This window comes from Streptomyces sp. NPDC085927 (genome assembly GCF_044540975.1).
Taxonomy (GTDB): domain Bacteria; phylum Actinomycetota; class Actinomycetes; order Streptomycetales; family Streptomycetaceae; genus Streptomyces; species Streptomyces hirsutus.
Map to the genome: position 1 here is coordinate 1 of NZ_JBITSN010000001.1, position 56562 is coordinate 56562.

The 56562-nt window shown below is 71.6% G+C and carries 49 protein-coding genes and 1 pseudogene (1 of these 50 only partly in view); 27 read left to right on the forward strand and 23 right to left on the reverse strand.

Annotated features, from left to right (window positions below; genetic code table 11):
• The 3 genes from ACIF80_RS00005 to glgB form a co-directional block, all read left to right on the forward strand.
• The coding region (locus ACIF80_RS00005; protein WP_399797299.1) for an alpha-glucosidase C-terminal domain-containing protein at positions 1-513 on the forward strand (513 nt) is incomplete at its 5' end.
• Positions 514-597: 84 nt separating this feature from the next.
• Positions 598-2025: a maltokinase gene (locus tag ACIF80_RS00010; RefSeq protein WP_399797301.1), complete on the forward strand. Its 1428-nt coding sequence runs from the start codon at positions 598-600 to the stop codon at positions 2023-2025.
• Between the two features lie 37 nt (positions 2026-2062).
• Positions 2063-4513, forward strand: a complete 2451-nt coding sequence (gene glgB / locus ACIF80_RS00015; protein WP_399797304.1) for a 1,4-alpha-glucan branching enzyme — start codon at positions 2063-2065, stop codon at positions 4511-4513.
• A 28-nt stretch (positions 4514-4541) separates the two neighbouring features.
• On the opposite strand, the gene ACIF80_RS00020 is transcribed toward glgB, so the two are convergent.
• The 4 genes from ACIF80_RS00020 to ACIF80_RS00035 all read right to left on the reverse strand — a co-directional run bounded on the left by ACIF80_RS00020 (position 4542) and on the right by ACIF80_RS00035 (position 9347).
• On the reverse strand, positions 4542-6863 hold the full coding sequence (locus ACIF80_RS00020) for a HelD family protein (RefSeq protein ID WP_399799332.1): 2322 nt from the start codon (positions 6861-6863) through the stop codon (positions 4542-4544).
• Positions 6864-7016: 153 nt separating this feature from the next.
• The gene (locus ACIF80_RS00025; RefSeq protein WP_399797307.1) at positions 7017-7349 is read right to left on the reverse strand and encodes a thioredoxin family protein; all 333 of its coding nucleotides are present in this window, start codon (positions 7347-7349) and stop codon (positions 7017-7019) included.
• Positions 7346-7774: a MerR family transcriptional regulator gene (locus ACIF80_RS00030; protein ID WP_399797310.1), complete on the reverse strand. Its 429-nt coding sequence runs from the start codon at positions 7772-7774 to the stop codon at positions 7346-7348. Before ACIF80_RS00030 ends, ACIF80_RS00025 begins: the two co-directional genes overlap by 4 nt.
• 184 nt (positions 7775-7958) lie before the next feature.
• Positions 7959-9347: a cation:dicarboxylate symporter family transporter gene (locus tag ACIF80_RS00035; protein WP_399797313.1), complete on the reverse strand. Its 1389-nt coding sequence runs from the start codon at positions 9345-9347 to the stop codon at positions 7959-7961.
• A 150-nt stretch (positions 9348-9497) separates the two neighbouring features.
• Between ACIF80_RS00035 and ACIF80_RS00040 the strand changes: the two genes are divergently transcribed.
• Entirely contained in the window at positions 9498-11162 is a 1665-nt protein-coding gene (locus ACIF80_RS00040) for an ATP-binding protein (protein ID WP_399799335.1), read from the forward strand.
• Complete coding sequence (locus ACIF80_RS00045) at positions 11159-11845, forward strand: response regulator (RefSeq protein WP_399797315.1); 687 nt, start codon at positions 11159-11161, stop codon at positions 11843-11845. Before ACIF80_RS00040 ends, ACIF80_RS00045 begins: the two co-directional genes overlap by 4 nt.
• 111 nt (positions 11846-11956) lie before the next feature.
• On the opposite strand, the gene ACIF80_RS00050 is transcribed toward ACIF80_RS00045, so the two are convergent.
• The gene (locus ACIF80_RS00050; protein ID WP_399797318.1) at positions 11957-12982 is read right to left on the reverse strand and encodes an ATP-dependent 6-phosphofructokinase; all 1026 of its coding nucleotides are present in this window, start codon (positions 12980-12982) and stop codon (positions 11957-11959) included.
• Positions 12983-13336: 354 nt separating this feature from the next.
• Here ACIF80_RS00050 and pta point away from each other — a divergent pair, with 354 nt between their 5' ends.
• From pta to pyk, 3 genes are all read left to right on the forward strand, one after another.
• Positions 13337-15442: a phosphate acetyltransferase gene (gene pta, locus ACIF80_RS00055; protein ID WP_399797320.1), complete on the forward strand. Its 2106-nt coding sequence runs from the start codon at positions 13337-13339 to the stop codon at positions 15440-15442.
• The gene (locus ACIF80_RS00060) at positions 15439-16701 is read left to right on the forward strand and encodes an acetate kinase (protein WP_399797322.1); all 1263 of its coding nucleotides are present in this window, start codon (positions 15439-15441) and stop codon (positions 16699-16701) included. Before pta ends, ACIF80_RS00060 begins: the two co-directional genes overlap by 4 nt.
• A gap of 73 nt (positions 16702-16774) precedes the next feature.
• Positions 16775-18202 (forward strand): pyruvate kinase, encoded by a 1428-nt coding sequence (gene pyk / locus ACIF80_RS00065; RefSeq protein ID WP_399797325.1) that lies wholly within the window; start codon positions 16775-16777, stop codon positions 18200-18202.
• A gap of 122 nt (positions 18203-18324) precedes the next feature.
• Here pyk and ACIF80_RS00070 read toward each other — a convergent pair whose 3' ends face one another.
• The 4 genes from ACIF80_RS00070 to ACIF80_RS00085 form a co-directional block, all read right to left on the reverse strand.
• Positions 18325-19725 carry a hypothetical protein gene (locus tag ACIF80_RS00070; protein WP_399797327.1) on the reverse strand — a complete coding sequence of 467 codons (1401 nt, stop codon included), beginning with the start codon at positions 19723-19725 and terminating at the stop codon, positions 18325-18327.
• Positions 19715-20311, reverse strand: a complete 597-nt coding sequence (locus ACIF80_RS00075; protein ID WP_399797330.1) for a DUF6114 domain-containing protein — start codon at positions 20309-20311, stop codon at positions 19715-19717. The genes ACIF80_RS00070 and ACIF80_RS00075 overlap by 11 nt, the downstream gene beginning before the upstream one ends.
• Before the next feature lie 189 nt (positions 20312-20500).
• A complete protein-coding gene (locus tag ACIF80_RS00080; protein WP_399797333.1) occupies positions 20501-21145 on the reverse strand; it encodes a DUF6230 family protein in 645 nt (214 codons plus the stop codon).
• 641 nt (positions 21146-21786) lie between these two features.
• Positions 21787-22767, reverse strand: a complete 981-nt coding sequence (locus tag ACIF80_RS00085; RefSeq protein WP_399797335.1) for a tetratricopeptide repeat protein — start codon at positions 22765-22767, stop codon at positions 21787-21789.
• Between the two features lie 310 nt (positions 22768-23077).
• Between ACIF80_RS00085 and ACIF80_RS00090 the strand changes: the two genes are divergently transcribed.
• On the forward strand, positions 23078-23704 hold the full coding sequence (locus ACIF80_RS00090; RefSeq protein ID WP_399797338.1) for a TetR/AcrR family transcriptional regulator: 627 nt from the start codon (positions 23078-23080) through the stop codon (positions 23702-23704).
• 107 nt (positions 23705-23811) lie between these two features.
• Here the strand turns inward: ACIF80_RS00090 and ACIF80_RS00095 are convergent, their stop codons facing one another.
• The 3 genes from ACIF80_RS00095 to ACIF80_RS00105 form a co-directional block, all read right to left on the reverse strand.
• On the reverse strand, positions 23812-25512 hold the full coding sequence (locus ACIF80_RS00095) for a methylmalonyl-CoA mutase (RefSeq protein ID WP_399797340.1): 1701 nt from the start codon (positions 25510-25512) through the stop codon (positions 23812-23814).
• Positions 25513-25633: 121 nt separating this feature from the next.
• The gene (locus ACIF80_RS00100) at positions 25634-25972 is read right to left on the reverse strand and encodes a DUF3817 domain-containing protein (RefSeq protein ID WP_399797343.1); all 339 of its coding nucleotides are present in this window, start codon (positions 25970-25972) and stop codon (positions 25634-25636) included.
• A 58-nt stretch (positions 25973-26030) separates the two neighbouring features.
• On the reverse strand, positions 26031-26540 hold the full coding sequence (locus ACIF80_RS00105; RefSeq protein WP_399797346.1) for a MarR family winged helix-turn-helix transcriptional regulator: 510 nt from the start codon (positions 26538-26540) through the stop codon (positions 26031-26033).
• Between the two features lie 162 nt (positions 26541-26702).
• Here ACIF80_RS00105 and ACIF80_RS00110 point away from each other — a divergent pair, with 162 nt between their 5' ends.
• The 3 genes from ACIF80_RS00110 to ACIF80_RS00120 are packed head-to-tail and all read left to right on the forward strand — an operon-like array spanning position 26703 to position 28782.
• The gene (locus ACIF80_RS00110; RefSeq protein ID WP_399797348.1) at positions 26703-27467 is read left to right on the forward strand and encodes a hypothetical protein; all 765 of its coding nucleotides are present in this window, start codon (positions 26703-26705) and stop codon (positions 27465-27467) included.
• Positions 27464-28144 (forward strand): DUF4166 domain-containing protein, encoded by a 681-nt coding sequence (locus ACIF80_RS00115; RefSeq protein WP_399797351.1) that lies wholly within the window; start codon positions 27464-27466, stop codon positions 28142-28144. The genes ACIF80_RS00110 and ACIF80_RS00115 overlap by 4 nt, the downstream gene beginning before the upstream one ends.
• Complete coding sequence (locus tag ACIF80_RS00120) at positions 28141-28782, forward strand: TetR/AcrR family transcriptional regulator (RefSeq protein WP_399797354.1); 642 nt, start codon at positions 28141-28143, stop codon at positions 28780-28782. Before ACIF80_RS00115 ends, ACIF80_RS00120 begins: the two co-directional genes overlap by 4 nt.
• Before the next feature lie 48 nt (positions 28783-28830).
• Here the strand turns inward: ACIF80_RS00120 and ACIF80_RS00125 are convergent, their stop codons facing one another.
• Together ACIF80_RS00125 and ACIF80_RS00130 are read right to left on the reverse strand one after the other, a co-directional pair.
• Positions 28831-29142, reverse strand: a complete 312-nt coding sequence (locus tag ACIF80_RS00125) for an MTH1187 family thiamine-binding protein (RefSeq protein WP_399797357.1) — start codon at positions 29140-29142, stop codon at positions 28831-28833.
• Complete coding sequence (locus tag ACIF80_RS00130; RefSeq protein WP_399797359.1) at positions 29139-29483, reverse strand: DUF3817 domain-containing protein; 345 nt, start codon at positions 29481-29483, stop codon at positions 29139-29141. The genes ACIF80_RS00125 and ACIF80_RS00130 overlap by 4 nt, the downstream gene beginning before the upstream one ends.
• A gap of 351 nt (positions 29484-29834) precedes the next feature.
• Here ACIF80_RS00130 and ACIF80_RS00135 point away from each other — a divergent pair, with 351 nt between their 5' ends.
• From ACIF80_RS00135 to ACIF80_RS00150, 4 genes are all read left to right on the forward strand, one after another.
• A complete protein-coding gene (locus ACIF80_RS00135; protein ID WP_399797362.1) occupies positions 29835-30467 on the forward strand; it encodes an AIM24 family protein in 633 nt (210 codons plus the stop codon).
• A 1-nt stretch (position 30468) separates the two neighbouring features.
• A complete protein-coding gene (locus ACIF80_RS00140) occupies positions 30469-31119 on the forward strand; it encodes an AIM24 family protein (protein WP_399797364.1) in 651 nt (216 codons plus the stop codon).
• Positions 31116-31928, forward strand: a complete 813-nt coding sequence (locus ACIF80_RS00145) for an AIM24 family protein (RefSeq protein WP_399797366.1) — start codon at positions 31116-31118, stop codon at positions 31926-31928. Before ACIF80_RS00140 ends, ACIF80_RS00145 begins: the two co-directional genes overlap by 4 nt.
• 101 nt (positions 31929-32029) lie before the next feature.
• Positions 32030-32506, forward strand: a complete 477-nt coding sequence (locus ACIF80_RS00150) for a MarR family winged helix-turn-helix transcriptional regulator (RefSeq protein ID WP_399797368.1) — start codon at positions 32030-32032, stop codon at positions 32504-32506.
• Between the two features lie 62 nt (positions 32507-32568).
• Here ACIF80_RS00150 and ACIF80_RS00155 read toward each other — a convergent pair whose 3' ends face one another.
• Both ACIF80_RS00155 and ACIF80_RS00160 read right to left on the reverse strand, forming a co-directional pair.
• The gene (locus ACIF80_RS00155; protein WP_399797371.1) at positions 32569-34089 is read right to left on the reverse strand and encodes a sensor histidine kinase; all 1521 of its coding nucleotides are present in this window, start codon (positions 34087-34089) and stop codon (positions 32569-32571) included.
• Complete coding sequence (locus ACIF80_RS00160; protein ID WP_399797373.1) at positions 34086-34754, reverse strand: response regulator transcription factor; 669 nt, start codon at positions 34752-34754, stop codon at positions 34086-34088. Before ACIF80_RS00160 ends, ACIF80_RS00155 begins: the two co-directional genes overlap by 4 nt.
• 116 nt (positions 34755-34870) lie before the next feature.
• Between ACIF80_RS00160 and ACIF80_RS00165 the strand changes: the two genes are divergently transcribed.
• A complete protein-coding gene (locus tag ACIF80_RS00165; protein WP_399797375.1) occupies positions 34871-35668 on the forward strand; it encodes a PepSY domain-containing protein in 798 nt (265 codons plus the stop codon).
• A 140-nt stretch (positions 35669-35808) separates the two neighbouring features.
• Here the strand turns inward: ACIF80_RS00165 and meaB are convergent, their stop codons facing one another.
• Together meaB and ACIF80_RS00175 are read right to left on the reverse strand one after the other, a co-directional pair.
• The gene (meaB, locus tag ACIF80_RS00170; protein WP_055571060.1) at positions 35809-36765 is read right to left on the reverse strand and encodes a methylmalonyl Co-A mutase-associated GTPase MeaB; all 957 of its coding nucleotides are present in this window, start codon (positions 36763-36765) and stop codon (positions 35809-35811) included.
• A 67-nt stretch (positions 36766-36832) separates the two neighbouring features.
• Positions 36833-38056 (reverse strand): acetyl-CoA C-acetyltransferase, encoded by a 1224-nt coding sequence (locus ACIF80_RS00175; protein WP_399797378.1) that lies wholly within the window; start codon positions 38054-38056, stop codon positions 36833-36835.
• A gap of 148 nt (positions 38057-38204) precedes the next feature.
• Between ACIF80_RS00175 and mce the strand changes: the two genes are divergently transcribed.
• The 7 genes and pseudogenes from mce to ACIF80_RS00210 all read left to right on the forward strand — a co-directional run bounded on the left by mce (position 38205) and on the right by ACIF80_RS00210 (position 48130).
• Positions 38205-38645 (forward strand): methylmalonyl-CoA epimerase, encoded by a 441-nt coding sequence (gene mce, locus ACIF80_RS00180; RefSeq protein ID WP_055593439.1) that lies wholly within the window; start codon positions 38205-38207, stop codon positions 38643-38645.
• Positions 38646-38918: 273 nt separating this feature from the next.
• The gene (gene scy, locus ACIF80_RS00185) at positions 38919-42767 is read left to right on the forward strand and encodes a polarized growth protein Scy (protein ID WP_399797381.1); all 3849 of its coding nucleotides are present in this window, start codon (positions 38919-38921) and stop codon (positions 42765-42767) included.
• A 235-nt stretch (positions 42768-43002) separates the two neighbouring features.
• Positions 43003-43938 (forward strand): cellulose-binding protein, encoded by a 936-nt coding sequence (locus tag ACIF80_RS00190; protein ID WP_399797383.1) that lies wholly within the window; start codon positions 43003-43005, stop codon positions 43936-43938.
• A gap of 101 nt (positions 43939-44039) precedes the next feature.
• Entirely contained in the window at positions 44040-44993 is a 954-nt protein-coding gene (locus ACIF80_RS00195; RefSeq protein WP_399797385.1) for an ABC transporter ATP-binding protein, read from the forward strand.
• 2 nt (positions 44994-44995) lie between these two features.
• A complete protein-coding gene (locus tag ACIF80_RS00200; RefSeq protein ID WP_399797388.1) occupies positions 44996-45766 on the forward strand; it encodes an ABC transporter permease subunit in 771 nt (256 codons plus the stop codon).
• Positions 45767-45953: 187 nt separating this feature from the next.
• Positions 45954-47240 (forward strand): annotated as a pseudogene (locus ACIF80_RS00205) (ATP-binding cassette domain-containing protein); the annotation flags it as partial.
• Entirely contained in the window at positions 47240-48130 is an 891-nt protein-coding gene (locus ACIF80_RS00210) for an ABC transporter permease subunit (RefSeq protein WP_399797391.1), read from the forward strand. The pseudogene ACIF80_RS00205 and the gene ACIF80_RS00210, both read left to right, overlap by 1 nt.
• A gap of 45 nt (positions 48131-48175) precedes the next feature.
• Here the strand turns inward: ACIF80_RS00210 and ACIF80_RS00215 are convergent, their stop codons facing one another.
• Positions 48176-48508: an ATP/GTP-binding protein gene (locus ACIF80_RS00215; protein WP_399797393.1), complete on the reverse strand. Its 333-nt coding sequence runs from the start codon at positions 48506-48508 to the stop codon at positions 48176-48178.
• Between the two features lie 243 nt (positions 48509-48751).
• Between ACIF80_RS00215 and ACIF80_RS00220 the strand changes: the two genes are divergently transcribed.
• Positions 48752-49789, forward strand: coding sequence for an LLM class flavin-dependent oxidoreductase (locus ACIF80_RS00220; RefSeq protein WP_399797396.1), 1038 nt, complete (start codon positions 48752-48754; stop codon positions 49787-49789).
• An 88-nt stretch (positions 49790-49877) separates the two neighbouring features.
• Here the strand turns inward: ACIF80_RS00220 and ACIF80_RS00225 are convergent, their stop codons facing one another.
• Positions 49878-50270 (reverse strand): SCO5389 family protein, encoded by a 393-nt coding sequence (locus ACIF80_RS00225; protein WP_042167610.1) that lies wholly within the window; start codon positions 50268-50270, stop codon positions 49878-49880.
• A gap of 367 nt (positions 50271-50637) precedes the next feature.
• Here ACIF80_RS00225 and nucS point away from each other — a divergent pair, with 367 nt between their 5' ends.
• The gene (nucS, locus tag ACIF80_RS00230) at positions 50638-51309 is read left to right on the forward strand and encodes an endonuclease NucS (RefSeq protein ID WP_055625852.1); all 672 of its coding nucleotides are present in this window, start codon (positions 50638-50640) and stop codon (positions 51307-51309) included.
• Positions 51310-51389: 80 nt separating this feature from the next.
• Here nucS and ACIF80_RS00235 read toward each other — a convergent pair whose 3' ends face one another.
• The 3 genes from ACIF80_RS00235 to ACIF80_RS00245 form a co-directional block, all read right to left on the reverse strand.
• Entirely contained in the window at positions 51390-53945 is a 2556-nt protein-coding gene (locus ACIF80_RS00235) for an ATP-binding protein (protein ID WP_399797399.1), read from the reverse strand.
• Positions 53946-54228: 283 nt separating this feature from the next.
• On the reverse strand, positions 54229-54552 hold the full coding sequence (locus tag ACIF80_RS00240; protein WP_055593451.1) for an STAS domain-containing protein: 324 nt from the start codon (positions 54550-54552) through the stop codon (positions 54229-54231).
• A gap of 152 nt (positions 54553-54704) precedes the next feature.
• Positions 54705-55553 (reverse strand): 3-hydroxyacyl-CoA dehydrogenase family protein, encoded by an 849-nt coding sequence (locus ACIF80_RS00245; protein WP_399797402.1) that lies wholly within the window; start codon positions 55551-55553, stop codon positions 54705-54707.
• Between the two features lie 334 nt (positions 55554-55887).
• On the opposite strand from ACIF80_RS00245, the gene ACIF80_RS00250 reads away from it, so the two are divergent.
• Positions 55888-56562, forward strand: the 5' portion of a protein-coding gene (locus ACIF80_RS00250; protein ID WP_399797405.1) for a D-Ala-D-Ala carboxypeptidase family metallohydrolase. 60 nt of this gene lie beyond the right edge of the window; only the first 675 of its 735 coding nucleotides appear in the window; its start codon is at positions 55888-55890; its stop codon lies beyond the right edge, outside the window.

The following is a 56562-nucleotide window of genomic DNA, read 5'->3' on the forward strand; positions in this document are numbered from 1 at the left end:
GAGATCGGCATGGGCGACAACATCTGGCTCGGCGACCGCGACGCGGTCCGCACCCCCATGCAGTGGACCCCCGACCGCAACGCCGGCTTCTCGTCGTCGGACCCGGGGCGGCTGTTCCTGCCCACGATCATGGATCCGGTCCACGGCTACCAGGTCACCAACGTCGAGGCGTCCATGGCCTCCCCGTCGTCGCTGCTGCACTGGACCCGCCGGATGATCGAGATCCGCAAGCAGAACCCCGCCTTCGGCCTGGGCACCTACACCGAACTGCCGTCGACGAATCCCGCCGTCCTCGCCTTCCTGCGGGAGTACGAGGACGACCTGGTGCTCTGCGTCAACAACTTCTCCCGTTTCGCGCAGCCCACCGAGCTCGATCTGAGCGCCTTCGAGGGACGTCATCCGGTCGAGCTGTTCGGCGGGGTGCGCTTCCCGGCCGTGGGTGAACTGCCGTATCTGCTGACCCTGGGAGGCCACGGCTTCTACTGGTTCCGGCTCCGCAGGGACGCCGCGTAGAACCCGGGGCGGGGCGGTTTCTCCCGCCCCGCCCGGGGCACGCATCAGTAACACCCCGACGACCCGGGGAAAGGACGCGACTCCATGCCGGAAGCCGTCATACGTACCGTCGCACCCCCGCCCGGCCTCCTTGCCTCACTGGACCCACTGCTCAGGGAGTGGCTGCCGCGACAACGCTGGTTCGCGGGCAAGGGACGCCCGGTCACCGGGTTCACCCTGGTCGCAGCCACCGAGCTGCTGCCGCCCGGTGCCAGGCTGGGCCTCTACCACCTGCTCGTCCGTGCTCACCAGCCTGACCCGTCCGGCCCGTTCGGCTCCTCCGCCCCTGGGGGCGGAGGGGCCCACCCCGGCGACTGCTACCAGCTGCTGATCGGCGTGCGCGAGGCGCTGCCGCCCCGGCTGGCGCCCGCGCTGATCGGGCATGTGAGCGGGGGCCCGCTCGCCGGACGGACGGTCTACGAGGCCCTGCACGACGCCCGGCCCGCCGAACTGCTCCTGGAGGCCCTGCGGAGCCGGGCCCGGATCGGCGGGCTGCGCTTCGAGCGGGACCCGGGGCAGGAGATCCGGCCCGGTCTGGTGCCGCGCCTGATGACGGTCGAGCAGTCGAACTCGTCCGTCGTCTACGGAGATACGTTCATCCTGAAGCTGCTGCGCCGGATCGTGCCCGGGATCAACCCCGATCTGGAGCTGCCGCTGGCGCTGGCCCGCGAGGGCTGCCCGCGGGTGCCGCCGCCCACGGCGTGGCTGGTCGCGGACCCTGACCCGGCCGATCCCGGCGAGACCCATGTGCTGGGCGTGCTCCAGCCGTTCGTGCAGGGCGCGACGGACGGGTGGGAGCTGGCACTGCGGGAGCTGGCCAAGGGCGAGGACTTCGTCGCCGAGGCACGGGCGCTGGGGCGGGCCACCGCCGAGGTGCACACCGCGCTGGCCCGCGCGCTGCCCACGGTCACCCTGGGCCACAGCCGGCTGCGGACCATGGTCGCCGGCATGACCGAGCGGCTGGCGGCGGCCGTCCGGGCGGTGCCAGCGCTGCGGCCGTACGCGACCGGTCTCGGCTCGGCGTACACCGCCCTGGAGGACCTGGCCGCCGAGGGGCAGACCTGGACCGCCCAGCGGATCCACGGCGATCTGCATCTCGGCCAGTGCCTGCGGTCCCCGGCCGGCAAGTGGTCGCTGATCGACTTCGAGGGCGAACCGGCCCGGCCGCTCACCGAGCGGCGGATGCCGCAGCCCGTGGTCCGGGACGTGGCCGCCATGCTGCGGTCCTTCGACTACGCGGCCCGCTCCGCGGACCCGCCGCAGCCGGACTGGGCCGAGCACTGCCGGGCGGCGTACTGCTCCGGCTACGCGGAGGCGGCGGGCACGGATCCGCGCACCGATCCCGTGATGCTGCGTGCGTACGAGACGGACAAGGCCGTCTACGAGGTGCTGTACGAGGCCCGGCACCGGCCTCAGTGGCTTCCGGTCCCGTTGGCGGCGGTGCGCAGACTCGCCGGACCCGACCGGACCTGACCCGACCCACCCGACCTTCCCTCAGGAGGCTCCGTCCGTGACCCCCCGCCCCGAGTCCAGCGGTTCGCATCCGGAGCAGCCGGCCGAGCAGCGGCCCGCCGAGCCGCCGACGGCCGCGCGGAAGAAGAAACCCGCGGCAGTCGCGGCAGCCGAGGCGGCCGAGGCGATACCCGAGAAGGGCGCCACGAAGAAGGGCGCTTCGAAACAGGGCAAGACGAAGAAGGCCGGGGCCGTGCAGGTGCGGGCCTCCGGGACGCGCCCGGCGGCCGGGCAGCCCGCCCCGCCGGAGGCAGAGCTCGCGGTCTCCCCCGCTCTCGGCCCCGCCGACCGGGAGCGGCTGCTGGACGGCACGCACCACGATCCGCACGCGGTGCTGGGCGCGCACCCGGTGCCCGGCGGGGTCGTCTTCCGGGCGTTCAAGCCGTACGCCCTGGCCGTCACCGTGGTGTCCGGGGGCCTCACCGTCGAGCTGCACGACGACGGGGGCGGGTTCTTCTCGGCGCTGCTGCCGCTGCGGGAGGCCCCGGCGTACCGGCTGCTCGTGGCGTACGAGGGGACGGTGCGGGAGGTCGAGGACGCGTACCGGCTGCTGCCCACGCTCGGCGAGCTGGATCTGCATCTGATCGGCGAGGGACGGCACGAGGAACTGTGGACGGCGCTCGGCGCGCACCCCATGACCCACCAGGGGGTGACCGGCACCCGGTTCGCGGTGTGGGCGCCGAACGCGCGCGGGGTGCGGGTGGCGGGCGGCTTCAACTTCTGGGACGGCACCGGGTACCCCATGCGGTCGCTGGGCTCCTGTGGGGTGTGGGAGCTGTTCGTGCCGGGGGTCGGGGAGGGCGAGCTGTACAAGTTCGAGATCACCCGGCCCGACGGTTCGAAGACCCTGCGCGCCGACCCGATGGCGCGGCGCACGGAGGTCCCGCCGGCCACCTCGTCCGTCGTCACGTCCTCGCGGTACGCGTGGAGGGATGCCGAGTGGCTGGCGCGCCGTGCCGAAGTGCCCGTGCACGAGGCGCCGTTCTCGGTGTACGAGGTGCACCTGCCGTCGTGGCGACCGGGGCTGACGTACCGCCAACTGGCGGAGCAGCTGCCCGCGTACGTCAAGGACCTCGGTTTCACGCACGTCGAGCTGATGCCGGTCGCCGAGCATCCCTACGGCCCGTCCTGGGGCTACCAGGTCACCGGTTTCTACGCGCCCACGGCCCGCCTCGGCACCCCGGACGACTTCAAGTACCTGGTCGACGCCCTGCACCGGGCCGGGATCGGGGTGATCATGGACTGGGTGCCGGCGCACTTCCCGCGGGACGAGTGGGCGCTGGCCGAGTTCGACGGACGGCCGCTGTACGAGCACGCGGATCCGCTGCGGGCCGCCCATCCCGACTGGGGGACCCTGGAGTTCGACTTCGGGCGGCGCGAGGTGCGCAACTTCCTGGTGGCCAACGCCCTGTACTGGTGCGAGGAGTTCCACATCGACGGGCTGCGCGTGGACGCCGTCGCCTCCATGCTGTACCTCGACTACTCGCGCGAGCCCGGCCAGTGGACGCCGAACGAACGCGGCGGCCGGGAGAACCTGGACGCGGTGGCGTTCCTGCAGGAGATGAACGCGACGGTGTACCGCAGGGTGCCCGGCGTGGTGACGGTCGCGGAGGAGTCCACGGCCTGGGACGGCGTCACCCGTGCCACCCATCACGAGGGCCCGAGCGGTTTCGGCGGGCTCGGCTTCGGGCTGAAGTGGAACATGGGCTGGATGCACGACTCCCTGCAGTACATGAGCCACGAGCCGGTCCACCGCACGTACCACCACCACGAGATGACGTTCTCGATGGTGTACGCCTACAGCGAGAACTACGTGCTGCCGATCTCCCACGACGAGGTCGTGCACGGCAAGCGGTCGCTGGTGTCGAAGCTCCCCGGCGACTGGTGGCAGCAGCGCGCCGGCCTGCGCGCCTACCTCGGTTTCATGTGGGCCCATCCCGGCAAGCAACTGCTGTTCATGGGCCAGGAGTTCGCGCAGGGCGCCGAGTGGTCCGAGCAGCACGGACCGGACTGGTGGCTGCTGGACCCGGCCTACGGTGCCGAGGCCGACCACCGCGGGGTGCGCGACCTGGTGCGCGACCTCAACACCGTGTACCGGGACACCCCCGCGCTGTGGCGGCTGGACACCGAACCCTCCGGTTTCCGGTGGGTGGCCGGGGACGCGGCCGAGGACAACGTGATCGCGTTCCTGCGGTACGACCGGGACGGCACTCCGCTGCTCGCCGTGTCCCACTTCGCCCCCGTGGTCCGGCACGACTACCTGATCGGCGTCCCGGACGACGTGCCCGCCTGGCACGAGGTCCTGAACACCGACGCGGCCCGCTACGGCGGCGGCGACGTGGGCGGGCCCGACCCGGTCAAGCCGGAGCCGCAGGGGCGGCACGGGTTCCCGGCGAGCATCCGGCTGACCCTGCCACCCCTGGCGACGGTCTGGCTGCGCCCGGCCTGACCGGCGGGCGCCGGCACTGGCGCCGGCGCTACGCCAGGGTGTCGGCCAGCGGCTTCGGCAGCGGCTCGGTGTGCAGGACGCCGAGCCGCTGGGTGGCGCGGGTCAGCGCCACGTACAGGTCGCTGGTGCCGTAGCGCCCCGGTTCGGCCACGAGGACGGAGTCGAACTCCAGGCCCTTGGCCTGCCGCGGGTCGAGCAGCACGACCCTCTGCGTCAGGTCCGGTTCGGCACCCGCCGTGACCCCGTCCAGCCGGGCGGCCAGGGCGTGGTGCAGGTCGCGCGGGGCGATGACGGCGAGCCGGCCCGGCGGGGTGCCGTCCGGTCCGGGCGCGTCCTCGGGTGCCGGGGGCCCGGCGGTGAGTTCCGCGACGGCCTCGGCGACGGCGCCGGGCAGGTCGTCGGTGGCGCGGGCCCAGGGGCGTACGCCGGTGGAGCGGACCGAGCCGGGCGGCTCGAAACCGGGATGCTCGGCACGGACCACGGCCGCCGCGACGTTCATGATCTCGGCCGGGGTGCGGTAGTTGACGCCGAGCCGGGTGTGCTCCCAGCGGTCCTCGACGTACGGGGCGAGGATGTCCTCCCAGGAGCCGACCCCGCCCGCCTCCGACGTCTGCGCCGGGTCGCCGACCAGGGTCATCGAGCGGGTCGGGCTGCGCCGCATCAGCAGCCTCCAGGCCATCGGCGACAGTTCCTGCGCCTCGTCGACGATGATGTGGCCGAACGCCCAGGTGCGGTCGGCGGCGGCCCGTTCGGCGGCGCTGCGGTGGTCCTCCTCCTCGTGCCGCTCGGCGAAGCGTTCCGCGTCGATGATGTCGTGCGCGGACAGCACCTCGGAGGACTCGGGGTCGCCCTCCTCCTTGTCCTCGAACTCGAAGGTCCGCGACGCGTACGACACGTCCAGGACGCCCTGGGCGTACGCGATCTGCGTCCGCCGCTCCCGGTCGGCCCGCTCGCGCACCCACCGGTCGTCCTCGCCGAGGAGTTCGGCGGCCTCGTCGAGCAGCGGTACGTCGGCGACGGTCCAGTGCCGGGTCACCGGGCGGCGTACGGCGGCGGCGTCCTCGGCCGGCAGGAACTCCTCGGGGGCGGCGAGGAAGTCGGCGATCAGCCGCTGCGGGGTGATCCGGGGCCACAACCGGTCGATGGCGGACCACACTTCGGGGTTCTCGGCGAGTTCGTCGCGGATCTGGGTGATGTCGCTGGGGTCGAGCAGATTGCTGCCGTCGTACGGGTCGGTGCCGATGCGTTCGGCGACCATGTCGGTGAGCGCGTTGAGGATGTGGCCCTCGAAGTACTCGCGGGACGCGTTGTGCGGCAGCTTGGCGGCGCGGGTGCGTTCGCGGGCGACCCGCACCAGGCCGTCGTCCAGCATGAGGATCTCGCGGTCGTGCTCGATGGTGATCACCGGGTCGGGCAGCGTCTGCCGGCTGCGGACCACCTCGGTGAGGACGTCGGCCATGGCGGCCCGGCCCTTCACGGCGGCGGCCCCGGGGGTGTCCGCCCGGGTGGTCCTCACGCCGGGGAACAGCTCGCCGACGGTCGCGAGCAGCACTCCGGTCTCGCCGAGGCTGGGCAGCACCTCGCCGATGTAGCCGAGGAACGCCGGGTTGGGGCCGACGATCAGGACGGCGCGGCGGGCCAGCAGCTCGCGGTGCTCGTAGAGGAGGTAGGCGGCGCGGTGCAGGGCCACGGCGGTCTTGCCGGTGCCGGGGCCGCCCTCGACCACCAGCACGCCGCGGTGCGGGGCGCGGATGATGCGGTCCTGGTCGGCCTGGATGGTGCGGACGATGTCGCCCATGCGGCCGGTGCGCGCGGAGTTGAGCGCGGCGAGCAGCACGGCGTCGCCGGTCGGGTCCTCGTGGCCGGTACGGGTCTCGTCGCCGAGGTCGAGGATCTCGTCGTGCAGGGCGGTGACCGTGCGCCCCTCGGAGGTGATGTGCCGGCGGCGCCTCAGTCCCATCGGGGTGTGGCCGGTGGCCAGGTAGAACGGGCGGGCGACGTCGGCGCGCCAGTCGATGAGGACGGGGGTGCGCTCTGCGTCGTCGGCGCGCAGTCCGATCCGGCCGATGTGGTGGGTGGCGCCCGAGGAGAGGTCGATCCGGCCGAAGCACAGCGACCCGTCCACCGCGTTCAGCGCCGCGAGCAGCCCGGACCGCTCGGCGACGAGGATGTCCCGCTCCAGCCTGGCCTGCATGGGCGTGTTGCCCTGTCCGAGCGCGTCCGTGAGGGACACCTCGGTGTCACCGCGCAGGGCGTCCACGCGTGCGTACAGTCCGTCGATGAATTCCTGTTCCTGTCGGAATTCACGGTCCGGATATTCGCTGTTTGACAATTCGGCTCCCGCCCGGATATACTGTGCTCACTGAACTTCTCCGCGATTCAATCCTATTGAAGTCGCGAGTCAACGAATATACGCAAAAGAAACCCCCGGACGCAATTGCGTCCGGGGGTTTCTTTTGTACGGTGCCGGCTGCCGGTGCCGACCGCCCGCGCCGGGGGCGGCTCAGATCACCTCGCCCAGTTCCTCCAGCAGCCGCCGCCCGGGCCTGGCGCCCACCATCGACCGCAGCGGTTCCCCGTCCCGGAACACCATGAACGTCGGCATCGACAGCACCTTGTACGCGTTGGTGGTGGCCGGGTTGGCGTCCACGTTCAGCTGCACGACCTTCAGCCGCTCACCCTGCTCGGCGGCGAGCGCGCTCAGCACCGGCGCCATCTGTCGGCACGGCGGACACCAGTCGGCGGTGAACTCCACCAGCACCGGCAGTTCGGCCCCGATCACCTCCGTCGCGAAGTCCGCGTCGGTCACCTCGGTCACACCTTTCGCCCTGCTCATCCGTGCCGCCCTCCCAGTTCACACACCGGTTCCGGACCCCCCGGAACCTCAGCGTCGGTGGCCAGCTCGTCCCGCGCCCGTTCCGCCCGCGCCAGCTGCGCCCCGACGCCCGCCCGTACGGCCCGCAGCTCGCCGATGAGCGCGTCGAGTTCGTCCAGCTTGCGCCGGTAGACCGCGAGCGAGGCGGGGCACGAGTCGCCCTCGGGGTGCCCGGCCCGCAGGCACTCCACGAACGGCCGGGTCTCCTCCAGCCCGAACCCGAAGTCCTGGAGCGTCCGGATCTGCCGCAGCAGCTTCAGGTCGTCCTCGTCGTACGTCCGGTGGTTGTTGCCCGTACGCCGTGCGGGCAGCAGTCCCCGTGACTCGTAGTACCGCAGCGTCCGCGTGGTGGTCCCGGCGCGTGCGGCCAGCTCGCCGATTCGCATGCCGGTGAACGTACGCCTTGACGTCGGCGTCAGGGCAAGGCCGGGCGCGGTGGGACGGGACGGGACGGGACGGGAGAGCGAAAAGGGCCGAGCGGCCGGACTCACGGGGGAAGGAGTCCGGCCGCTCGGCGGCGGGGAAAGCGCTGGTGGGGCAGCGCTTGTGCAGCAGGAGGAAACAGCCCCGTCAGGCCTTGGCGAGTTCCTTCTCGCCCGCTCCGGGGACCTCGGCGCGGTCGGCGGGGCCGTCGTCGCCGTGGTCGTCCAGCAGGGTGGCCTCGTCGAAGGGCGCGGCACCGGAGAGGACCTGGTTCACCCGCTCCTTGTCGATCTCCTTGGTCCAGGTGCCGATCAGCACCGTGGCGACCGCGTTGCCCGCGAAGTTGGTCAGGGCGCGGGCCTCGCTCATCAGACGGTCGATGCCGACGATGAGGCCGATGCCGTCCACCAGGGCCGGCTTGTGCGACTGCAGACCGCCGGCCAGCGTCGCCAGGCCCGCACCGGAGACACCGGCGGCGCCCTTCGAGGCGACCAGCAGGAAGAGCAGCAGCGGGATCTGCTCGCTGATCGACATCGGCGTGCCCAGGGCGTCGGCGATGAACAGCGAGGCCATGGTCATGTAGATCATGGTGCCGTCGAGGTTGAAGGAGTAACCGGTCGGGACGGTGATGCCGACCACCGGCTTGCTGACGCCCAGGTGCTCCATCTTCGCGATGAGCCGCGGCAGCGCCGACTCGGACGAGGACGTGGACAGGATCAGCAGGAACTCACGGCCGAGGTACTTGAACAGGCTCCAGACGTTCAGACCCGCGACGATCCGCACCAGCGTACCGAGCACCACGAAGATGAACAGCACACAGGTGATGTAGAAGCCGAGCATCAGCACCGCGAGGCTCTTCAGCGCGTCCACGCCGGCGGAGCCGGTGACCGCGGCCATGGCACCGAACGCACCGACCGGGGCGGCCCACATGATCATGGCGAGGACCCGGAAGACCAGCCGCTGGATGTGCTCGATGCCGCGCAGGACCGGCTGGCCGGCCTTGCCCATGGCCTGCAGCGCGAAGCCGCACAGCAGGGCGATCAGCAGGGTCTGCAGGACCTCGCCCTGGGTGAAGGCGGAGACCATCGTGGTCGGGATGATGCCGAGCAGGAACTCGGTGGTGTCCTTGGCCTCCGCGTCGACCTGGGCCTGACCGGTCTCCTTGACCGCGTCGGTGACCGCGAGGCCCGTCCCGGGGTCGAGGATGTTGCCGACCACCAGGCCGATGCCGAGCGCGACCAGCGACATGATCAGGAAGTAGACCATGGCGATACCGCCGACGGCGCCGACCTTGGCGGCCTTCCGGACGGAGCCGATGCCCAGCACGATGGTGCAGAAGATGATGGGCGAGATCATCATCTTGATCAGGTTCACGAACCCGGTGCCGATCGGCTTCAGCTCGACCGCGAAGTCGGGTGCGATCAGACCGACGGCGATGCCGAGGGCGACCGCGATGATCACCGCGATGTAGAGATAGTGCGTGCGGTCCCGCTTCACTTCGGGAGCGGCAGGTGCCGTATCGGCTGTGCTGGTCACGGCGGCCTCCTTGACGACGTCGGCATCACCGGCGTGCGGCTCACGTCCGGGGGATGGGGGTTGGGGACAGCCGTGACTATGTCCTGCCTTGTGAGCGCGGTCACCCTTCCGTTCATTTAGTTCACGCTGCCGGAGATGCACACTGTCGGGATGCGCTTCGCCCTCCCCAGACCCCGCAGCCTCGCGGCCCAGCTCTTCGCCATGCAGGCGGTGCTGATAGCGGTCCTCGTGGTGGGGTACGCGCTGTTCAGCTACGTCGGCGACCGCAGCCAGGCGGAGGAGGCAGCGGGCCACCAGGCCACGGGAGTGGCCCTGTCGATCGCGGACTCGCCCTCGGTGCGGGAGTCGATCCGTACGGCCGATCCCTCGGCGACGCTCCAGCCGTACGCGCTGGCGGTGGTGCGCGACACCGACATCGACTTCGTCACGATCATGGATCCGCGGGGCATCCGCTGGACCCATCCCGACCCGGACCAGATCGGCCTGCCCTTCCGCGGCCACACCGCTGCCGCCCTCCGGGGCCACACCTTCACCGAGACGTACACCGGCACCCTGGGCCCGTCCGTGCGCGCGGTCGCCCCGGTCCTGGACGGCGACCGGATCGTCGGCCTGGTCAGCGCGGGCATCAGGGTCGAGGAGATCAGCCAGCGCGTGCAGGGCCAGCTGACCGCCCTGCTCGCGGCCGCGGCCGCCGCCCTGGCGCTCGGCGCGGTCGGCACGTACGTGATCAACGCGCGGCTGCGCCGGCACACCCACGGGATGAACGCGACCCAGCTCAGCCACATGCACGACTACCATCAGGCCGCGCTGCACGCCGTGCGCGAGGGGCTCCTGATGCTGGACGGGCAGTACAGGGTGGCGTTGATCAACGACGGCGGCAGGGAGCTGCTGGGTGTGGGGCCGAAGGAGGACGTGGTGGGCAGGCCGGTCACGGAACTCAGCCTTCCGGCACCTCTGACGGGCGCGCTGCTCGCCTCCCGGCCGCGGGTCGACGAGGTGCACCTGACGGCGGACCGGGTGCTGGTGGTGAACACCTCCCCGGTGTCGGGCGGTGAGCGGCGCGGTTCGGTGGTGACCCTGCGCGATGTGACCGAGCTCCAGTCCCTGACGGGCGAGCTGGACTCGGAGCGGGGCTTCACGCAGGCGCTGCGCTCCCAGGCGCACGAGGCGGCGAACCGGCTGCACACCGTCGTCTCGCTGATCGAGCTGGGCCGGGCCGAGGAGGCGGTGGACTTCGCGACCGCCGAGCTGGAACTGGCCCAGGCGCTCACCGACCAGGTGGTGGCGGCGGTGGGCGAACCGGTGCTGGCGGCGCTGCTGCTGGGCAAGACCGCCCAGGCCAACGAGCGGGGCGTGGAGCTGGTGGTCACGCCGGACAGCCGGCTGGACGACGGGCTGCTGCCGGACACCCTGCCCGCCCGGGACCTGGTCACCATCCTGGGCAACCTGATCGACAACGCGGTGGACGCGGCGCTGGGCGGCATCAGTCCCCGGGTGACGGTCACCGCCCTCACCGACGCCCGCGCGGAGCTGATCCTCCGGGTGTCCGACACCGGTCCGGGCGTGGACCCGGACCACACCGAGGCGGTCTTCGAGCAGGGCTTCACGACCAAGCCGTCGGGGCCGGGCGGGCGCGGGCTGGGCCTGGCGCTGGTACGGCAGGCGGTGAACCGGCACGGCGGCACGCTGACGGTGACGTCGGAGGAGGACGGCGGTGCCCGCTTCGAGGTACGCCTTCCGCTGCGGGCCGCCACCGCGGGCCGTGCGGTCGCTAACGGCTCGATGGCGGGCTCGGGCACGGGAGGCACGGCATGACCGGCAGGCCGCCCATCCGTGTCCTGGTGGTGGAGGACGACCCCGTCGCCGCCGACGCCCACGTGATGTACGTCGGCCGGGTGCCGGGGTTCGTCGCCGTCGGCAAGGCCGCCACGGGCGCCGAGGCCCGCCGGGTGCTGGAGCGCATCCCCGTCGACCTGCTCCTGCTCGACCTGCACCTGCCCGATGTGCACGGGTTGCAGCTGGCCCGGTCACTGCGGACCGCGGGGCATCACGCGGACGTCGTCGCGGTGACCTCGGCACGGGACCTCACGGTGGTGCGCGAGGGCGTGTCGCTGGGGGTCGTCCAGTACGTGCTGAAACCGTTCACCTTCGCGACGCTGCGGGACCGTCTGGTGCGGTACGCCGAGTTCCGGGCGGCCGTGGGCGAGGCCAGCGGCCAGGCCGAGGTGGACCGGGCGCTGGCCGCCCTGCGCGCCCCCGGACCGGCCGCCCTGCCCAAGGGCCTGAGCGCGCCGACCCTGGAACGGGTGACCCTGGTCCTGCGCGGCGCCGACGAGGGCCTGACGGCCAGCGGGGTGGCGGAGGCGGTGGGCATTTCCCGCATCACCGCCCGCCGCTACCTGGAGCATCTGGTGGACGCGGGCCGCGCGGGCCGGCGCCCCCAGTACGGGACCGTGGGGCGGCCCGAGTTGCAGTACCGGTGGGTGACGGGCCCGTAGGGCCGGCCGTACGCCGGGGCCGGCCAGAACGCGCAGGGCCGCACGCCGGGGCGATGCCTCGGGCACGGCCCCGGCGCGGAGGTCGTCGGACAGGGCGGGCGGGGCCGCCCGTCAGTAGACCGACTCGGCCTCGTCCATGCGGTCCTTCGGGACCGTCTTCAGTTCGGTGACGGCCTCCGCGAGCGGGACCATCACGACGTCGGTCCCGCGCAGCGCGGTCATCCGGCCGAACCGCTCCTGGTGCGCGGCCTCCACCGCGTGCCACCCGAAGCGCGTGGCGAGCACCCTGTCGTACGCGGTCGGTGTGCCGCCGCGCTGGATGTGGCCGAGGATGACCGGCCTGGCCTCCTTGCCGAGGCGCTGCTCCAGCTCGTGGGCCAGGGCCGTGCCGATGCCCTGGAAGCGCTCGTGGCCGAACTTGTCGATCTTGCCCTTGCCGTAGTCCATGGTGCCGTCGGCGGGATGGGCGCCCTCGGCGACGCAGATCACCGCGAACTTCTTGCCGCGGGCGAAGCGTTCCTCGACCATCTTCACCAACCGGGCCGGGTCGAAGGCCCGTTCGGGAAGGCAGATGCCGTGGGCGCCGGCGGCCATGCCGGACTCCAGGGCGATCCAGCCCGCGTGCCGGCCCATGACCTCGACGACCATGACCCGCTGGTGGGACTCGGCGGTGGTCTTGAGCCGGTCCATCGCCTCGGTGGCGACGCCGACGGCGGTGTCGAAGCCGAAGGTGCGGTCGGTGGAGGAGATGTCGTTGTCGATCGTCTTCGGCACGCCGACCACCGGCAGGCCGGCCTCCGACAGCATGTGCGCCGCGGTGAGCGTGCCCTCGCCGCCGATCGGGATGAGCGCGTCGATGCCGAAGTCGCGGATCATGTCCGAGGCGTTCTCACAGGCCTCGCGGAGCCGGTCGCGCTCCAGCCGGGAGGAGCCGAGTATGGTGCCGCCGCGGGCCAGGATGCCGCTGACCGCGTCGAGGTCGAGGGTGCGGTAGCGGCCGTCGAGCAGGCCCGCGTAGCCGTCCTCGAAGCCGATGACCTCGTCGCCGTAATTGTCGACCGCTCGGTGCACGACCGACCGGATCACTGCGTTCAGGCCGGGGCAGTCGCCGCCTGCGGTGAGAACTCCGATACGCATCGTGCAGTCGTCTCCTGGTCGCTGGGGATACCGGTGAGCCGTCTCCGATTGTTCCATGCCGCCCGACGCATCGCGGCCCCGTCCCTTCCCCGGGTCCCGGCTCCCCCGTCCCTCCCCGTCCCGCCGCCGTCCCGTCCTCCGTCCCCGGCTCTCTCGAGGGCACGTCCCGGCCGCCCCGTTCCCGCCGCGTGTCCCGGTCTCGTGCCCGGCCCCTCGGGCGGGCACCCCCACCTGCGCCGGAGGTACTGTCGAGGAGGATTCGCCCGCCCCGGCGGGCGGGTGCCGGCCGGCACCGGGAGGGCCCCGGTCCGCAGGGCCCGAAGCACCGCGAGACCCCGACGAAACGGAGCACGCGTGACCCGCAGTGTGTACGTCACCGGTATCGACCGTGGCGACGGCCGCCAGGTCGTCGAACTGGGAGTGATGGAACTCCTGACCCGGCAGGTCGACCGGGTGGGCGTCTTCCGTCCCCTGGTGCACGACGGTCCGGACCGCCTCTTCGAGCTGCTGCGTGCCCGCTACCGGCTCACCCAGGACCCGGCGACCGTCTACGGCATGGACTACCAGGAGGCGTCCGCCCTGCAGGCCGAACGCGGCCCCGACGAGCTGGTGTCGACGCTGGTCGACCGGTTCCACCTGGTCGCCCGCGAGTACGACGTCGTCCTCGTCCTCGGCACCGACTACGCCGACACCCAGTTCCCGGACGAGCTGTCCCTGAACGCCCGCCTGGCCAACGAGTTCGGCGCCTCGGTGATCCCGGTCGTGGGCGGCCGCAGGCAGACCTCCGAGTCGGTGCGCGACGAGACCCGCAACGCCTACCGCGCCTACCACACCCTGGGCTGCGACGTGCTCGCCATGGTGGTCAACCGGGTCGCCCGCGAGGACCGCGACGAGATCGCCGAGCGGCTCGCCCCCCGGCTGCCCGTGCCCTGCTACGTCGTTCCCGACGAACCCGCGCTCGCCGCCCCCACGGTGGCCCAGGTCGCCCACACCCTCGGCGCGAAGGTGGTGCTCGGCGACGACTCCGGACTGGCCCGCGACGCCCTGGACTTCGTCTTCGGCGGCGCCATGCTGCCCAACCTCCTCGCCGCCCTGACCCCCGGCTGCCTGGTCGTCACCCCGGGCGACCGTTCCGACCTGGTCGTCGGCACGCTGGCCGCGCACAGCGCCGGCACCCCGCCGATAGCCGGCGTGCTGCTCACCTTGGACGAGGTGCCCGGCGACCGCATCCTCACCCTCGCCGCCCGGCTCGCTCCCGGCACCCCCGTGCTGTCGGTGCCCGGCAACAGCTTCCCCACCGCCGAGCAGCTGTTCTCCCTGGAGGGGAAGCTGAACGCGGCCACCCCGCGCAAGGCGGAGACCGCGCTGGGCCTCTTCGAGCGGTACGCCGACACCGCCGAACTCACCCGGCGGGTCTCCGCACCCAGCAGCGACCGGGTGACGCCGATGATGTTCGAGCACAAGCTGCTCGAGCAGGCCCGTTCCGACCTCAGGCGGGTCGTCCTGCCCGAGGGCGACGAGGAGCGGGTGCTGCACGCGGCCGAGGTGCTGATGCGCCGGGGCGTGTGCGACCTCACCCTGCTCGGGCCGGTCGACCGCATCCGCAAGAAGGCCGCCGACCTGGGTATCGACCTCGGCGACACCCAGCTGATCGACCCGGCCGAATCCGAGCTGCGGGACGCCTTCGCCGAGAAGTACGCTGCCCTGCGCGCGCACCGGGGCGTCAGCGTCGAGCTGGCCTACGACGTCGTCTCGGACGTGAACTACTTCGGCACGCTGATGGTGCAGGAGGGATTCGCCGACGGCATGGTGTCCGGCTCGGTGCACTCCACGGCCGCGACCATCCGGCCGGCCTTCGAGATCATCAAGACCCGTGAGGACGCCTCCATCGTCTCCTCGGTGTTCTTCATGTGCCTGGCCGACCGGGTCCTGGTCTACGGCGACTGCGCGGTCAACCCCGACCCGGACGCCGAGCAGCTCGCCGACATCGCCGTGCAGTCGGCGGTCACGGCCGCGCGGTTCGGGGTGGAGCCGCGGATCGCGATGCTGTCGTACTCGACGGGCACGTCCGGCTCCGGCGCCGACGTCGACAAGGTGCGCGAGGCGACCGAGCTGGTCCGCGCGCGCCGCCCGGACCTCAGGATCGAGGGGCCGATCCAGTACGACGCGGCCGTGGAGCCGTCGGTCGCGGCGACCAAGCTGCCGGACTCCGAGGTCGCCGGCCAGGCGACCGTGCTGATCTTCCCCGACCTGAACACCGGCAACAACACCTACAAGGCCGTGCAGCGCTCGGCCGGGGCGGTCGCGGTCGGCCCGGTGCTCCAGGGTCTGCGCAAGCCGGTCAACGACCTGTCCCGGGGCGCCCTCGTCCAGGACATCGTGAACACCGTCGCCATCACGGCCATCCAGGCCCAGTCCCCCGCCGCCCCGGCCCCGAGCGAGAAGGCAGCCACCCAGTGAGTCCCCACCCGTCGCCCGCCACCACCCTGCCCGACGAGCTGCGCTCGGCCCCTCCTTCCCGTGTCCTCGTCCTCAACTCCGGCTCCTCGTCGGTGAAGTACCAGCTGCTGGAGATGAGCGACGGCAGCCGGCTCGCGTCCGGCCTGGTCGAGCGGATCGGCGAGCGGACCTCACTGGTCCGGCACACGCCGGCGGCGTCGGGCGGGGAGCCCAGGGAGCGGACCGGACCGGTCGCGGACCACGAGGCCGCACTGAAGGCGATGGCCGAGGAGCTGGGCGCCGACGGGCTGGGGCTCGACTCCCCCGCACTGGCCGCGATAGGGCACCGGGTGGTGCACGGCGGGATGCACTTCACCGAGCCGACCGTCATCGACGAAGCGGTCCTCGCCGAGATCGAACGGCTCATCCCGGTCGCCCCGCTGCACAACCCGGCCAACCTGACGGGCATCCGCACCGCGATGGCGCTGCGCCCGGACCTGCCGCAGGTCGCCGTCTTCGACACCTCCTTCCACACCACGATGCCGGAGTCCGCCGCCCGCTACGCGATCGACGTGCGGACCGCCGACGAGCACCGGATCCGCCGCTACGGCTTCCACGGCACCTCGCACGCGTACGTGTCCCGGGAGACGGCCCGGCTGCTCGGGAAGGCGCCCGAGGACGTGAACGTCATCGTGCTGCACCTGGGCAACGGGGCGTCGGCCTCGGCGGTGCGGGGCGGGAAGTGCGTGGACACCTCGATGGGGCTGACCCCGTTGGAAGGGCTCGTGATGGGTACCCGGTCGGGAGACATGGACCCGGCCGTCATCTTCCATTTGACGCGCGTCGGCGGAATGTCCGTCGACGAGATCGACACTCTTCTCAACAAGAAGAGCGGTCTGGTCGGCCTGTGCGGTGACAACGACATGCGCGAGATCCGCCGCCGGGTCGACGCGGGCGACGAAGAGGCGAAGCTCGCGTTCGACATCTACATTCACCGTCTGAAGAAGTACATCGGCGCCTATTACGCCGTTCTCGGCCGGGTGGACGCGGTGGCGTTCACCGCCGGGGTCGGCGAGAACGCCGCACCGGTGCGGGAGGCGGCCGTGGCGGGCCTGGCGGGGCTGGGCCTGGAGGTCGACGCCGAGCGCAACGGCGCGCGCGGCGCCGGGCCGCGGCTGGTCTCGCCCGAGGGTGCGCGGGTCGCGGTCGCCGTGGTACCGACGGACGAGGAAATGGAGATCGCCACACAGACCTATGCACTGATCGGAAAGCGCAATTGAGCAGCCGCTTCCTCATGTGTACCTTCCGCCAGACGGAATATTCCGGAGCGAAACAAACCGATAGGATCGCCCCATGCGCCGTTCCAAAATCGTCTGTACTCTCGGCCCCGCGGTCGACTCCCACGAGCAGCTCGTCGCCCTGATCGAAGCCGGCATGAACGTGGCCCGCTTCAACTTCAGCCACGGCTCGCACGCCGAGCACCAGGGCAGGTACGACAGGGTCCGTGCCGCCGCCAAGGAGACGGGCAGGGCCATCGGCGTCCTCGCCGACCTCCAGGGCCCGAAGATCCGGCTGGAGACCTTCGCCGAGGGTCCCGTCGAGCTGATGCGCGGTGACGAGTTCACCATCACCACCGAGGACGTCCCGGGCGACCGGACGATCTGCGGGACGACCTACAAGGGTCTGCCCGGTGATGTCTCCCGCGGCGACCAGGTACTGATCAACGACGGCAACGTCGAGCTGAAGGTGCTGGACGTCGAGGGCTGCCGGGTCAGGACGATCGTCATCGAGGGCGGTGTCATCTCCGACCACAAGGGCATCAACCTGCCCGGCACGGCCGTGAACGTGCCCGCGCTGTCCGAGAAGGACGTCGAGGACCTGCGGTTCGCGCTGCGCATGGGCTGCGACCTGGTCGCCCTGTCCTTCGTCCGGGACGCCAAGGACGTCGCCGACGTCCACCGCGTGATGGACGAGGAGGGCCGCCGGGTGCCCGTCATCGCCAAGGTGGAGAAGCCTCAGGCGGTGGAGAACATGGAGGACGTCGTGATGGCGTTCGACGGTGTGATGGTCGCCCGCGGTGACCTCGCCGTCGAGTATCCGCTCGAGAAGGTCCCGATGGTGCAGAAGCGCCTGATCGAGTTCTGCCGGCGCAACGCGAAGCCGGTGATCGTGGCGACCCAGATGATGGAGTCGATGATCACCAACTCCCGTCCGACCCGCGCCGAGGCCTCCGACGTGGCCAACGCGATCCTGGACGGCGCGGACGCGGTCATGCTGTCGGCCGAGTCGAGCGTGGGCGCGTACCCGATCGAGACCGTGCGGACGATGTCGAAGATCGTCCAGGCGGCCGAGCAGGAGCTGCTGTCCAAGGGCCTGCAGCCGCTGGTGCCCGGCAAGAAGCCGCGCACGCAGGGCGGTTCGGTGGCCCGTGCCGCCGCCGAGATCGCCGACTTCCTCGGCGGCAAGGGTCTGGTGGCCTTCACCCAGTCCGGCGACACCGCCCGCCGGCTGTCCCGCTACCGCGCGAGCCAGCCGATCCTGGCGTTCACCACCGACGAGTCCACCCGCAACCAGCTCACGCTCAGCTGGGGTGTGGAGCCGTACGTCGTGCCGTTCGTGAACAGCACGGACGAGATGGTCGACCTGGTCCAGCAGGAACTGGTCCGGCTGCACCGCTTCGACGAGGGTGACGTCGTGGTGATCACCGCCGGCTCCCCGCCCGGCGTCCCCGGCACCACCAACATGGTCCGCGTCCACCACATGGGCGGCCCCACCAGCTGACCCGGACCGCGCGTGCACGAACGCCGAGGGCGCCCCCCGGGAGAACGGGGGGCGCCCTCGGTGTTGTCCGCGGCTCGCGGAAGGGCTGTGGCGGGTGCACGGCCGGACGCCGCGGCCGGTGCTCAGTCGATGTACTGGCGCAGCCCGGGGATGTGCAGCGTTCCGCCGAACTGGCCGGCCTGCTGGACCGTCACATCCGTGAAGTAGATCAGGGGGATGTTGAGCGGCGGCGGGTTCTCCGGGTCGAAGGTGACCGGTATCAGCCCGAGCAGCTTGCCGGAGATGCTCTCCGTGTACATCACGGTGTCGCCGTCGCGGATGGTGGACGTCGACCCCTTGGCCGCCCGCACGTGGTGGGTCTTGCCGGACTGCTCGTCCTCGACCGTCTGGTGCAGGTCGCCGATGTCGGTGCCGTTGGAGACGACGTACTTCAGGACCTTCTTGATCTTGCCGCTCGCGGTCCGCACCTCGACGATGCCCTGGTAGTCGGCACCCTTCAGCGTCAGCGAGCTGGCGTTCAGGAACCACGGGTCCTCGGGCAGCAGGATCTTGTTGTCGACCCCGCCCTCGGCGTCGGTGGCGACCGGGCAGTCCTCGACGTCGGTCGTGGCGCTCTCGGAGGGGCTCGGCGAGGCGGTGGCCTCCGGGGTCGCGGTGGCCTCGTCGGCCTCCGCGGCGGGTTCCTCCGCCTCCCCGGCCTCCCCGGCCTCCCCGGCTGCCTCGTCCGCGGTGTCGGCGGGCTCCTCGGCGGCGTCCTCGGCGGCTTCGTCGCTCTTCCCGGCACCCTTCCCGGTGGTCTCCTCCGCCGTGTCCGCCTCGTCCTCGGTGGCGCTGCCCGCGGCGGACGCGGAGGCCGACGGGGTGGGACTCGCGGTCGCCTCGTCGGTCTTCCTGTCCTTCGGGGTGAGGAGGTCGGTGAGGGCGTCACCGACCTTCTCCAGGGCGTTGCGGTCGGTCTCCGAGGGGGACGGCTCGGGCTCCTCGGCCCCGTCGCCGGAGGCGTCGGAGGTGGCGGGCGCGGCCTCGTCCTTGCCGTCCTCGTCGTCGGAACCTGAATCCGGCGAAGAGGACGAGTTCCCGGAGGAGGAGTTCTTGCCCGTTGCCTTGTCCGCGCCCGCGTCCGTACCGGAGTCCTCGGCCGCGTCGCCGCCGGCGGAGGCCGAGGGGTCCGGTTCCGTGACGGGGGCCGTTTCGTCCGGGGAGGCCGTGTCACTCGCCGACGCGGACGGGCCGGCCGAGGAGGACGCGTTCTCCTCGGTGTCCTCCAGGGCCGCCACGCAGTCCTTGTACTCGTCGGCGGTCAGGCTCCTGGACTTCGGCTGCTCGTCGGCCTGGGCCAGTGTCGGCGTGAACCCCATGCCCATCAGGACCGCGGTCGGCATCGCCGCGAGGGCGATCGCCTTCCCGGCCGGCATGTGGAACCTGGTGAACAGCGGCTTGCGGGGGGCCGCGTGGCGCGGCCCCCTCCTGTCCGGGGTCAGGGCCGCGGCGGCGCTCCGGTCTCGCATCTCGTCAGCTGACACGGTGGCCCCTGTCGCGGTCCTCGATCCGGGCGTCGTCCGCCTCCCCGAGGTCGCCGGCCCCGTACGGAGGGTGCGGCTGTCCCGCCTCGCCCGCGGTGCCCTCGGGCGTGCCCCGGGGGATGTCCTTCCGGGCACCGTTGCCGGACGGTCCGCCGAAGAACTTCCAGCGCCCGCCCGCCTCGCTCTGCGGCTTGTCCGGCACCCAGGCCAGGGCCAGCGCACCGCCGATCATCGCGAGCAGGTAGCCGACCACGAAGCCACCTATGTTGGAGACCACGAGGGACACCAGGGCCAGAAGGATCGACGCCACACCGGCGAAGATCCGGGTGGCCTGCTGGAACCACATGGTCAGACCCAGCGTGATCAGCAGGACACCGATGATCAGAGAGCCTGCGCCGGCGGTCGTCGCCATGGCGATCGACATGTGGCCCAGCTGCAGCGTGGCGTAGGGGAAGTAGGCGATGGGCACCCCGCCGAGCAGGGTGAAAAAGCCCGCCCAGAACGGCCGGTGGCCCCGCCAGTCACGGAATCGCAGACGCAGCCGGGTGAAAGTCCCGGCGCTCTGGACCGGAGTCTCGGCACTCATGGAATACAGCTCCCTGGTCCGGTGAAATTACCTACCGGCTCGGCCTGGGGACGGAGAAGCCGGAAAATCTGAGTCTGTACGAACACCCGGGTACGAAGCACCGGGCTGGGGGTGCGGGGCGGAGAAGCGAAGCTTCTCCGCCCCACTCGGCCGCTCAGCCGGCCGAGGACGTCTCCGGAGCGGAGTCCGTCAGTAGCACTCCATCTTGGGGTCCCCGCCCAGACGCATCTTCAGGCCGCTGAGCTTGAACGTCCCGGCCGTGGTCGCCCACGCCGTCTGCTTGACCCCGTAGAGGTCGGCCGACTCCGCCTGCTGGGCGAAGCCGCCCGGCAGGGTGGTGGCCCCGTCCTTGTTCGCGGGACCGCGCGTCTTGTCCTTGATCGCGACACCGATGTCGATGTTCTTGAACTCCGCATCGGCGTCGAGCTGGGCGACGTCGATGTAGAGGTTCTTGGCCACGACCGGGTTCTTCTTGTCGTTGCCCGCCTCGAGACGGAGGTAGACCGTCTTCCCTATGAGGGGGATCTCCGTCTTGACCGACTGACACATCTTGGTGATCGTCGCGTCGTCGAACGACGAGATCGCGACCGGAACCTGCGTCTTGTTCTTGCCGTCGGTCGACGTGTAGACGCTGTCGATGCCGCCGTACTGGGCAAAGCCCTCGCCGTGCAGGTGATCGGCCGTCACCTTGAACTGCTGGCCGGAGACGCTGAACGACGCCGCGAGGGCGCCCTGCGCCAGGCCGACGCCCACCGCGGCCGTGGCGACCACGCTGGGCACCATGACCACGGCGAACCGCTTCCATCTGGTCCCGCCACGCACCTGGGACTCCATATTTCCTCCTTCTCGGACGTACATCTCCTGCTCTGACGCGCCGCCATTCGGCGGACCGCCGGGCAGGGATGGGAGAAGCACTACGTCCTCGGGAAGGAGAGCGCCGCGCTCGGCAGCGCACGAAGCGTCCGAATCACCGGCGATCACCCCCGAGCGACAACCACTGGTCGCGCCTGACACACATCACGCACAACCTGCCGGACAGGCTTCACCGGACGGGCGAAGACCCCCCTGTCCAAGAACCGGCTCCACTGCCACCGGTTCTGCCCGGTGGGGACCCGCGCCCGCGTCCCGACCGGATGTCGGGCACGGGCGATGGACCGAGCGTCGCCGATCGTGGTGCATTCTCGCCGCCCGCACAAGGGGGTTCATTACTTGCCAGTAACGACCGGATAACCGAGCGGCGACCCGCCGGTATCGGACGGCGACCCTGGGTGCCCTGGAGGGGGTTCACAAAGCAGTTGATCGGTGGACAGAATCCGACAGATCAACGCGGGTGACTTACTCGCAGTAACAGCGGCCGCGATTGCCAAGTTTTAGCAAAGCGCGGCCGCTTCGGCCTCCGTCGGCCATTCCTTCACTCGGGCACCACTCGTCCGGAAACCGCCTTTCGGCGGCCGGAAACCAGGCGCCCGCCCCGTTCAGAACAGGGCGCGTGCCAGCGCCCGGCGCGCGGCGACGACCCGCGGGTCGTCGGCCCCGACCACCTCGAACAGCTCCAGCAGCCGTACCCGTACGGCATCGCGGTCGTCGCCCGCCGTACGTCCCACCGTCTCGATGAGCCGGCCGAAGGCGTCCTCGACGTGACCGCCCACCAGGTCCAGGTCGGCGGCGGTGATCTGCGCCTCGACGTCCTTGGGGTTTCCGGCGGCGTTCGCACGCACCTGCTGCGGGTCCAGGCCCTGCACCCGGTGGAGCAGTTCGGCCTGGGCGAGACCCAGCTGGGCCTCCGGGTTGCCGGGGTCGTCGGTCAGCACGTTCCTGTAGGCCTGGATCGCGCCGCCCAGGTCACCGGCGTCCAGTGCCTGTACCGCGGCCTCCAGCAGGGCGTCGTACGGGCCGACGGGCTCCTCGGCCTCCGGGGCGGCACCGCCGCCCCCGGGCGCGGCGTCGGGGTCGACGGTGAGTCCGGTCAGACCGAACCGCTCCTCGGCGACCTGCACCAGCTGGTCCAGGGTCTGGCGGATCTGCGCCTCGCCCGCGGCGCCCTGGAAGAGCGGCAGCGCCTGTCCGGCCACCACCGCGAAGACCGCCGGGATCCCCTGGATCCCGAACTGCTGCATCAGCATCTGGTTGGCGTCGACGTCGATCTTGGCGAGGAGGAAGCGCCCGTTGTACTCGACGGCGAGCCGCTCCAGGACGGGGCTCAGCTGCTTGCAGGGCTCGCACCACTCGGCCCAGAAGTCGATGACGACCGGGACCTCGGCGGACCGCTGCAGGATGTCGCTCTCGAAGCCGGCTTCGTCGACGTCGATGACGAGGTCGGCCGGGGAGACGGCGCCCCCTCCACCCTGCCGGACCGCTTCCGCGCGGGCCTGCTCCGCCTTCGTCTTGGCCTCTTGGGCCGCCTTCACCGCGGCGAGGTCGACGACTCCGCTCATGGACATGTTCCGTGGCTGCATGCGTCTATCCTCCCCCGTACCCCGCGTGTCTGTGAAAAGCGCCCGAAAACCCGGATGTCCGGGTGTTGTCGGTCGCCGTACTGTCGGGCGTCGGGTCCCCACCCCACGCCGGTGGTCGTCGCTCGAGCGCGTCGGCCTCCGAGTGACCCCACGCTTTCGCTACGAGCCGTAGCGTAATACGGGGCGGAGCGTACGGGGCGGCCCGCCCCGGTGATCTCCCTCACGGACACCCGGGTAGGCACGGGCACACGGGAACGCACGGGCACGCGGTCGCAGGGGCGCGCACGGGGAGGGCGGTTATGGTCGTGCGATGCAGAGCCGCACGCCCGCCAGCCGCACCGGACGCCCGCGCAGCGCCGCCGCCGATGCCGCGATCCTGGCCGCGACCCGGGAGGCGCTGGTCGAACTGGGGTGGTCCAGGCTCACTCTGGGCGACGTCGCGAGCCGTGCGGGCGTCGCCAAGACAACCCTCTACCGGCGCTGGGCGGGCAAGAACGAACTGGTCGTGGACGCGGTCGCCGAGCTCTTCGACGAACTCGAACTCCCCGACTGCGGCAGCCTCGCCGCGGACGTCGAGGGCGTGGTCCTGCAGTTCGCGGCGCTGCTGTCCCGCCCGGAGGCCAGAAGCGGACTGATGGCGGTGGTCGCGGAGTCCACCCTCGACGAGGCGCTGCGCGAACGCATCCGCGTCTCGATCGTCGAGCGGCAGAAGCACCTGGTCCACACCGGCCGGACGCGCGCCCAGGACCGGGGCGAGCTGCCGCCCGAGCCGGATCCGGACGAGGCGGCCCGCACCGTGGGCCTGATCTTCGACATGGTGGCCGGTGCCGTGGTGCACCGCACGCTGGTCAGCGGGCAGCCGGTGGACGAGGAGTGGGTGCACGGTTTCACCCGGGTCCTGCTGTCGGGCCTCGTCACGACCGGCACCGGCCCGTAGCGGGAGACGCCCCGCCACCGGGCCGGGTCCGTGCGCCGTCCGGCCGCCCCGCCGTTCGACCATCCGTCCGTTCGACCATCCGTCCGTCCGGCCATCCGCCCGTCCGGTCAGAAGCCCGGGGGCTCCGTGTACACCCCCCACTCGTCCCGCAGCACGTCGCAGATCTCGCCCAGGGTGGCCTCGGCGCGTACGGCGTCCAGCATCGGTTCGATCATGTTGGCGCCGGAGCGGGCCGCGTCGAGCATGGCGGTCAGGGCCGCGCGGACCGCCGCGTCGTCGCGGGCGGCCTTGCGCTCGCCCAGGGTGCGCACCTGCTCGCGTTCCACCTCGTGGCTGACCCGCAGGATCTCCAGGTCGCCGGTGACCGAGCCGGTGTGGACGTTGACGCCGACGACCTTCTTGTCGTCCTTCTCCAGGGACTGCTGGTAGCGGAACGCCGCCTCGGCGATCTCGCCGGTGAACCAGCCGTCCTCGATGCCGCGCAGGATGCCGGAGGTGATGGGGCCGATCGGGTGCCGGCCGTCGGGGTGGGCGCGCAGGCCGCGCTCCTTGATCTGCTCGAAGATCTTCTCCGCGTCCGCCTCGATCCGGTCCGTCAGCTGTTCGACGAACCAGGAACCGCCGAGCGGGTCGGCCACGTTGGCGACGCCGGTCTCCTCCATGAGCACCTGCTGGGTGCGCAGGGCGATCTCGGCGGCCTGCTCGCTGGGCAGCGCGAGCGTCTCGTCCAGGGCGTTGGTGTGCAGGGAGTTGGTCCCGCCGAGGACGGCGGCGAGCGCCTCGACGGCGGTGCGTACGACGTTGTTGTACGGCTGCTGGGCGGTCAGCGAGACGCCCGCGGTCTGGGTGTGGAACCGCAGCCACTGCGCCTTCTCGCTCCTGGCGCCGTACACGTCCCGCATCCAGCGGGCCCAGATGCGGCGCGCGGCGCGGAACTTGGCGATCTCCTCGAAGAAGTCGAGGTGGGCGTCGAAGAAGAAGGACAGGCCGGGGGCGAACACGTCCACGTCGAGTCCGCGGCTGAGGCCCAGTTCCACGTACCCGAAGCCGTCCGCGAGCGTGTACGCCAGCTCCTGGGCGGCCGTCGACCCGGCCTCACGGATGTGGTAGCCGGAGACGGAGAGCGGCTTGTAGGCGGGGATGCCGGCCGCGCAGTGCTCCATCAGGTCGCCGATGAGGCGCAGATGCGGCTCGGGCTGGAAGAGCCACTCCTTCTGGGCGATGTACTCCTTGAAGATGTCCGTCTGCAGCGTGCCGTTGAGCACGGCGGGGTCCACGCCCTGGCGCTCGGCGGCCACGAGGTACATGCAGAAGACGGGCACGGCCGGCCCGCTGATCGTCATCGAGGTCGTCACGTCCCCGAGCGGGATGTCCTTGAACAGGACCTCCATGTCGGCGGCCGAGTCGATGGCCACCCCGCAGTGCCCGACCTCGCCCAGGGAGCGCGGGTCGTCGGAGTCGCGTCCCATGAGCGTGGGCATGTCGAAGGCGACGGACAGTCCGCCGCCGCCGTTGCTCAGGATCATCTTGTAGCGCTCGTTGGTCTGCTCGGCGTTCCCGAACCCGGCGAACTGCCGGATCGTCCAGGTGCGCCCCCGGTAGCCGGTCGGGTACAGGCCGCGGGTGAAGGGGTACTCCCCCGGCCAGCCGATCCGCTCGAACCCCTCGTAGGCGTCACCGGGCCGGGGCCCGTACACCGGCTCCACGGGGTCGCCGGAGAGCGTGGTGAAGTCTGCGTCGCGCTTGCGCGCGGCGTCGTACCGGGCCTGCCAGCGACGGCGGCCCTCCTCGATGGCGTCAGCGTCCATACCCTCGAATTTACTTGGACGTCCTAGTAAATGTCGATGGCAGACCGCCACACGCTGCTCCGTACGGCGGTGGACACGGCAATGCCGCGGGGCCGTACGGCCCCGCGGCGGCACCCGGTGGCTACGCCTTGGCGGTCGCGGGAGCGTCGGCGGCGAACGCCGACTCCAGCTCGCGGGAGATCCTGCGCTCGACGAAGAAGGCGGCCGTCGGGATGGTCCCGGCCAGCAGCACCCAGATCTGCTTCTTGACCGGCCACTTCAGCTTGGAGCCGAGGTCGAAGGCGAAGATCAGGTACAGGACGTACAGCCAGCCGTGGGCGATGCTGACGACCTGCGTGAAGTCGGCCGCGCCGCCCATGTCGAGCAGGTACTTGCCGATCATGCCAAAGGTCAGCAGAACCAGCAGGACACCGGTGACGTAGGCCATGACCCGGTAGCGGGTCAGCACGCTTCGTTTCATGAAGCCGAGCGTAACGGTCCGTTCCGACGGGTTCCGGCCCGGCCCCCGGTGCCGTCGGTCACTTCTCCTCGAAGTCCCCGGCGGCCAGGCGCAGCGGCCGGAGCATCGCGAACAGTTCGGTGCATTCCGCGGCGTCGTAGGTGCCGAGGCCGAAGTCCATCGCCATCAGGTCGCGGGTGGCCGCCTCGACGACCTCGCGGCCCTTCTCGGTGATGCTCGCGAGGGTGCCGCGGCCGTCGTTGGGGTTGGGGCGCTTGTCGACCAGGCCCGACCGCACCAGCCGGTCCACGGTGTTCGTCACGGACGTGGGGTGCACCATGAGCCGCTCGCCGATCTTGGACATCGGCAGCTCGCCGGACTTCGAGAAGGTCAGCAGCACCAGCGCCTCGTACCGCGCGAAGGTGAGCCCGTACGGCTTGACGACCGCGTCGACCTCGGCCAGCAGGATCTGGTGGGCGCGCATGACCGAGGTGATCGCGGCCATGGACGGCACGCTCCCCCAGCGCTGCTTCCAGAGTTCGTCGGCGCGGGCGATGGGATCGAACGAGAGACTGAGCGGCTTCGGCACGCAGCAGACCCTACCGGCCGGTCACATGCCGGTCAGCTCCGTCTCGCCCTTCGATCGGATCCCGCGAGACACCCCGTCATTGAGCGTTCGCTCAAAACACCGTACGCTCCCCCTCACAGCGGTTGAGCACTCGCTCAAACACGCTGCTGACAGGGGGCCGGCATGAGGCTGTACGTGGAGACGCGGGTCCGCGCGGACCTCGACGAGCTGTGGGCGCGCACCCAGGACCCGGCCGAGCACCAGCGCTGGGACCTGCGCTTCACCGAGATCCGTCACCTCCCGCGCGCCGGGGACGGGTCCCGGCACTTCCGCTACGCCACGCGCGTGCTGCCGTTCCTCACCATCGCCGGCACCGGCGTCTCGGCCGGTGAGAAGGAACGCCCGGACGGCACCCGCACCTCCGCGCTCCGCTTCTCCTGCCCGCACCCGCTCTCCCTGCTCGCGGACGGCAGCGGCTACTGGCGTTACGTCCCCGACGGGAGCGGGGAGGAGGCGGGGGACGGGACCGGCGTGCGTTTCCTCACCGGGTACGACTACCGGCCCCGCTGGGGTGCCGTCGGGGCGCTCGCGGACCGGCTGGTGCTGCGCCCCCTGATGGGCTGGGCGACGGCCTGGTCCTTCGACCGGCTGCGGATCTGGCTGGAGCACGGTGTCACCCCCGAACGCGCCCGCCGCAACTGGCTGACGGAACTGACGCTCCGGGCGGCGGTGATCACCGCCGCCGGCACCGCCCTCACCCTGAAGCCGGTCGCCCTGCTCGGCTCCGCGGGCGCCTTCCTGCCCCCGCTGCTCCTCATGGCGGCGGCCGCCGCCGCGTTCCTCGCCCCGCCACTGGCCCGCACCCCGGCCGCCCGCCGCTGTCTGCGCACCCCGCCGGACCCGGTCCGTCCGCCCCGGCTGCTGCGCACCCTGGAGGCCCCGCGATGACCTCGATCTTCCGCACCGTGATGGGCGCCGACTTCGACCGCCTCCACCCCGAACTGCGACGCCGCTTCTCCGTCGGCCTGACGAGCGGCGAGGCCTGTACGGGCCACGGCGTGATGGACCGCGTCTGGCACGGCGGTGCCTTCGTGAAGCCGTTCCTGGCGCTCGGCGCGACCCGGAACATCCTGGTCCCCCGGCAGGGCCGGCACGTCCCCTTCACCATCGAGAACGTGCCGTACACCGACGGCTTCGGCCGTGAGACGGTGACCTTCGTGCGCACCTTCCAGCTGCCCGGCCGCCCCCGCCGCTTCGACGCCCAGATGGTGCTGGGCCCCCGGGGCGACCGCATCGTCGACTACCTCGGCACCCACCAGCATCTCGCCACCGACCTCCGCTTCCGCGCGGAACCCGATGGTTCCCTGCTGATCCGCTCGGGCGGACACCGCTTCCGGGAGGGGCCGGTGGACGTGCGCGTACCCGAGATCGTCGGCGCGAGGGCCGAGGTGCGCGAGTCCTACGACGAACGCGCCGGCCGCTTCCGGATCCGGGTCGACGTCACCAACCGCCGCTTCGGGCCGCTCTTCGGCTACGAGGGGTCCTTCACCGCCGTCTACAGCGACATCCGCGCGTGCGGGGTGCGCCCCGGTCTGCGTCCGGTCCGTGAGGAGCCGCGCGCGTGAGCCCCGCCGACAGCACCAGGACGAAGCTGCTGGAGGGGGCTCTGCGCACGCTCGCCGAGCAGGGCATCGCCAAGGCCTCGGCACGGGCGATCGCGACGACGGCCGGGGTCAACCAGGCGCTGGTCTTCTACCATTTCGGCTCGGTGGACGAACTGCTCTCCGCCGCCTGCCGCCACGGGGCCGAGCAGCGGGTCGCCCGCTACCGCGCCCGCCTCGCGGAGGTCGGCTCCCTCACGGAACTCCTCGCCTTCGGGCGGGAGATGCACGACGAGGAGCGCGCCGCGGGCCAGGTGGCCCTGCTCGGGCAGTTGCTGGCCGGCGCACAGACCCACGACAGCCTGAAGGCGGCGACGTCGGCGGGGCTCGACCTGTGGATCGTGGAGATCGAGAAGGTCCTCGAACGGGTGCTGCCCGGAACCCCGTTCGGCGAGTTCACCGACTCCGGCGGGCTCGCCCGCGCGGTGGCGGCGTCCTTCGTGGGCCTCGAACTGTACGAGGGGGTGGATCCGGCGGGTGCGGGCGCGGCGCTGGACGCCCTGGAGCAGCTGGGGATCCTCATCGCCGCCCTGGACGGCCTCGGCCCGGTCGCCCACCGCGCGGTACGCCATCACCTGCGCCGCACGGCCGGGCGCGGGTGAGGCGCGGGGCGGCACCGGGGCCCCGCGCGCTCTGCCCCCGGCTCCCGCCTACCGGCTCTCGTCCGCGCCCCGGCCCAGGTGCCGCTCGACGGTCTCGACCTTGGAGGTGAGTCCGTCCTCGACCCCGGGCCGGATGTCCGCCTTGAGGACCAGGGACACCCGCGGGGCGCGCGCCTCGACCGCCGCCACGGCGCGCCTCACGACGTCCATCACCTCGTCCCAGTCGCCCTCGACCGAGGTGAACATGGCGTCGGTGCGGTTCGGCAGCCCGGACTCACGGACCACCCGCACGGCGTCGGCGACGTACTCCCCCACGTCCTCGCCGACACCGAGCGGCGTCACGGAAAAGGCGACGATCACGCGCTCACGACCCCTTCCTTGCGGGCGCGGGACGCGATCACCGCGTCCTCGGTCTCCCGCTTGAGCCGGCGCTCGGCGAAGAAGCCGCCGGTGGGCAGGACCGACATCAGGAAGTAGAAGGCGGCGGTCTTCAGCGGCCACTTGGCGCGGTTCCAGGCGTCGGCCCAGAAGAGCACGTACACGACGAAGAGGAATCCGTGGATCGCGCCCAGCGCCGGGACGGCGTTGAACTCCGTGGTCCGCTTCAGGACCGAGGCGACGAGGAGCAGCAGGAACGAGATCGCCTCGGGGCCCGATACCAGGCGGAGGCGGCGGAGGGCACTGGCGGTCTTGAGGTCCACGGATCACCTTCGGTGGGAGAGACAGCGGTGTCTACGAGTCGTACCGGGCCCGGCGGCCCGATCCGTTGTCCTGTGCCTGACGCTTTGTGAACGCACGCACAAGCGCTCATCCATTGTGGCAAACAGCATTCGCGATCACCGGAGGGGGTCCGTGTGCGACACGGCCGGCCACCCGCTCGCACACGCGCACGTCCGTACAGCCCTCCCCCGACGGCGGCGCGCCCGGAGCGCCCAGTGCGGCCGGAGCGGCCGGAGCGGCCGGTGCGGCCCCTAGGGGGATCTTCAGGGGATGTCTCCCCCGACAGGACCTGTTCCGGGGACGGGGCTGCGGTTAACGTCGCGGATGTGGCGATGTTCCGACTTCAGAGCAGCAAGGTGCTCGCCGTCGAGATGACCGGGGACGCCGTGAAGGCGAAGAACGGCTCGATGGTCGCGTACGACGGCGATATGGCGTTCAAGAAGCTCACCGGTGGCGGGGACGGCATCCGGGGGATGGTGACCCGGCGGCTGACCGGTGAGCAGATGACGGTGATGGAGGTGAAGGGCCGTGGGATCTGCTGGTTCGCGGACCGTGCCTCCGACATCAATCTGGTCGGGCTCCAGGGGGACACGCTCTACGTGGAGTCGAGCAACCTGCTGGCGGCCGACGGCGGTCTGCGCACGGGGACCGGTTTCACCGGTCTGCGCGGCGCCTCGCAGGGCAACGGGCTGTTCACGACCACCGTCGAGGGACACGGTCAGGCGGCGATCATGTCGGACGGGCCCGCGGTGCTGCTCCGGGTCGCTCCGCAGTACCCGCTGACCGTCGACCCCGGCGCCTATGTGGCCCACCAGGGGAATCTTCGCCAGTCCCTCCAGTCCGGGGTGACGTTCCGCACGCTGCTCGGGGAGGGCGGCGGCGAGGCGTTCCAGATGCGGTTCGAGGGCGACGGGCTGGTGTACGTCCAGCCCAGCGAGCGGAACACGATCGCGGGAGACGTCTGACATGCCCTTCCAGGAGATCAACTCGAAGGTCGTCGAGGCGACCGTAGCGCCCGGTCAGCGGCTGTTCAGCCAGCGCGGCGCGATGCTCGCCTACCGGGGCGAGATCGGCTTCACCCCCAACACGATGGGCGGCCAGGGCGGACTCCGGTCGATGATCGGCCGGCGGGTGGCGGGCGAGGACACCCCCCTGATGACCGTCGAGGGCAGCGGCACGGTCCTGTTCGGGCACGGCGGCCACCACATCCAGGTGATCAACCTCTCCGGGGACACCCTGTACGTCGAGGCGGACCGCCTGCTGGCGTTCGAGGGCACGTTGGAGCAGGGCACGATGTTCCTGGGCTCGCAGGGCGGGGTGATGGGCATGGTCCGGGGCCAGGTCTCCGGGCAGGGCCTGTTCACCACCACGCTCAAGGGGCACGGCTCCGTGGCGGTCATGGCGCACGGGGGCGTGATCGAGATCCCGGTCACCCCGCAGCGTCCGGTCCACGTCGATCCGCAGGCCTACGTCGCCCATCACGGCGACGTCCGCAACAAGCTGTCCACCGCGCTCGGCTGGCGGGACATGGTGGGGCGCGGCTCCGGCGAGGCGTTCCAGCTGGAACTCAGCGGCAGCGGAGCGGTGTTCGTCCAGGCGTCGGAGGAGAAACTGTGAGCACCCACGGAATCCCGGGCACCGGTCCGCAGCCCGGCGTCACGGTCCACGACCCGACGACCCTGCCGTCCGACGACAACGTCGATCACTACACCTTCTGCGTGGAGCTCGCCGGGAGCCGGTGGTTCCTGCAGAAGGGGAAGATGATCGCCTACTACGGGACGATCGATTTCAACGGCATCGGGCACGGCCGACTCGACCGACTTGTCCGTACGTCGTTCCATTCGCCTCTGCACGCGAGCGACTGGGTCGTGGCGGAGGGCTCGGGCAAGATGCTCCTCGCCGACCGGGCGTTCGATGTGAATGCGTACGACCTCGAGGACGGCAATCTGACCATTCGCTCGGGCAATCTGCTCGCTTTTCAGCCAAGTCTGTCGCTGAAGCAGTCGATCGTGCCAGGTTTCCTGACGCTCATCGGAACCGGAAAGTTCGTGGCCGCCTCGAACGGCCCCGTGGTGTTCATGGAACCCCCGCTCCGGGTGGACCCGCAGGCACTGGTCGGGTGGGCGGACTGCCCCTCCCCGTGCCACCACTACGACCACGGGTACATGACCGGCGTCCTGGGCAGTCTACGTGCACTGACGGGCCTCGGCGGGACCTCCGGCGAGGAGCACCAGTTCGAGTTCGTCGGGGCCGGCACCGTACTGCTGCAGTCGTCCGAGTCGCTGATGCCGGAGCAGGCCACGGGGGCCACTCCGCAGCAGGCGGGAGTGCCCGGCGGCGGCGGGTCCGGAGCGCACGGGCAGGGCGCGGGGGTACCGCGCCTTCCCGGACAGCTGGGAGACCTCCAGCGTCGCTTCGGGCTGTGAGCGGTAGTCTGCGGAGTGTGACATCGAACGCGTGCACGCCGTCACCGTCACAGAAAAACCCTCACTAGTTCGCCTTTCAACTTCTTAGGTAGACTTCATTCATGGAGACCGAGACGGCCACGCGCTGGCTGACCAATGCGGAGCAGTGCGCCTGGCGCACCCACCTGGAGGTCAACAGGCTGTTGACGTACCAGCTCGAGAAGGATCTGCAGCCCTTCGGCCTGACAATGAACGACTACGAGATCCTGGTGAACCTCTCCGAGTCGGAGGACCGCCGGATGCGGATGAGCGACCTCGCCGCCGCCACCCTCCAGTCCAAGAGCCGCCTCTCGCACCAGGTCACCCGCATGGAGAACGCGGACCTGGTACGGCGGGAGCACTGCGAGTCCGACCGGCGCGGCCTCTTCGCCGTCCTCACCGACCACGGCATGGAGACCATGCAGAAGGTCTCGCCCCATCACGTGGCCTCGGTGCGCCGGCACTTCATCGACCTGCTCTCCCCCGAGACCCTCGGTGAGCTGGACAAGGCCCTGAAGCCCATCGCGGAGCACCTGCGCGACCAGCGCGGGCGTTTCTGACCCGGTGAGCGCCTGACCCGGTGCCCCGGCCCGGTGGTGGTGTTCCACCCGGCCCGGCCGGGTCAGGTCCCCGGGGCGAGCGGCAGGCGGAGTTCGAACAGGGCTCCGCCCGAGGGTGCCGCACCGGCCGTGAGCGTCCCGCCGTGCCGCACCGCGACGTCCCGCGCGATGGCGAGGCCCAGCCCGGCCCCGCCGTCGTCGCGGCTGCGGGCGGCGTCCAGCCGGACGAACCGCTCGAAGATCCGCTCCCGGTCGGCCTCGGCCACCCCGTCGCCGTCGTCGGCGACCGCGAGCACCGCCCAGTCGCCCTCCCGCCGCACGCTCACCGAGACCGTCTCGCGGGCGTGGCGGCGTCCGTTGTCGAGCAGGTTGCCGAGCACCCGGCCCAGCTGTCCCCGCGACCCGGCCACCTCCGCCGACTCCGCGTCCACGGTCACCCCCGTCCGTCCCGCCGCCTCCTCGCGGGCCAGCGCGGCCAGGTCGACCCGCGCGTCGACGGGCCGCTCCCCCGCGTCCAGCCGGGCGAGCAGTAGCAGGTCGGCGGCGAGGTGCTGGAGCCGCACGGTGTCCTCGACGGCGCCGTCCAGGTCGAGGAGTTCGGGGTGGGCGGCGGCCACCTCCAGCTGGGTGCGCAGGGAGGCGATCGGGCTGCGCAGCTCGTGCGAGGCGTCGGCGACGAACCGCCGCTGCCGCTCCACGGACGTCTCCAGGGCGGCGAGCGTCTCGTTGGTGGTGCGGGCGAGCCGCGCGATCTCGTCGTGGGTTCCCGGTTCCGGGACCCGGCGCGTGAGGTCCTCGGACGCGGTGATCGCGGCCATCTCCTCGCGGATCCCGGCGACCGGACGCAGGGCACGCCCGGTGACCACCCAGGTCATCCCGGCGACCAGCGCCGCCAGCAGCGGGAAGCCGATCAGCATCACGGTCAGCGCGGTGCGTACGGCGCTGTGCTCGGCGGCCAGCGGGGCGCCCGCGGAGACGGTGAGCAGGCCCCGGTCGTGGGTCTGCACCTCGACGGCCGCGAAGCGGTAGTCCGCCGTGTCGTCGTCCAGGGTCGCGGCGCCGCTGCCGAAGGTGGTCTGCCGGCTGGTCTCACCGGGGGCGAGGGACGGTTCGGACTCCTCGTCCTTCGGCGTGCTCGGACTACGGGGTGCCTCGGTGTCGTCGTCATCGTCGTCGTCATCGTCGTCGTCATCGTCGTCGTCCTCACGGGCCGGGGCCGACGGCGAGGGGGACGCGGAGGGCGAGGGCGAAGGGGAGGACGGGCGGGGCTCGACCTGGTCGGTGACCGTACCGCTGATCCGCTGCAGGTCTTCGGTGGCTGCGACCAGGTTCCCGTCCTCGTCGACGACCTGCACGGGCCCGGACTTGCTGTCCAGTCCCGACAGCTGGTCGTACGGGGTCCGCGCGGCGAGTTCGGAGGCGACCGCCCGCGCCGTGCCCTCCGCCTGGGTGCCCGCCTCGGCAGTCAGGTTGGAGCGCAGCGCCTGCAGGACCGCGGCACCCGTGACGAAGAGGGCCACCACGACCACGAGCGTGGCGCCGAGCGTCGCCCGGGAGCGGACCGAGCCGAACAGGCGGTTCACGGCGCCGTCTCCAGCCGGTACCCGGCGCCGCGCACCGTCCGGATCAGCCCGGCGCGCAGCTTGCGGCGCAGAGCGCTGACGTAGACCTCGACGATGTTCGGGTCGCCCTCGTAGGCGAAGTCCCAGACGTGCTCCAGGATCTCCGACTTGGACACCACCTCGCCGGCCCGCAGCACCAGCTGCTCGAGCACGGAGAACTCCTTGGCGGTGAGCGTCACCTCGTCCTCGGCCAGGAAGACCCGGCGGGCGGCGGTGTCCATCCTCAGGTCCCCGAGCACACGCACCGGCGAGGCCCCGGCGCCCTGTCCCCGGCGGCGCAGCAGCGCCTTGACCCGGGCGACGAGGACGACGTAGGAGAACGGCTTGGTGAGGTAGTCGTCGGCACCGGTGTCCAGGCCCTCGGCCTCGTCGTACTCGCCGTCCTTGGCGGTGAGCATCAGGATCGGCACGTCGTGTCCGGCGGCGCGCAGGGCGGCACAGACGCGGTAGCCGTTGAGGCCGGGCAGCATGATGTCGAGGATCACGAGGTCGTACGTGCCCTCCGTGGCCCGGTGCAGGCCCTCCCGGCCGTCGTGGACGACGTCCACGGCATACCCCTCGGCGGTCAGACCCTTCGCGAGGGACAGGGCCAGCCGCTTCTCGTCCTCGACTATCAGCAGACGCATGCGCACAAGGGTGGCAGAGCGAACCTGAAGATCACTTCAGGCGGTTTCAGGTTCCTCTCAGCATTGATCGGCGAGATTGAGGACGTCGAAAACGCAGCGACCGGGGAGGAACCCACATGAAGCGCAACATCGTGATCGCCGTCGTCACCGCCGCGGCACTGGTCGGCGGAGGCACTGCGACGGCCATCGCGGTCTCGGGGGACGACGAGCCGACGAGCACGAACCAGGTGGACACGTGGGGGTCGGACGACGACCGCGACGACGACCGGGACGACCGGCGCGACGACGACGGTGACGACGGGCGTGACGACAACCGCGACGACGCCGATGACCGGAACGACCTGGACGACGACGACGCTCGGGGGCTCTCCGCGGACGTGACCGCCGCCGAGGCCGTCTCCGCCGCGCTGAAGCATCAGTCGGGCACCGCGGTCTCCGTCGAGATGGACGACGACGATGACGACGGCGAGCACCGCGGCAAGGCCGCCTGGGAGGTCGACATCCTCGGCGGCGGCGACACCTGGTACAGCGTGTGGATCGACCCGAGCAGCGGCAAGGTCCTGGGCTCGGAGCGGGACAACGACGACGATGACGACACCGCCGAGGTGCGCGCCGCGCTGAAGGGCACGTCGGTGACGGCCGAGGAGGCCGCGAAGGCGGCGGCGGCCAAGGGCACCGTGACGTCGGTGGACCTGGACGACGACGGGCCCCGCGACAAGGCGGGCTGGGAGGTCGAGACCGTCACCGCCGGCGGGGACGACCGGGAGTGGCTGGTCGGCCTGAACAGCGGCAAGGTCACCGCGGACGACGACTCGGACGACCGGGGTGACGACGGACGTGACGACGACGGCGACGACGACCGCGACGACGCCGATGACCGGAACGACCGCGACGACGACCGCGACGACCGCTGAGCGGAGATCCGGGCGGACCTCCGAACCGGCTACGTGAACGGACAGGGCGGTGCGGGCGAATGTGCCCGCACCGCCCTTCCCGTGCGCTCCCGCCGGCCCCCGCGGACCGGTCCCGGGTCCCGTCCCGGCGCCGGGACGTGTCAGCCCCGCGTCAGCCCCGCCACCAGTTCGTCCGCCGCGCGGTACGGGTCCAGCTCGCCGCCGATGATCCGTTCCGCCAGCGCGCCCAGGCGGCGGTCGCCGTGCAGGTCCCCGATGCGCTCCCGCAGGGTCGTGACGGCGATCGTCTCGACCTCGCGGGCGGCGCGGGCCAGCCGGCGCTCCGCCAGGACCCCGCGCTCCTCCATCCACGCGTGGTGCTTCTCCAGGGCCTCGACGACCTCGTCGACGCCCTCCCCGCGCGAGGCGACGGTCTTGACGATCGGCGGCCGCCAGTCGCCGGGAGCGCGGGACTCGCCGAGGCTCAGCATGTGGTTCAGCTCGCGGGCGGTGGCGTCCGCACCGTCGCGGTCGGCCTTGTTGACGACGTAGACGTCGCCGATCTCCAGGATTCCGGCCTTGGCCGCCTGGATCCCGTCGCCCATGCCGGGCGCGAGGAGCACCACCGACGTGTCGGCCTGGGAGGCGATCTCCACCTCCGACTGGCCGACGCCGACCGTCTCCACCAGGACCACGTCGCAGCCGGCCGCGTCGAGGACGCGGATGGCCTGCGGCGCGGACCAGGCGAGGCCGCCCAGATGGCCGCGGGTCGCCATGGAGCGGATGTAGACACCGGGATCGGAGGCGTGCTCCGACATCCGGACCCGGTCGCCGAGCAGCGCGCCGCCGGAGAACGGCGAGGACGGGTCGACGGCCAGGACGCCGACCCGCTTGCCCTGCCTGCGGTACGCGCTCACCAGCGCCGAGGTGGACGTCGACTTGCCGACGCCCGGCGAACCCGTCAGGCCGACCACGTACGCGTTGCCGGTCAGCGGTGCCAGGGCCGCCATGACCTCCCTCAGCTGCGGGGACGCCCCCTCCACCAGGGAGATCAGCCGGGCCACGGCGCGCGGCGCGCCCTCCCTGGCCCGTGCCACCAGAGTGGAGACGTCCTGCATCACTGCTCCGTTCACAAGTAGGGACCTGCCGTAGGGATCTGCCCGGAACGACGGCCGGGCGGCCTGCTCAGGCCTTGGGTACCCGCACGATCAGCGCGTCACCCTGTCCGCCGCCGCCGCACAGCGCCGCCGCGCCGATGCCGCCGCCGCGCCGCTTCAGCTCCAGCGCCAGGTGCAGCACCAGCCGGGCGCCGGACATCCCGATCGGGTGCCCCAGGGCGATGGCACCGCCGTTGACGTTCACCTTCTCCGTGGACACGCCGAGGTCCTTCATCGACTGCACGGCCACCGCCGCGAAGGCCTCGTTGATCTCGACGAGGTCCAGGTCGGACACCTCGAGGCCCTCCTTCTTGAGGGCGTGGGCGATCGCGTTGGACGGCTGCGACTGCAGGGAGTTGTCGGGGCCCGCCACATTGCCGTGGGCACCGATCTCGGCGATCCACTCGAGGCCGAGCTCCTGCGCCTTGGCCTTGCTCATCACGACCACGGCCGCCGCACCGTCCGAGATCTGCGAGGAGGAACCGGCGGTGATCGTGCCGTCCTTGGCGAAGGCGGGACGCAGCTTGCCCAGCGACTCGGCGGTGGTGTCGGCGCGGATGCCCTCGTCCTGGCTGAAGAGGACCGGGTCGCCCTTGCGCTGCGGGATCTCGACGGGGGTGATCTCCGCCTCGAAGATGCCGTTCTTCTGCGCGGCGGCGGCCCGCTGGTGGGACAGGGCGGCGATCTCGTCCTGCTCCGGGCGGCCGATGCCCAGGCGGGTGTTGTGCTTCTCGGTGGACTCGCCCATGGCGACGTTCTCGAAGGAGTCGGTCAGACCGTCGTGCGCCATGGCGTCGATCATCTGGACCGCGCCGTACTTGAAGCCCTCGCGGGACTTCGGCAGCAGGTGCGGGGCGTTGGTCATGGACTCCTGGCCGCCGGCCACGACCACGTCGAACTCGCCGGCCCGGATCAGCTGGTCGGCCAGCGCGATCGCGTCGAGGCCGGACAGGCACACCTTGTTGACGGTGAGCGCCGGGACGTTCATCGGGATGCCGGCCTTGACGGCGGCCTGGCGTGCCGGGATCTGCCCTGCCCCGGCCTGGAGCACCTGCCCCATGATCACGTACTGGACCTGGTCGCCGCCGATCCCCGCACGGTCGAGGGCGGCCTTGATCGCGAAGCCGCCGAGGTCGGCTCCGGAGAAGGACTTGAGCGAGCCGAGCAACCGGCCCATCGGGGTCCGGGCACCCGCGACGATGACGGACGTCGTGCCGTTCGCTGCGGATGTTGCGGAAGATGCAGAAGTCATGAGCTGCGATCCCCTATCCGGCTGCACAGCCGAGGAGTGAACGAGGGTTTACTTCGAATGTACTGAGCTGCGGTCCGCCCCGTCATCGGGCCGTCGGTGTGATCGCGCGCACGTTGCGTAACCGCACGGGGACCGTTCCACTGAATCCATGCTGACGCGAATCGACCACATCGGAATCGCCTGCCACGACCTCGACGCGACCGTGGAGTTCTACCGGGCCACCTACGGCTTCGAGGTGTTCCACTCCGAGGTCAACGAGGAGCAGGGCGTGCGCGAGGCCATGCTGAAGATCAACGAGACCTCGGACGGGGGCGCTTCCTACCTCCAGCTGCTGGAGCCGACCCGGGAGGACTCCACCGTCGCGAAGTGGCTCGCGAAGAACGGCGAGGGGGTCCACCACATCGCTTTCGGCACGGCGGACGTCGACGCCGAGGCCGCCGCGATCAAGGACAAGGGCGTACGCGTGCTGTACGAAGAGCCCCGACGCGGCTCCATGGGGTCACGAATCACCTTCCTGCACCCCAAGGACTGTCATGGCGTACTGACAGAACTGGTCACTTCGGCGCCCGTTGAGTCACCTGAGCACTGACCCACGTACATAAGGGCCGGTAGGGTTGGGTGCGGTCGCCGCTCGATCCAGGGCGATCATGTCCTGCCGTCAGAAAGGCGACGACTGCCCCCGTTCGGGTGAGCGTCGCCGATCCTGGCAGCAGGATGTACCGGGGTCCGGGTTTCGGGGGGCGAGCGCGGGGGTAGCAGCGCATGCTCCTCCGTTGATCTGACACCATTCCCCGGGGGTCCCGTTCGGCGGACGGACGGGACTCGGCCAGAGTTGCGACCAGGGGACGGATGGGACCGCGCAGTGCGTGGCTACGAGAGCCAGGAGCGAGATCCGGCGGCTGACGTCGACCACCTCTCTCGGTTCGAAGCCGAGATGAAGCGGCTGAAGACCGAGCGGGAAAAGGCGATCCAGCACGCCGACGACCTCGGCTACCAGGTCGAGGTGCTGCGCGCCAAGTTGCACGAGGCGCGGCGCACCATCATGTCCCGGCCCGCTTACGAGGGCGGCGACATCGGCTACCAGGCCGAGCAGTTGCTGCGCAACGCGCAGATGCAGGCCGACCAGCTCCGCGCGGACGCGGAGCGCGAGCTGAGCCAGGTGCGGGCGCAGACCCAGCGGATCCTCCAGGAGCACGCCGAGCAGGCGGCCCGGCTCCAGTCGGAGCTGCACCAGGAGGCGGTGACCCGGCGCCAGCAGCTCGACCAGGAGCTGGCGGAGCGCAGGCAGACCGTCGAGTCGCACGTCAACGAGAACGTGGCGTGGGCCGAACAGGTGCGGGCCCGTTCCGAGCAGCAGGCCCGCCGGCTGCTCGACGAGTCCCGCGCGGAGGCCGAGCAGGCGCTGACCGCGGCCCGCGCGGAGGCCGAACGGGTGACCGCCGAGGCCCGTCACCGGCTGCGGAGCGAGGCCGAGGCGGCCCGCGCGGAAGCCGACCAGACGCTGCGCCGGGCCCGCGCGGACGCCGAGCGGCTGCTGGCCGCCGCCTCCACGCAGGCCCAGGAGGCCACCGACCACGCCGAGCAGGTGCGGTCGTCGACGGCCAGCGAGTCGGAGTCCACCCGCCGCGAGGCCCAGGAGCTCACCAAGGCCGCCGAGCAGCGCATGGCCGCCGCCGAGGAGGCGCTGCGCGAGGCCCGCTCCGAGGCGGACAAGGTGCTCGCCGAGGCGAAGGAGGCCGCGTCGAAGGCGCTCGCCTCCGCCGAGTCCGCCAACGAGACCCGTACGCGCACGGCCAAGGAGCAGGTCGCCCGGCTGGTCAGCGAGGCCACCAAGGAAGCCGAGACCACCAAGGCGGACGCCGAACAGGTCGTCGCGGACGCCCGCGCCGAGGCGGAGAAGATCGTCGCGGAGGCCGCCGAGAAGGCCCGTACGATCACCGCCGAGGAGAGCGCCACCCAGCTGTCGAAGGCGGCCAAGACCGCCGAGGACGTGCTCAACAAGGCCTCGGAGGAAGCCAAGCGGACCACCAGGGAGGCGACCGAGGAGGCCGAGCGGATCCGCCGCGAGGCCGAGGCGGAGGCGGACCGGCTGCGCGCCGAGGCGCACGACATCGCCACGCAGCTCAAGGGCGCGGCGAAGGACGACACCAAGGAGTACCGCGCCAAGACGGTCGAGCTCCAGGAGGAGGCCCGCCGGCTGCGTGGCGAGGCCGAGCACCTGCGGGCCGACGCGGTCGCCGAGGGCGAGAAGATCCGCGCGGAGGCCCGTAAGCAGGCCGTGTCGCAGATCGAGGAGGCGGCCCGGTCCGCCGAGGAGCTGCTGGCCAAGGCGAAGGCGGACGCGGACGAGCTGCGTTCCACCGCGCAGACGGACAGCGAGAAGGTCCGCACCGAGGCCATCGAGCGCGCCACGACGCTGCGCCGGCAGGCCGAGGAGACACTGGAGCGCACGCGCAAGGAGGCGGAGCACCACCGCGCGGAGGCCGCCGAGCAGGCCGACGCGGTCAAGGAGGACGCCGAGCGGGCCGCGCGCGAGGTCCACGAGGAGACCGAGCGGGCCGTCGCCGCGCGCCGCGAGGAGGCCGCCGAGGAGCTGACCCGGCTGCACACGGAGGCCGAGGAGCGGCTCGCCTCGGCCGAACAGGCGCTGAGCGACGCCCGCGAGGAGGCGGGCCGTATCCGCCGGGAGGCCGCGGACGAGGCCGAGCGGCTGCGCACCGAGGCCGCGGAGCGGAGCCGTTCGCTCCGGCAGCAGGCGCAGGCGGAGGCGGAGCGGCTGCGCGACGAGGCCGCGGCGGACGCGGCGGCGTCCCGCGCGGAGGGCGAGTCCGTGGCCGTACAGCTGCGGTCGGAGGCCTCGGCGGAGGCGGAGCGGCTGAAGTCGGAGGCGCAGGAGAGCGCCGACCGGATGCGGGCCGAGGCACGGGCCGCCGCCGAGCGGCTCGGCGCGGAGGCGCAGGAGACGCTGGCGGGTGCGCAGGAGGAGGCCGCCCGGCGTCGGCGCGAGGCCGAGGAGTTGCTGGGCGCGGCCCGTACGGAGGCCGACCAGGAGCGCGAGCGGGCCCGGGAGCAGAGCGAGGAGCTGCTGGCCTCGGCGCGCAAGCGGGTGGAGGAGGCGCAGGCCGAGGCCGTACGGCTGGTCGAGGAGGCCGACCGGCGTGCCACCGAGATGGTGTCGGCGGCCGAGCAGAACGCCCAGCAGGTGCGGGACTCGGTCGCGGGGCTGCAGGAGCAGGCGCAGGACGAGATCGCCGGGCTGCGCCAGGCCGCCGAGCACGCGGCGGACCGCATGCGCCGCGAGGCGGAGGAGGAGTCGGACCGGGTCCGGTCCGACGCCTACGCGGAGCGGGAGCGGGCCGGCGAGGACGCCGCCCGGATGCGGCGCGCGGTGCAGGAGGAGACGGAGGCCGCCAAGGCGCTCGCCGAGCGCACGGTGTCCGAGGCGATCACCGAGGCGGACCGGGTCCGTTCGGAGGTCTCCGAGCAGAGCCTGCGGATGCGTACGGAGGCGTCGGACGCGGTCGCCGAGGCCGAGCGGAACGCGTCGCACACCCGGGCCGAGGCCCGGGAGGACGCCAACCGGATCCGTTCGGACGCGGCGGCCCAGGTGGACACCCTCATCACGGAGGCGCGCAGCGAGGCGGAGCGGCTCACCGCGGAGACGATCGCGGAGACCGACCGGGTGCGTACGGAGTCGGTGGCCAAGGCCGAGAAGCTCATCTCGGACGCGTCCGGCGACGCGGAGCGGCTGCGGGCCGAGGCGTCCCAGACGGTCGGTTCGGCACAGCAGCACGCGGAGCGGGTCCGCACCGAGTCCGCGCGGGTCAAGGCCGACGCGGAGCGGGAGGCGGAGCGGCTGGTGACGTCCGCGCGCGAGGAGGCCGAGCGCACCCTCGACGAGGCCCGCAATGAGGCCAACAAGCGGCGTTCGGAGGCGGCCGAGCAGGTCGACACGCTCATCACGGAGACCGCCGCCGAGGCGGACAAGCTGCTCACCGAGGCGCAGCAGCAGGCGCAGAAGACCACCGCGGACGCGGAGGCCCAGGCCGACTCGATGGTCGGCGCGGCCCGCACGGAGGCCGACCGGCTCGTCGCCGAGGCGACGGTCGAGGGCAACTCCCGGGTGGAGAAGTCCCGCACGGACGCGGACGAGCTGCTGGTCGGGGCCCGTCGGGACGCGACCCGGATCAGGGAGCGCGCCGAGGAGCTGCGGGACCGGATCACCAGTGAGATCGAGGAGCTGCACGAGCGGGCCCGTCGTGAGGCGGCCGAGACGATGAAGTCCACCGGCGACCGCTGCGACGCGCTGATCAAGGCGTCCGAGGAGCAGCTGGCCAAGGCGCAGGCGAAGGCCAAGGAGATCGTGTCCGAGGCCAACTCCGAGGCGGGCAAGGTGCGCATCGCCGCGGTGAAGAAGGCCGAGGGTCTCCTGAAGGAGGCCGAGCAGAAGAAGGCCACACTGGTCAAGGAGGCCGAGGAGCTGAAGGCCGAGGCGATCCGCGAGGCGCGGGCCACGGTCGAGGAGGGCAAGCGCGAGCTGGATGTCCTGGTGCGGCGGCGCGAGGACATCAACGCCGAGATCTCGCGCGTGCAGGACGTCCTGGAGGCGCTGGAGTCGTTCGAGACGCCGGGCGGCGGAAAGGACCACGGGGTGAAGGCGGCCGCGACGGCCGGTACACCCGGCCAGCGGAGCAAGTCTTCGGACAGTTAGGATACTTGGGGGCTAACCGGGCAGAAATCTTCGATGACGTGAGAAACCCTCTGTCAGCAGGTGAAATCCCTTGCTGGTCAGGGGGTTTGAGCATGCACTTGGCAAGTACTCCGGGGGCCAGCCACTCAAAAGGGGTGTCATTCTCCGTATCAAACGCGCATCCGCTCGATGACACAGCGCTTCGGCCCCTAGGATTCCCCCTATCACCTCACCGGTCTCATTCGACAGGAACCCCATGAGCGACACTTCCCCCTACGGCTTCGAGCTTGTGCGGCGTGGATACGACCGCGCTCAGGTGGACGAACGAATCTCCAAGCTCGTCTCCGACCGTGACAGCGCTCTCGCCCGCATCACCGCTCTGGAAAAGCGCATCGAAGAGCTCCACCTCGAGACGCAGAACGCCCAGGCCCAGGTCACCGACGCCGAGCCGTCGTACGCGGGTCTCGGCGCGCGCGTGGAGAAGATCCTGCGCCTGGCCGAGGAGGAGGCGAAGGACCTCCGCGAGGAGGCTCGGCGCGCGGCCGAGCAGCACCGCGAACTCGCCGAGTCCGCCGCCCAGCAGGTGCGCAACGACGCGGAGTCGTACTCCGCCGAGCGCAAGGCCAAGGCCGAGGACGACGGTGCCCGGATCGTCGAGAAGGCGCAGAGCGAGGCCTCGCAGCTGCGGTCGGACGCGCAGAAGGACGCCCAGTCCAAGCGCGAGGAGGCGGACGCCCTCTTCGAGGAGACCCGCGCGAAGGCCGCGCAGGCCGCCGCCGACTTCGAGACGAACCTCGCCAAGCGCCGCGAGCAGTCCGAGCGCGACCTGGCGTCGCGTCAGGCCAAGGCCGAGAAGCGTCTCGCCGAGATCGAGCACCGGGCGGAGCAGCTGCGTCTGGAGGCCGAGAAGCTGCGCACGGACGCCGAGCGCCGGGCCCGCCAGACGGTGGAGACCGCCCAGCGCCAGGCCGAGGACATCGTGGCCGACGCCAACGCCAAGGCCGACCGGATCCGTTCGGAATCCGAGCGGGAGCTGGCCGCGCTGACCAACCGCCGCGACTCCATCAACGCCCAGCTGACCAACGTCCGCGAGATGCTGGCGACGCTCACGGGCGCCGCAGTGGCAGCGGCCGGTTCGCCGGCCGAGGAGGAGACCGCCTCCCGCGGGGTTCCGGCCCAGCAGACCCGGTAACCAGCGGTTCCGGTTACCGGCCGGAATACGGTGGCTGAACATCGGCGAAGCCCTCTGCCACTGAGGTGGCAGGGGGCTTTGTCCCGTTCTAGCGTGGCGGCATGATCGAGCTCGAGGGGCTGACCAAGCGGTACGGCGAGAAGGTGGCGGTCAACCATCTGACGTTCACCGTCAGACCGGGCATCGTCACGGGCTTCCTCGGTCCCAACGGCGCGGGCAAGTCCACCACCATGCGGATGATGCTGGGCCTGGACCGGCCCACCGCGGGTGACGTCCGGATCGACGGCAAGCACTACGACCGGCTCAAGGACCCGCTGAAGTACATCGGCGCCCTGCTCGACGCCAAGGCCATGCACGGTGGCCGCAGCGCCTTCAACCACCTGCTGTGCCTCGCCCAGAGCAACGGCATCCCTCGGCAGCGGGTGCACGAGGTGCTGGACACGGTGGGGCTGTCGTCGGTGGCGGGGAAGAAGGCCAAGGGGTTCTCGCTCGGCATGGGCCAGCGGCTCGGCATCGCCGGCGCGCTGCTCGGCGACCCGCGCATCCTGATGTTCGACGAGCCGGTCAACGGGCTCGACCCCGAGGGCATCCACTGGATCCGCACCCTGATGAAGACCCTGGCGGCACAGGGCCGCACGGTCTTCGTCTCCTCCCACCTGATGAGCGAGATGGCGCTGACGGCGGACCATCTGGTCGTCATCGGGCAGGGCCGGCTGCTCGCGGACACCTCCATGGCCGATTTCATCGCGCACAACTCCCGTGCGTACGTCCGGATCCGCTCTCCGCAGCGGGAGCGGCTGCTGGACGTGCTGCACGGGGCCGGCCTCACGGTCGTGGAGAGCGGAGGCGCGACGCTGGAAGTGGACGGCACCGGGGCGGAGCAGATCGGGGAACTGGCGGCCCGGCACCGGCTGGTGCTGCACGAGCTGAGCCCGCAGCGGGCCTCCCTGGAGGAGGCGTTCATGCGGTTGACCGCGGAGTCGGTGGAGTACCACGCGCACTCCGACGCGCCCGCGCCCCCGCAGCAGTGGGGCGACGGCTGGAAGAAGGACTGAGCATGGCGGCGGCGCAGGTCATCCGGTCCGAGTGGACCAAGATCCGGTCGGTGGCGTCCACCATGTGGACGCTCTCCCTGGCGGTGGTCGTCACCATCGCGCTCGGCATGCTGATCTCGGCGCTGTCGGCGAACGAGTTCGACACCATGAGCCCCCGGAGCCGGATCGCCTTCGACCCGACGTTCATCAGCTTCGCCGGGATGAGTCTCGGTCAGCTGGCGATGATCGTGTTCGGGGTGCTGGTGGTGTCGAACGAGTACAGCACCGGCATGATCCGCACCTCGCTGGCGGCCGTGCCGCAGCGGGGCAGCTTCCTGGCCGGCAAGCTCGGGGTGGCGACCGCGCTCGCGTTCGTCGTGGGTATGGCCACCAGCTTCGCCGCCTTCTTCCTCGGACAGGCGGTGCTCGGCGAGCACAAGGCGTCCCTCGGGGACGACGGCGTGCTGCGGGCCGTGATCGGCGGCGGCCTGTACATGACCCTGATCGCGGTGTTCTCGATGGGCGTCGCCACGATGCTGCGTTCCCCGATGCTGTCGCTGGGCATCCTGATGCCGTTCTTCTTCCTGATCTCCAACATCCTGGGCAACGTCGACGCGACGAAGAAGATCGGCCGGTTCCTGCCGGACCAGGCGGGCAGCAGGATCTTGCAGGTGGTGCCGCCGCTCGACGACGACACCCCGTACGGGCCCTGGGGCGGCCTCGGCATTATGGTGCTGTGGGTGGTCGCGGCGCTCGCCGGCGGCTACCTGCTGCTGAAGAAGCGCGACGCGTAGGGCCTTTCGTCCGGAGCGTGCCGGAGCCCCGCGCGCCCGGCACGCTCCGGACGCAAGGGCCCGGGGGCGCGGAGGAGCGGCCCGGTTTTTACCTCGCCTTGGGCGGAACCGTCAGCCTCTCGATATCCTCCTAACCCTTACGGGGGCGTGCGCCCCCGTTGTCCTGAACCTCTCGATGGGGCGGAGCATGATCGAGGCAGTCGGCCTGACCAAGCGGTACGGCGACAAAACCGCTGTGTACAACCTTTCTTTCCAGGTGCGGCCCGGCGCCGTCACCGGCTTCCTGGGCCCCAACGGCTCGGGCAAGTCGACGACGATGCGGATGATCCTCGGTCTCGACAACCCCACCGCGGGCCACGTCACGATCGGCGGCTATCCCTACCGCAGGCTGCCCAACGCCGCCCGGCAGGTCGGCGCGCTGCTGGACGCCAAAGCGGTGCACGGCGGCCGGTCCGCGCGCAGCCATCTGCTGAGCCTGGCCCAGCTCTCCGGCATCCCGGCCCGCCGCGTGGACGAGGTGCTGGGCGTGGTCGGGCTGCACGAGGTGGCGCGGCAGCGTTCCAAGGGCTTCTCCCTGGGCATGGGCCAGCGGCTCGGCATCGCCGCCGCGCTGCTCGGCGACCCCCAGGTGCTGCTGTTCGACGAGCCGGTCAACGGGCTCGACCCCGAGGGCATCCTCTGGGTGCGCAACCTGATGAAGTCGCTCGCCGCGGAGGGCCGCACGGTCTTCGTCTCCTCCCACTTGATGAGCGAGATGGCGCTGACCGCCGACCACCTCATCGTGATCGGGCGGGGGCAGCTGCTGTCCGACATGAGCGTGAAGGACTTCATCTCCGCGAACTCCGCCGACTTCGCGCGGGTGCGCACCCCGGACACCGAGCCGCAGCAGCGCGAGAAGCTGTCCGCCGCGCTCACCGAGGCGGGCGGCAATGTGCTGCCCGAGCAGGACGGCGCGCTGCGGGTGACGGGACTGCCGCTGCCCCGCCTGAGCGACATCGCCCACGAGGCCGGCGTACGGCTGTGGGAGCTGTCGCCGCACCAGGCCTCGCTGGAGGAGGCGTACATGCGGATGACGCAGGGCGTGGTCGACTACCGCTCGACCACCGACCAGAAGGAGGGGTTCCAGGAGCCGCTCCCGCCGGGCATGCAGCCGCCGGTACCGGTGCCGGGGCAGGGCCAGCCCGGCTGGTACGCCCCGCCGCCGCCCCAGCAGGGCGGTCAGCACTTCGCGGCGCCGCCGGGCGCACCGCAGGCCCCGGCGGGCCCGTACGGCGCTCCGGGCGCCCCTGGAGCGGTTCCGGGCGCGCCGGTGACCCCGGTGGCCAACCCGTACGCCCAGCCCGTACCGCAGCCCGGTCGGAGCGCCGCTGTGGCCGCTCCCCCGTCGGCCGCCCCGGCAGCCGCTCCGGCCGCGTCGCCGGCCGCCCCCGCCGGCCCGGCCGGCTCCGACGTGACCAAGCCCGAGGACGCCCGATGAGCACGCCCCAGCCCCCGACGCAGCCGGCCGCGCCCGCATGGGGGGCGGCGCCCGGTGCCGCGCACCCCGCCTCCGGCTCGGCGTACCCCGGTTACACCTCGCCGATCCCGGTGGTGCGCACCCACTTCGGGCATGCGCTCGCCTCCGAGTGGACGAAGATCAAGTCGGTGCGCTCCACGATGTGGACGCTGGGCGTGTTCGTGCTGCTCGTCGTCGGCATCGGTCTGCTGACCGGTCTGGTGGTGGCGAGCACCGACCCGGATCTCGGCGGTGAGAACGCGCTGTCCATGGGCTTCTTCGGCCTGCTCCTGGGCATCATGTGCATCATCACGCTGGGGGTGCTGACCACGGCCTCGGAGTACGGCACCGGCATGATCCGCACCACCATGGTCGCCTGTCCCTCACGCGGCCGGGTGCTCGCGGCGAAGGCCCTGGTGTTCTTCCTGATCGCCTTCGTGGTCACGCTGGTGTCCGTGACGGCCGTCGCGTTCCTGCACGTGGCGATGCTGAAGGGCAACAACGCGGGGGAACCCACCGGGGGCGAGTGGCTGAAGGCCACCGTCGGCGTCTCGCTCTACGTCGCGCTGCTCGGCACGCTCTCGCTGGCCGTCGGCTCGGTCGTCCGGCACTCGGCGGGCGCCATCACCCTCATGATCGGTGCCGTGCTCGCCCCGCTGGTGATCGCGATGTTCATGTTCGCCTCCTCGCTGGAGGACGTGCGCGTCGCGCTGTTCGAGTACTCCATCCCGAACCAGCTGAGCATCTTCTACTCCAACTCCCTCAGCACGTCCGGCCCGTCCGGCTGGGACCCGCTGTGGATCATGATCGGGCTCACGGCCGTGGTGACCGGCGGCGCCTTCGCGCTGCTCGGCAAGCGGGACGTTTAGGGCCCGCCCGGGGCCCCGCCCCGGGCCGCGAGGGCCCGGCGGCCCTCAGAACCTCGGCGCGTTACGGGACCGCTGCACCCGCGTGGTGCGGCGGTCCTTGGCGTTCCAGCAGGCCTTGTGCCAGTGCCGGCGGCCGTCGACCCCCGCGTGCTCCGGCCAGGCCACCACGTGCGGTACCCCGTCCGGGATCAACTGGTCGCAGCCGGGGCAGCGGTACGCCTTGCCCTGGGCACTGGCCCCCGCCACGTGCCGTACGTTCCACTCCTCGTCGCGCCAGCTCTCCGTGGACTGCCAGCCGCCGTAGCGCCCGGACCGGTCGTCCTCGGCGCTCCGGCCGGACGAGCCGGCTCCCTTGGCTCGGTTGCGACGCGGGGACACAGGACACCTCACGGGGCTATACAGGATGCAGGGACCGCATCCAGCCTACGCGGGGCGAAGCCGGGTACGCGCATGGAACCAATCATCACAAGCCTCCCTTCACGGCAGCGCAACACCGGCTCCGGAACCGCCCATTCTGCAGACAATCCGTAAAATCCCCCTCCCGACCGTGTCCTCGGCACGTGTCAGACGGTTATGCCCTGCGGGGGAGCTCCGTGTCGGAGCCAAGGAAGCAGGAAAGCAATGCACGTTGGAAGTTTCGTGTTGGGCGCCCAGTTCCCCGGGCAGGGCGAAGGGGAGGCACTGCACCGAGCGGTCCGCTGCGCCGAACTGACGGAGGAGGCGGGCCTGGACGCGGTCTGGCTGGGCGAGCACCACTTCGTGCCGTACGGCACCTGCCCGTCGGCGATCACCCTGGCGGCGTTACTGCTCGGCCGCACCCGCCGCATCCGGGTCGGTACGGCGGTGAGCGTGCTGCCCACCGTCCACCCGGTGGCGCTCGGCGAACAGGCCGCGCTGCTGCACGTCACCAGCGGCGGACGGTTCTCGCTGGGTGTCGGGCGCGGCGGGCCGTGGGTCGACCTGGAGGTGTTCGGAGCCGGTCTGAAGGCGTACGAGCAGGGCTTCCCGGAATCGCTCGATCTGCTGGTGCGCTGGCTGCGCGAACCGTCCGTCGCGGCCGACGGGGAGCGGTACCGCTTCCGTGAAGTGCCCGTCGTCCCACGCCCGTCGGAGGCCCTCACCGAAGCCCCGGGCCCCGAGGTCGTGGTCGCCTGCACCTCTCCGGCGAGCGTGCGGCTCGCCGCCGAGCGCGGGCTGCCGATGCTGCTCGGCATGCACGTCGGGGACGAGGAGAAGGCCGAGATGGTCTCCCTGTGGCAGCGCCACGCACGCGTGTGCGGGAGGCCGGCGCCGGAGATCCACCGCGCGTCCCACGTGTCGGCCGGGGTCTGCCAGATCGCCGACCGGAGCACCGACGCGACGGAGGCGCTGCTGAAGGCGATGCCGGGCTGGCTGCACCAGGGGCTCGGGGCCCATGTCACGGTGGACGGCCGGGAGCGTCGGATGCGTGACCCGCTGGCCTACACCGAACTGCTCTGCGGGCTGCACCCGGTGGGCAGCCCGCGGCTGTGCGCGGACCGGCTCGCCGCGACCAGCGAGCGGACCGGCATCTCCCGGTTCGCGCTGTTCGTCGAGGGGTCCGGCGACCTCGCGGCGACCGAGGAGAACGTACGGCGGCTCGGATCCGAGGTGATCCCCCAACTCGCCGACAGGCCCTGAACGAGCCGGGGGTCCGATGACGGCTTGCCGCCCCGGTGCGAAAACCGCACCTCCCGCGTACGGGACGGCAAGCGATCGACGTGGTACGTCAGCAGTCGCGCAGTTCCGGCGACTGGTTCAGCAGCTGCCCCCGGACCGAGGTGAACTTGGCCAGCCTCTCGTCGACCGAGGAGTCCAGCGGGAACACGGCCACCCGGTGGCAGTTCTGGAAGGCCAGCCGGACACCGAAGTGCCGCTGCAGCGCTCCGCGGATCGCGTCACTCGCGAGCGCACGCAGCAGCTGGCCGCGTGCCTGCTCGTCCGGCGGGGGCGTCTGGTTGTCGGCGAACTCTCCACCGTCGACCTTCAGCTGAGCCACCAGGGAACTGATCATCTCCCACGCGTAGGGCAGGGAGGTCCGGACGCAGTCGACGAAGTCAGCTTCGTCGACCTCGCCTCGCTCGGCCTGTTCGAGTAGGGCCGGTGAGACGTCGAGCGACATGGGTTCTCCTCTCGCACCCCCGGGGTGCGGGGGTTGCCTGACAGATACGGGAGCTCGCAAATTCCGACACGCTGCGTGCACACATCGCGACCTCCCGTTCAATACCGTAAGCAACGGGCCGTGACCGCACCAGGCGAATCCCCGGATGCGGGACTTCCTGTAGGCCGGTAATCGGCCATCGCCGAACACGCGTTTTCCAGGAGATACAGGACGTGTCTCGAGGGACTTGAGGGGTTCCTGTGAGTCGGCCGCGAGGGCTGTGCGGCTGCCGTTGCGGGGCCCGCCGCGGTGCTGCGCGCGTCCGCCGGCCCGGTGCCCGTGAGGGCGAATCGCATCGACCCCGGCCCGTCGAGTAGCGTTGCCGACCATGCGTCTCGTCATTGCCCGCTGCTCCGTGGACTACGCCGGGCGGCTCACCGCGCACCTGCCCTCGGCACCCCGTCTGATCCTGGTCAAGGCGGACGGCAGCGTGTCGATCCATGCCGACGACCGGGCCTACAAGCCCTTGAACTGGATGTCGCCGCCCTGTGCGCTCAAGGAGGGCACCGGCGACGAGGAGGGGGTCTGGACCGTCGTCAACAAGGCGGGCGAGAAACTCATCATCACGATGGAGGAGATCCTCCACGACTCCTCGCACGAACTGGGGGTCGATCCCGGCCTGATCAAGGACGGCGTGGAAGCGCACCTCCAGGAACTGCTGGCGGACCGTATCGAAACGCTCGGCGAGGGCTACACCCTCATCCGCCGCGAGTACATGACCGCCATCGGCCCTGTCGACATCCTCTGCCGCGACGCCGAGGGGCGGACCGTCGCGGTGGAGATCAAGCGGCGTGGTGAGATCGACGGTGTCGAGCAGCTCACGCGCTATCTGGAGCTGCTGAACCGCGATCCGCATCTCGCCCCGGTGCGCGGTGTGTTCGCCGCCCAGGAGATCAAGCCGCAGGCCCGGGTGCTCGCCACCGACCGGGGCATCGGCTGCCAGGTCCTCGACTACGACGCGATGCGGGGCATCGAGGACGACAAGCTGCGCCTGTTCTGACCGTCACCGCGTGGCGGCGCCACGGCACGTGCGAAGGGCCGGATTCCCCTCGGGAGTCCGGCCCTTCGCGCGTACGTCCGTCAGATCACGGTCGTCCCGGAGCCGCTGGGCGTGCCCTCGTCGCTGCTCTGCGGGGCGCTCGCCGAACTGCTCGCCTCCGACTCCGTCTCCGTGGGGGCGGAGGGGGCGGGGCCGCTCGCCGAGTTGGTCGTCTCCGGCGACGAGGGCCCCTCCGTCGGATCCTCCGTCGGCTCGGTGGGGTCGGTCGTCGGCTCGGTCGGCTCCTCGGTGGGCTCGGTCGGGTCGTCCGTGGGCCCGGTCGGCTCGTTGGAGGTCGGCGGCTTGCTGGACGACGTCGGCGGCTTGCCGGGCTTCGTCGGGCTGGGGCCGGTCGTCGGATCGTCCGGTTCCTTCGTGCCGCTCGGGTCGTCCGAGGGCTCGCCCGACTCGGTGGCCGTCGGCGTCGGGTCGTCCGAGGTGCCGAAAGTGCCGTCCGGGCCGGGGTCGGTCGGCCGGCTGGTGGCGTCCCCGGTGTCGCCGTTCTCGTCGGCCCGCGGGTCGGCACCCAGGTTGCCGTCGTCGACGCCCTGACTCGCGGACGGGTTGACGCCGACGTCCCCCGACGGGGTGCCCGCGTCGTTCTCCGAGGTGGCGCCGAGGGTGACCACCGTGCCCAGCACGGCGACGAGCAGCGCGCCCGCACCGGCCGCCACGAGGTTGCGCCGGGCCAGGCCCTTCAGTCCGCCGCCCGCCTTGTGCGGGGGCGCGGGCCGGGACACGGGCGCGGTGCGGTGGACGATCAGCCCGGCGTCGGCGGGCGGCTGGAGCTCCGGGAAGGCGGTCGGCACCCCGCGGGGCGGCGACACCGACTCCTCGTAGTGGGCCTCGGGCACCTCCTCCCCCACGGTCGGCAGCAGCGGCATCGGAATGCCCGAGCGGTCGGCCACCAGGGCCAGCGCGCGGCGTCCGGCGACGGTGCCGCGCTTGTCGGCGAGGGCCCCGCGCAGGCCGATGGAGGCCTCCAGCTCGGCGCGGGCGCGGTCGAGGTCGCCGGTGCACAGGGCGTGGATGCCGAGCTCGTGGTGGAAGTAGGCCTCCTCCGTCACGTCCCCGGCGTGCCGGGCGGCCTCGGCGCCGGCCCGCAGCGCCCGTTCCCAGGCGCTCCAGTGCAGGCCCGCGGCGAACGCGGGTGCCGCGGAGCGGGCCAGCTGCACGGCGGTGCTGGGCTCGCCCTCGCCGTCGGCCGAGGTGAGCGGTGAGAGCAGGCCGAGCGCGGCGAGCACGGCGTCGGCCTCGGCGCAGACCCGCTCCGGGGTGACCGAGGGGTGCCCGGTCCACCAGGCGTAGTGCTGGGCGGCGGTACGGGCCTGTGCCTCGATGTCGTCGGTGTACCCGGCGGCCTCCAGCTGGGCCGGCACACCGGCGGCGAGCCGGTAGCGGGAGCCGACGGCGGAGACCAGTCCGCACGCGGCCAGTTCACCGAGAGCGGCGTCGGCGTGGGTGTCGCCGACCAGCGCGGGCAGGTGTGCCTGGTGCGGGAGTTCGCCGCCGAGCGCGACGGCGAACCGCAGGGTGGCGCGGGCGGAGGTGCTGAGCCGGGAGGCGAGCAGCGGGGCGGGGGCGGCCGCCTCGCCGAGCGAGGGCAGCGGGATCTCGTCGCCCTCGACGGCGCCGTCGGGCAGGTCCTCGGGCGGGGTGTCCTCGAAGACGCCGAACTCGTCGACGGCGCTGGTCCCGACGCGCAGCCGGTCGCGCTGCCGCAGCAGGGCGCCGGCCTGGACGAAGCGCAGCGGCAGGCCCTCGGACTCGAACCAGAGGTCGCCGGCCCAGTTCGACTCGTCCTCGGTGAGGCGCCGGCCGACGGCGTGCTCCAGCAGTTCCAGGCCGGCCGCGCGGTCGAGGCCGTCGAGGGTGACCTCCTCGAGCCCGGAGCCGGCGGACGGGGCCGGCACGTCCGGGGTGGCGCCGAGCAGGAAGGCGCACTCGGGGGTGGCGTCCAGCAGTTCGTCGAGGGCGGCGCCGCCGAACCCGAGGTCGTCCAGGACGACGACCGCGCCGACCTCCCGCAGGCAGTCGGCCAGTTCGTCCCGGCCGGGCCGGTGCAGGGGCGCGCCGTGGACGGCGTAGAAGAGGTCGTACAGCAGGTCGTCACTGCTGCGGCGGTGGCCGTTCAGACGGACGACGCCGTCGGGGGCGAGGTCCGCGCAGTCCTCGGCGACGGTGTCGAGCAGCCGGGTGCGGCCGGAGCCCGCGGGCCCGGTGAGGAGCACGGAGCGGCCGCGGGCGAGCAGCCGGACCAGCTTCTCGCGCTCGTCCTGACGGGCCAGCAGCGGCAGCACGGGCTGCGCGGGCCCCGGCGGGACGGGCGGCTGCGCGGCGCGGTCGGTCCCGGCGCGCTCGGCCTCCGTCAGCTTCGCCGGGCGGGCGGGCCGCTCGGCGGGCGGGCAGGGCTCTATCTCGCTGCCGTCGACGGGGTTGACGGTGAGCAGGAAATCACCGGAGACGAGCTGCACCGCGCGGGCGAGCGCGGGCGGTCCGAAGTCGGATGCGAGGGGATCCCTGGGCGGGCGCCGGCTCGGCGCGTGCCCGTCGCCGTCGCGACCGTACTCCTCGGGTCCCGGGTTGTTCGGGTCCATAGGTCCTAGCCCCCCAAAAGCGTTGTGTGCCTGGGTCCTGTCGTCGGACTTCCGGCGTCGCTGCACACCACGCTGTCGCTTCTGGTCCGGTCCCGCTCGAGGGTTGCAAGGCAGCGGGCAGCCGAACCCTAAACCTTCGTTCAGTATCTACGACAGCTCGGGGTGCCGGGCGGTCCGGGACGTCACGGTCTCGTGAGGATTGTGCGCGGGTGGCGCGGTTCGCCGAGGTCTGCCCGGGTCCGCCCGTCCGTCCGGCCCCGGCCGGTGGCCCCCGTCCCGCGCCTCACACACGGGGCAGCGTGTCCACCCCGATACCTCCTTCGATCGCCAGGATCCGGTGCAGCCGGGTGGCCACCAGCAGGCGCTGCATCTGCGGCGGTACGTCGCGCAGCACCAGACGCCGGCCGCAGCGGCCGGCCCGCCGGTGGGCTCCCATGATCACGCCGAGTCCGGTGGCGTCCCAGGAGTCCAGTTCGGACAGGTCCAGCAGCAGGTCTCCGACTCCGTCGTCGACGGCCGCGTGCAGGACCGTACGGGCGTCCGCCGCGCTGCGGACGTCGAGGCGGCCCCCGACGACCAGCTCGGCGTGGTCGCCCCTGATGTGCATATGCGCTCCCCGGTGCGTGCGTCTCGTGCTCCACGTTTCGTAATGCCGGTGATGCAACCTCTGACTGTGTGGAGCCCGCAGAGGTTGCCCCGTGTAAGCGAACCGATACCGAATTCACCCCTGCGTGTGACCGACCGGGGTGTTCGGGATGATCAGTACGTGTAGAAGCCCTGCCCGCTCTTGCGCCCGATGTCACCCGCGTCAACCATCCGGCGCATCAGTTCGGGGGCGGCGAACTTCTCGTCCTGGGACTCGGCGTAGATGTTGCCGGTGGCGTGCAGCAGGATGTCCACGCCGGTCAGGTCCGCGGTGGCCAGCGGTCCCATGGCGTGACCGAAGCCCAGCTTGCAGGCCAGGTCGATGTCCTCGGCGCTCGCCACACCCGACTCGTGGAGCTTCGCGGCCTCGACGACGAGGGCGGAGATGAGGCGGGTGGTCACGAAGCCGGCCACATCGCGGTTGACGACGATGCAGGTCTTGCCGACCGACTCGGCGAACTCCCGTGCGGTGGCGAGGGTTTCGTCGCTGGTCTTGTAGCCGCGAACCAGTTCGCACAGCTGCATCATCGGCACCGGCGAGAAGAAGTGGACGCCGACGACCCGCTCCGGACGCCGCGTCGCGGCCGCGATCTTGGTGATCGGGATGGCGGAGGTGTTGGAGGCGAGGACGGCGTCGTCGCGCACCATCCCGTCCAGGGCCCGGAAGATCTCGTGCTTGACCTCGAGCTTCTCGAAGACCGCCTCGACCACGACGTCCGCGTCGGCGCAGGCGTCCAGGTCGGTGGTCGCGGTGATCCGGGCGAGGGCCGCGTCGGCGTCGTGGGCCTCGAGCCTGCCCTTGCTCACGAACCTGTCGTACGACGACTTGATCCCGTCGGTACCTCGCGTGAGCGCCTCGTCGGTGACGTCGCGCAGAACGACGTCCCAGCCCGCCTGGGCGGAGACCTGGGCGATTCCGGACCCCATGAGGCCGGCCCCGATGACGGCGAGCTTCCGTGCCACTGTGCGACTCCCCTTCGAAACGCTCACGCACTGTTCATGTCTGTTACTCGCGGACATTAGCGTCCGCGAGCGGATGTGTGAGGGGTTAGTAATGCGTGTCACGTCTCACGCCGTGAGACACCCGTCACGCCCGAGGACCGTACCGTTCCCGGCTCCGGCGCCACCCCGGCCGGTGGCGGGCGGCACGATCCGCTCACCGGATCCCCCCGTCGCCAACTCCTCGGATTCATCAACGCGTTGTTGACGCGCGTAGCTGCGTGGCGCACGCTGGTCGGCAGTCGCCGTCCGGCCGGCGGCACCCCCTCATCCACCGACCGACGGCCGGGAGGCCCTCATGCTCGGACGCACGGCACGCATCCTTCTCTCATTTGTCATGGTCATGGCGGGTACGGTCCTCGGTGTGAGTGCCACCGCGGGCACGGCGCACGCCGACGACTGCTACACCTGGAACCGCTCCCTGTCCCAGGGGTCCTCCGGCAGCGATGTGACCCAGCTGCAGATCCGGGTCGCGGGCTGGGTGACCTCGGGCGAACGGCTCTCCTACGACGGCCAGTACGGCGCCCGCACCACCGCCGCCGTCAAGAAGTTCCAGGCGGCCTACGGGCTGACCGCGGACGGCGCGGCCGGACCGGCGACCTACAACAAGATCTACGCGCTCCAGGACTCCGACTGCACACCGGTCCACTTCAGTTACGCCGAACTCAACAAGTGCAACTCCACCTGGTCGGGCGGCGCGGTCCCGGCGGCCACCGCCAGGGCGAACGCCCTGAAGACCATGTGGAAGCTGGAGGCCATGCGGCGCCAGCTCGGTGATGTGCCGATCACCATCTCCAGCGGCTTCCGCTCCTACGCCTGCAACGACGCGGTCGGCGGCTCCTCGACCAGCCGTCACCTCTACGGCGACGCGGCCGACCTGGTCGGCTCGCCGAGCTTCTGCACCCTCGCCAAGCAGAGCAGGACCCACGGCTTCTCGGAGATCCTCGGCCCCGGCTACCCCGGCCACAACGAC

What these genes read in the sequence shown, in the direction of transcription:
- ACIF80_RS00010 (WP_399797301.1), top strand. Translation starts at nt 598, where the DNA reads ATGCCGGAAGCCGTCATACGTACCGTCGCACCCCCGCCCGGCCTCCTT.
- ACIF80_RS00025 (WP_399797307.1), bottom strand. Translation starts at nt 7,349, where the DNA reads ATGAGCAGGGCGAAAGGTGTGACCGAGGTGACCGACGCGGACTTCGCG.
- ACIF80_RS00030 (WP_399797310.1), bottom strand. Translation starts at nt 7,774, where the DNA reads ATGCGAATCGGCGAGCTGGCCGCACGCGCCGGGACCACCACGCGGACG.
- ACIF80_RS00040 (WP_399799335.1), top strand. Translation starts at nt 9,498, where the DNA reads ATGCGCTTCGCCCTCCCCAGACCCCGCAGCCTCGCGGCCCAGCTCTTC.
- ACIF80_RS00045 (WP_399797315.1), top strand. Translation starts at nt 11,159, where the DNA reads ATGACCGGCAGGCCGCCCATCCGTGTCCTGGTGGTGGAGGACGACCCC.
- ACIF80_RS00050 (WP_399797318.1), bottom strand. Translation starts at nt 12,982, where the DNA reads ATGCGTATCGGAGTTCTCACCGCAGGCGGCGACTGCCCCGGCCTGAAC.
- pyk (WP_399797325.1), top strand. Translation starts at nt 16,775, where the DNA reads ATGCGCCGTTCCAAAATCGTCTGTACTCTCGGCCCCGCGGTCGACTCC.
- ACIF80_RS00075 (WP_399797330.1), bottom strand. Translation starts at nt 20,311, where the DNA reads ATGAGTGCCGAGACTCCGGTCCAGAGCGCCGGGACTTTCACCCGGCTG.
- ACIF80_RS00080 (WP_399797333.1), bottom strand. Translation starts at nt 21,145, where the DNA reads ATGGAGTCCCAGGTGCGTGGCGGGACCAGATGGAAGCGGTTCGCCGTG.
- ACIF80_RS00085 (WP_399797335.1), bottom strand. Translation starts at nt 22,767, where the DNA reads ATGCAGCCACGGAACATGTCCATGAGCGGAGTCGTCGACCTCGCCGCG.
- ACIF80_RS00090 (WP_399797338.1), top strand. Translation starts at nt 23,078, where the DNA reads ATGCAGAGCCGCACGCCCGCCAGCCGCACCGGACGCCCGCGCAGCGCC.
- ACIF80_RS00095 (WP_399797340.1), bottom strand. Translation starts at nt 25,512, where the DNA reads ATGGACGCTGACGCCATCGAGGAGGGCCGCCGTCGCTGGCAGGCCCGG.
- ACIF80_RS00100 (WP_399797343.1), bottom strand. Translation starts at nt 25,972, where the DNA reads ATGAAACGAAGCGTGCTGACCCGCTACCGGGTCATGGCCTACGTCACC.
- ACIF80_RS00110 (WP_399797348.1), top strand. Translation starts at nt 26,703, where the DNA reads ATGAGGCTGTACGTGGAGACGCGGGTCCGCGCGGACCTCGACGAGCTG.
- ACIF80_RS00115 (WP_399797351.1), top strand. Translation starts at nt 27,464, where the DNA reads ATGACCTCGATCTTCCGCACCGTGATGGGCGCCGACTTCGACCGCCTC.
- ACIF80_RS00135 (WP_399797362.1), top strand. Translation starts at nt 29,835, where the DNA reads ATGTTCCGACTTCAGAGCAGCAAGGTGCTCGCCGTCGAGATGACCGGG.
- ACIF80_RS00140 (WP_399797364.1), top strand. Translation starts at nt 30,469, where the DNA reads ATGCCCTTCCAGGAGATCAACTCGAAGGTCGTCGAGGCGACCGTAGCG.
- ACIF80_RS00150 (WP_399797368.1), top strand. Translation starts at nt 32,030, where the DNA reads ATGGAGACCGAGACGGCCACGCGCTGGCTGACCAATGCGGAGCAGTGC.
- ACIF80_RS00160 (WP_399797373.1), bottom strand. Translation starts at nt 34,754, where the DNA reads ATGCGTCTGCTGATAGTCGAGGACGAGAAGCGGCTGGCCCTGTCCCTC.
- ACIF80_RS00165 (WP_399797375.1), top strand. Translation starts at nt 34,871, where the DNA reads ATGAAGCGCAACATCGTGATCGCCGTCGTCACCGCCGCGGCACTGGTC.
- meaB (WP_055571060.1), bottom strand. Translation starts at nt 36,765, where the DNA reads ATGCAGGACGTCTCCACTCTGGTGGCACGGGCCAGGGAGGGCGCGCCG.
- ACIF80_RS00175 (WP_399797378.1), bottom strand. Translation starts at nt 38,056, where the DNA reads ATGACTTCTGCATCTTCCGCAACATCCGCAGCGAACGGCACGACGTCC.
- mce (WP_055593439.1), top strand. Translation starts at nt 38,205, where the DNA reads ATGCTGACGCGAATCGACCACATCGGAATCGCCTGCCACGACCTCGAC.
- ACIF80_RS00190 (WP_399797383.1), top strand. Translation starts at nt 43,003, where the DNA reads ATGAGCGACACTTCCCCCTACGGCTTCGAGCTTGTGCGGCGTGGATAC.
- ACIF80_RS00195 (WP_399797385.1), top strand. Translation starts at nt 44,040, where the DNA reads ATGATCGAGCTCGAGGGGCTGACCAAGCGGTACGGCGAGAAGGTGGCG.
- ACIF80_RS00200 (WP_399797388.1), top strand. Translation starts at nt 44,996, where the DNA reads ATGGCGGCGGCGCAGGTCATCCGGTCCGAGTGGACCAAGATCCGGTCG.
- ACIF80_RS00210 (WP_399797391.1), top strand. Translation starts at nt 47,240, where the DNA reads ATGAGCACGCCCCAGCCCCCGACGCAGCCGGCCGCGCCCGCATGGGGG.
- ACIF80_RS00220 (WP_399797396.1), top strand. Translation starts at nt 48,752, where the DNA reads ATGCACGTTGGAAGTTTCGTGTTGGGCGCCCAGTTCCCCGGGCAGGGC.
- ACIF80_RS00225 (WP_042167610.1), bottom strand. Translation starts at nt 50,270, where the DNA reads ATGTCGCTCGACGTCTCACCGGCCCTACTCGAACAGGCCGAGCGAGGC.
- nucS (WP_055625852.1), top strand. Translation starts at nt 50,638, where the DNA reads ATGCGTCTCGTCATTGCCCGCTGCTCCGTGGACTACGCCGGGCGGCTC.
- ACIF80_RS00235 (WP_399797399.1), bottom strand. Translation starts at nt 53,945, where the DNA reads ATGGACCCGAACAACCCGGGACCCGAGGAGTACGGTCGCGACGGCGAC.
- ACIF80_RS00240 (WP_055593451.1), bottom strand. Translation starts at nt 54,552, where the DNA reads ATGCACATCAGGGGCGACCACGCCGAGCTGGTCGTCGGGGGCCGCCTC.